The organism is Streptomyces sp. DT224 (genome assembly GCF_049844595.1).
GTDB lineage: Bacteria > Actinomycetota > Actinomycetes > Streptomycetales > Streptomycetaceae > Streptomyces.
The window spans coordinates 59833-115075 of the sequence record NZ_JBNCLI010000015.1; the positions used below are offsets into that span (position 1 = coordinate 59833).

At 73.8% G+C, this 55243-nt stretch carries 54 protein-coding genes and 1 riboswitch (2 of these 55 running past the window's edge); of the genes, 22 read left to right on the top strand and 32 right to left on the bottom strand.

Going from position 1 to position 55243, the window contains the following annotated elements:
- The 3 genes from ACLQ2N_RS31940 to ACLQ2N_RS31950 all read left to right on the top strand — a co-directional run.
- Positions 1-1438: the 3' portion of an ABC transporter substrate-binding protein gene (locus tag ACLQ2N_RS31940; RefSeq protein ID WP_425818554.1), read on the top strand. Its footprint begins 149 nt before the window's first position; only the last 1438 of its 1587 coding nucleotides appear in the window; its start codon lies off the left edge, out of view; the stop codon is at positions 1436-1438.
- Positions 1439-1539: 101 nt separating this feature from the next.
- Positions 1540-2223: a uracil-DNA glycosylase gene (locus ACLQ2N_RS31945; protein ID WP_425818556.1), complete on the top strand. Its 684-nt coding sequence runs from the start codon at positions 1540-1542 to the stop codon at positions 2221-2223.
- Positions 2224-2317: 94 nt separating this feature from the next.
- Complete coding sequence (locus ACLQ2N_RS31950; RefSeq protein WP_425818558.1) at positions 2318-2803, top strand: hypothetical protein; 486 nt, start codon at positions 2318-2320, stop codon at positions 2801-2803.
- 25 nt (positions 2804-2828) lie between these two features.
- On the opposite strand, the gene ACLQ2N_RS31955 is transcribed toward ACLQ2N_RS31950, so the two are convergent.
- Positions 2829-3275, bottom strand: a complete 447-nt coding sequence (locus ACLQ2N_RS31955) for a hypothetical protein (RefSeq protein WP_425818737.1) — start codon at positions 3273-3275, stop codon at positions 2829-2831.
- Positions 3276-3576: 301 nt separating this feature from the next.
- Between ACLQ2N_RS31955 and ACLQ2N_RS31960 the strand changes: the two genes are divergently transcribed.
- Positions 3577-4476 carry a Gfo/Idh/MocA family protein gene (locus tag ACLQ2N_RS31960; RefSeq protein ID WP_425818560.1) on the top strand — a complete coding sequence of 300 codons (900 nt, stop codon included), beginning with the start codon at positions 3577-3579 and terminating at the stop codon, positions 4474-4476.
- 31 nt (positions 4477-4507) lie between these two features.
- Here the strand turns inward: ACLQ2N_RS31960 and lnt are convergent, their stop codons facing one another.
- Positions 4508-6085 carry an apolipoprotein N-acyltransferase gene (lnt, locus tag ACLQ2N_RS31965; protein WP_425818562.1) on the bottom strand — a complete coding sequence of 526 codons (1578 nt, stop codon included), beginning with the start codon at positions 6083-6085 and terminating at the stop codon, positions 4508-4510.
- A gap of 92 nt (positions 6086-6177) precedes the next feature.
- Positions 6178-7047: a universal stress protein gene (locus ACLQ2N_RS31970; RefSeq protein WP_425818564.1), complete on the bottom strand. Its 870-nt coding sequence runs from the start codon at positions 7045-7047 to the stop codon at positions 6178-6180.
- A gap of 152 nt (positions 7048-7199) precedes the next feature.
- Here ACLQ2N_RS31970 and ACLQ2N_RS31975 point away from each other — a divergent pair, with 152 nt between their 5' ends.
- Positions 7200-7577 carry a hypothetical protein gene (locus tag ACLQ2N_RS31975; protein ID WP_425818566.1) on the top strand — a complete coding sequence of 126 codons (378 nt, stop codon included), beginning with the start codon at positions 7200-7202 and terminating at the stop codon, positions 7575-7577.
- Between the two features lie 50 nt (positions 7578-7627).
- Here ACLQ2N_RS31975 and ACLQ2N_RS31980 read toward each other — a convergent pair whose 3' ends face one another.
- Both ACLQ2N_RS31980 and ACLQ2N_RS31985 read right to left on the bottom strand, forming a co-directional pair.
- Positions 7628-8500: an undecaprenyl-diphosphate phosphatase gene (locus ACLQ2N_RS31980; protein ID WP_425818568.1), complete on the bottom strand. Its 873-nt coding sequence runs from the start codon at positions 8498-8500 to the stop codon at positions 7628-7630.
- A 187-nt stretch (positions 8501-8687) separates the two neighbouring features.
- Positions 8688-9398, bottom strand: coding sequence for a TVP38/TMEM64 family protein (locus tag ACLQ2N_RS31985; protein WP_425818570.1), 711 nt, complete (start codon positions 9396-9398; stop codon positions 8688-8690).
- A gap of 365 nt (positions 9399-9763) precedes the next feature.
- Here ACLQ2N_RS31985 and tuf point away from each other — a divergent pair, with 365 nt between their 5' ends.
- Positions 9764-10933, top strand: coding sequence for an elongation factor Tu (gene tuf / locus ACLQ2N_RS31990; RefSeq protein ID WP_425818572.1), 1170 nt, complete (start codon positions 9764-9766; stop codon positions 10931-10933).
- 68 nt (positions 10934-11001) lie between these two features.
- Positions 11002-11847, top strand: coding sequence for a spermidine synthase (locus ACLQ2N_RS31995; RefSeq protein WP_425818574.1), 846 nt, complete (start codon positions 11002-11004; stop codon positions 11845-11847).
- Here the strand turns inward: ACLQ2N_RS31995 and ACLQ2N_RS32000 are convergent.
- Positions 11809-13122: an MFS transporter gene (locus tag ACLQ2N_RS32000; RefSeq protein ID WP_425818576.1), complete on the bottom strand. Its 1314-nt coding sequence runs from the start codon at positions 13120-13122 to the stop codon at positions 11809-11811. The genes ACLQ2N_RS31995 and ACLQ2N_RS32000 overlap by 39 nt on opposite strands.
- Positions 13123-13176: 54 nt before the next feature.
- On the bottom strand, positions 13177-14250 hold the full coding sequence (locus tag ACLQ2N_RS32005; RefSeq protein ID WP_425818578.1) for a hypothetical protein: 1074 nt from the start codon (positions 14248-14250) through the stop codon (positions 13177-13179).
- Positions 14251-14406: 156 nt separating this feature from the next.
- Here ACLQ2N_RS32005 and ACLQ2N_RS32010 point away from each other — a divergent pair, with 156 nt between their 5' ends.
- Both ACLQ2N_RS32010 and ACLQ2N_RS32015 read left to right on the top strand, forming a co-directional pair.
- A complete protein-coding gene (locus ACLQ2N_RS32010) occupies positions 14407-14844 on the top strand; it encodes a DUF4442 domain-containing protein (RefSeq protein WP_425818739.1) in 438 nt (145 codons plus the stop codon).
- A 146-nt stretch (positions 14845-14990) separates the two neighbouring features.
- Complete coding sequence (locus ACLQ2N_RS32015; RefSeq protein ID WP_425818580.1) at positions 14991-15653, top strand: DedA family protein; 663 nt, start codon at positions 14991-14993, stop codon at positions 15651-15653.
- Between the two features lie 28 nt (positions 15654-15681).
- Here the strand turns inward: ACLQ2N_RS32015 and ACLQ2N_RS32020 are convergent, their stop codons facing one another.
- Positions 15682-16212 carry a gamma carbonic anhydrase family protein gene (locus ACLQ2N_RS32020; RefSeq protein ID WP_425818582.1) on the bottom strand — a complete coding sequence of 177 codons (531 nt, stop codon included), beginning with the start codon at positions 16210-16212 and terminating at the stop codon, positions 15682-15684.
- 136 nt (positions 16213-16348) lie between these two features.
- Between ACLQ2N_RS32020 and ACLQ2N_RS32025 the strand changes: the two genes are divergently transcribed.
- Positions 16349-17086, top strand: coding sequence for an acyltransferase (locus ACLQ2N_RS32025; protein WP_425818584.1), 738 nt, complete (start codon positions 16349-16351; stop codon positions 17084-17086).
- Between the two features lie 8 nt (positions 17087-17094).
- Here ACLQ2N_RS32025 and ACLQ2N_RS32030 read toward each other — a convergent pair whose 3' ends face one another.
- The gene (locus ACLQ2N_RS32030) at positions 17095-17961 is read right to left on the bottom strand and encodes an EamA family transporter (RefSeq protein ID WP_425818586.1); all 867 of its coding nucleotides are present in this window, start codon (positions 17959-17961) and stop codon (positions 17095-17097) included.
- A 92-nt stretch (positions 17962-18053) separates the two neighbouring features.
- On the opposite strand from ACLQ2N_RS32030, the gene ACLQ2N_RS32035 reads away from it, so the two are divergent.
- Together ACLQ2N_RS32035 and ACLQ2N_RS32040 are read left to right on the top strand one after the other, a co-directional pair.
- Positions 18054-18626, top strand: a complete 573-nt coding sequence (locus tag ACLQ2N_RS32035) for a helix-turn-helix domain-containing protein (protein WP_425818588.1) — start codon at positions 18054-18056, stop codon at positions 18624-18626.
- 43 nt (positions 18627-18669) lie between these two features.
- Positions 18670-19242, top strand: a complete 573-nt coding sequence (locus ACLQ2N_RS32040; protein ID WP_425818590.1) for a YbaK/EbsC family protein — start codon at positions 18670-18672, stop codon at positions 19240-19242.
- A gap of 7 nt (positions 19243-19249) precedes the next feature.
- Here ACLQ2N_RS32040 and ACLQ2N_RS32045 read toward each other — a convergent pair whose 3' ends face one another.
- Positions 19250-19660, bottom strand: a complete 411-nt coding sequence (locus ACLQ2N_RS32045; RefSeq protein WP_425818592.1) for a CoA-binding protein — start codon at positions 19658-19660, stop codon at positions 19250-19252.
- 59 nt (positions 19661-19719) lie between these two features.
- Between ACLQ2N_RS32045 and ACLQ2N_RS32050 the strand changes: the two genes are divergently transcribed.
- The 3 genes from ACLQ2N_RS32050 (at position 19720) to ACLQ2N_RS32060 (ending at position 24890) form a co-directional block, all read left to right on the top strand.
- Positions 19720-20346 carry a YigZ family protein gene (locus ACLQ2N_RS32050; RefSeq protein ID WP_425818594.1) on the top strand — a complete coding sequence of 209 codons (627 nt, stop codon included), beginning with the start codon at positions 19720-19722 and terminating at the stop codon, positions 20344-20346.
- 150 nt (positions 20347-20496) lie between these two features.
- Entirely contained in the window at positions 20497-21663 is a 1167-nt protein-coding gene (locus tag ACLQ2N_RS32055; RefSeq protein ID WP_425818596.1) for an exonuclease SbcCD subunit D, read from the top strand.
- Positions 21660-24890, top strand: coding sequence for an AAA family ATPase (locus ACLQ2N_RS32060; RefSeq protein WP_425818598.1), 3231 nt, complete (start codon positions 21660-21662; stop codon positions 24888-24890). The genes ACLQ2N_RS32055 and ACLQ2N_RS32060 overlap by 4 nt, the downstream gene beginning before the upstream one ends.
- Here the strand turns inward: ACLQ2N_RS32060 and ACLQ2N_RS32065 are convergent.
- Positions 24851-25297 (bottom strand): Lrp/AsnC family transcriptional regulator, encoded by a 447-nt coding sequence (locus tag ACLQ2N_RS32065; protein ID WP_425818600.1) that lies wholly within the window; start codon positions 25295-25297, stop codon positions 24851-24853. The two genes, ACLQ2N_RS32060 and ACLQ2N_RS32065, sit on opposite strands and share 40 nt — an antisense overlap.
- Before the next feature lie 93 nt (positions 25298-25390).
- On the opposite strand from ACLQ2N_RS32065, the gene ACLQ2N_RS32070 reads away from it, so the two are divergent.
- Entirely contained in the window at positions 25391-25879 is a 489-nt protein-coding gene (locus ACLQ2N_RS32070; RefSeq protein WP_425818602.1) for a rhodanese-like domain-containing protein, read from the top strand.
- Positions 25880-25919: 40 nt separating this feature from the next.
- Here ACLQ2N_RS32070 and ACLQ2N_RS32075 read toward each other — a convergent pair whose 3' ends face one another.
- Positions 25920-27605 carry a DUF885 domain-containing protein gene (locus ACLQ2N_RS32075; protein ID WP_425818604.1) on the bottom strand — a complete coding sequence of 562 codons (1686 nt, stop codon included), beginning with the start codon at positions 27603-27605 and terminating at the stop codon, positions 25920-25922.
- A gap of 38 nt (positions 27606-27643) precedes the next feature.
- Positions 27644-28162, bottom strand: a complete 519-nt coding sequence (locus ACLQ2N_RS32080) for an Lrp/AsnC family transcriptional regulator (RefSeq protein ID WP_018105193.1) — start codon at positions 28160-28162, stop codon at positions 27644-27646.
- 59 nt (positions 28163-28221) lie between these two features.
- On the opposite strand from ACLQ2N_RS32080, the gene ACLQ2N_RS32085 reads away from it, so the two are divergent.
- Complete coding sequence (locus tag ACLQ2N_RS32085; protein WP_425818606.1) at positions 28222-29469, top strand: trans-sulfuration enzyme family protein; 1248 nt, start codon at positions 28222-28224, stop codon at positions 29467-29469.
- On the opposite strand, the gene ACLQ2N_RS32090 is transcribed toward ACLQ2N_RS32085, so the two are convergent.
- From ACLQ2N_RS32090 to ACLQ2N_RS32105, 4 genes are all read right to left on the bottom strand, one after another.
- Positions 29396-30811 (bottom strand): GNAT family N-acetyltransferase, encoded by a 1416-nt coding sequence (locus tag ACLQ2N_RS32090; protein ID WP_425818608.1) that lies wholly within the window; start codon positions 30809-30811, stop codon positions 29396-29398. The genes ACLQ2N_RS32085 and ACLQ2N_RS32090 overlap by 74 nt on opposite strands.
- 150 nt (positions 30812-30961) lie before the next feature.
- Entirely contained in the window at positions 30962-33625 is a 2664-nt protein-coding gene (locus ACLQ2N_RS32095) for a DUF6493 family protein (RefSeq protein ID WP_425818610.1), read from the bottom strand.
- Complete coding sequence (locus tag ACLQ2N_RS32100) at positions 33622-34995, bottom strand: SWIM zinc finger family protein (RefSeq protein ID WP_425818612.1); 1374 nt, start codon at positions 34993-34995, stop codon at positions 33622-33624. The genes ACLQ2N_RS32095 and ACLQ2N_RS32100 overlap by 4 nt, the downstream gene beginning before the upstream one ends.
- A gap of 55 nt (positions 34996-35050) precedes the next feature.
- Positions 35051-36499: a PLP-dependent aminotransferase family protein gene (locus ACLQ2N_RS32105; RefSeq protein WP_425818614.1), complete on the bottom strand. Its 1449-nt coding sequence runs from the start codon at positions 36497-36499 to the stop codon at positions 35051-35053.
- Positions 36500-36546: 47 nt separating this feature from the next.
- On the opposite strand from ACLQ2N_RS32105, the gene ACLQ2N_RS32110 reads away from it, so the two are divergent.
- Positions 36547-37518 (top strand): DMT family transporter, encoded by a 972-nt coding sequence (locus ACLQ2N_RS32110; RefSeq protein WP_425818616.1) that lies wholly within the window; start codon positions 36547-36549, stop codon positions 37516-37518.
- Between the two features lie 152 nt (positions 37519-37670).
- Entirely contained in the window at positions 37671-38441 is a 771-nt protein-coding gene (locus ACLQ2N_RS32115; protein ID WP_425818618.1) for a GntR family transcriptional regulator, read from the top strand.
- A 45-nt stretch (positions 38442-38486) separates the two neighbouring features.
- Here the strand turns inward: ACLQ2N_RS32115 and ACLQ2N_RS32120 are convergent, their stop codons facing one another.
- Positions 38487-39647: an ROK family protein gene (locus ACLQ2N_RS32120; RefSeq protein WP_425818620.1), complete on the bottom strand. Its 1161-nt coding sequence runs from the start codon at positions 39645-39647 to the stop codon at positions 38487-38489.
- Between the two features lie 280 nt (positions 39648-39927).
- Between ACLQ2N_RS32120 and ACLQ2N_RS32125 the strand changes: the two genes are divergently transcribed.
- On the top strand, positions 39928-40362 hold the full coding sequence (locus ACLQ2N_RS32125; RefSeq protein ID WP_425818622.1) for a hypothetical protein: 435 nt from the start codon (positions 39928-39930) through the stop codon (positions 40360-40362).
- On the opposite strand, the gene mug is transcribed toward ACLQ2N_RS32125, so the two are convergent.
- The 10 genes from mug to bioB all read right to left on the bottom strand — a co-directional run bounded on the left by mug (position 40296) and on the right by bioB (position 51228).
- Entirely contained in the window at positions 40296-40904 is a 609-nt protein-coding gene (gene mug / locus ACLQ2N_RS32130; RefSeq protein WP_425818624.1) for a G/U mismatch-specific DNA glycosylase, read from the bottom strand. The genes ACLQ2N_RS32125 and mug overlap by 67 nt on opposite strands.
- Before the next feature lie 28 nt (positions 40905-40932).
- Complete coding sequence (gene purB / locus ACLQ2N_RS32135) at positions 40933-42375, bottom strand: adenylosuccinate lyase (protein ID WP_425818626.1); 1443 nt, start codon at positions 42373-42375, stop codon at positions 40933-40935.
- A gap of 59 nt (positions 42376-42434) precedes the next feature.
- A complete protein-coding gene (locus tag ACLQ2N_RS32140; RefSeq protein ID WP_425818628.1) occupies positions 42435-43304 on the bottom strand; it encodes an SGNH/GDSL hydrolase family protein in 870 nt (289 codons plus the stop codon).
- Positions 43305-43385: 81 nt separating this feature from the next.
- Positions 43386-44405 carry a hemolysin family protein gene (locus ACLQ2N_RS32145; RefSeq protein WP_425818630.1) on the bottom strand — a complete coding sequence of 340 codons (1020 nt, stop codon included), beginning with the start codon at positions 44403-44405 and terminating at the stop codon, positions 43386-43388.
- A complete protein-coding gene (locus ACLQ2N_RS32150) occupies positions 44402-45739 on the bottom strand; it encodes a hemolysin family protein (RefSeq protein WP_425818632.1) in 1338 nt (445 codons plus the stop codon). The genes ACLQ2N_RS32145 and ACLQ2N_RS32150 overlap by 4 nt, the downstream gene beginning before the upstream one ends.
- Before the next feature lie 166 nt (positions 45740-45905).
- Positions 45906-46346: a GNAT family N-acetyltransferase gene (locus ACLQ2N_RS32155; RefSeq protein ID WP_425818634.1), complete on the bottom strand. Its 441-nt coding sequence runs from the start codon at positions 46344-46346 to the stop codon at positions 45906-45908.
- Between the two features lie 64 nt (positions 46347-46410).
- Entirely contained in the window at positions 46411-47694 is a 1284-nt protein-coding gene (locus ACLQ2N_RS32160) for a cytochrome P450 (RefSeq protein ID WP_425818636.1), read from the bottom strand.
- A gap of 321 nt (positions 47695-48015) precedes the next feature.
- Positions 48016-48705, bottom strand: a complete 690-nt coding sequence (bioD, locus tag ACLQ2N_RS32165) for a dethiobiotin synthase (protein WP_425818638.1) — start codon at positions 48703-48705, stop codon at positions 48016-48018.
- A 2-nt stretch (positions 48706-48707) separates the two neighbouring features.
- The gene (locus ACLQ2N_RS32170; protein ID WP_425818640.1) at positions 48708-50012 is read right to left on the bottom strand and encodes an adenosylmethionine--8-amino-7-oxononanoate transaminase; all 1305 of its coding nucleotides are present in this window, start codon (positions 50010-50012) and stop codon (positions 48708-48710) included.
- Positions 50005-51228, bottom strand: a complete 1224-nt coding sequence (bioB, locus tag ACLQ2N_RS32175) for a biotin synthase BioB (RefSeq protein ID WP_425818642.1) — start codon at positions 51226-51228, stop codon at positions 50005-50007. Before bioB ends, ACLQ2N_RS32170 begins: the two co-directional genes overlap by 8 nt.
- 142 nt (positions 51229-51370) lie before the next feature.
- On the opposite strand from bioB, the gene ACLQ2N_RS32180 reads away from it, so the two are divergent.
- A complete protein-coding gene (locus tag ACLQ2N_RS32180; RefSeq protein ID WP_425818644.1) occupies positions 51371-52513 on the top strand; it encodes an 8-amino-7-oxononanoate synthase in 1143 nt (380 codons plus the stop codon).
- 13 nt (positions 52514-52526) lie between these two features.
- Here ACLQ2N_RS32180 and ACLQ2N_RS32185 read toward each other — a convergent pair whose 3' ends face one another.
- Entirely contained in the window at positions 52527-52724 is a 198-nt protein-coding gene (locus tag ACLQ2N_RS32185; RefSeq protein WP_425818646.1) for a DUF397 domain-containing protein, read from the bottom strand.
- Between the two features lie 25 nt (positions 52725-52749).
- The gene (locus ACLQ2N_RS32190) at positions 52750-53610 is read right to left on the bottom strand and encodes a helix-turn-helix domain-containing protein (RefSeq protein WP_425818648.1); all 861 of its coding nucleotides are present in this window, start codon (positions 53608-53610) and stop codon (positions 52750-52752) included.
- A gap of 205 nt (positions 53611-53815) precedes the next feature.
- Between ACLQ2N_RS32190 and ACLQ2N_RS32195 the strand changes: the two genes are divergently transcribed.
- The gene (locus ACLQ2N_RS32195) at positions 53816-54247 is read left to right on the top strand and encodes an ATP-binding protein (protein WP_425818650.1); all 432 of its coding nucleotides are present in this window, start codon (positions 53816-53818) and stop codon (positions 54245-54247) included.
- A 10-nt stretch (positions 54248-54257) separates the two neighbouring features.
- Here the strand turns inward: ACLQ2N_RS32195 and ACLQ2N_RS32200 are convergent, their stop codons facing one another.
- Together ACLQ2N_RS32200 and ACLQ2N_RS32205 are read right to left on the bottom strand one after the other, a co-directional pair.
- On the bottom strand, positions 54258-54731 hold the full coding sequence (locus ACLQ2N_RS32200) for a C40 family peptidase (RefSeq protein WP_425818652.1): 474 nt from the start codon (positions 54729-54731) through the stop codon (positions 54258-54260).
- A gap of 3 nt (positions 54732-54734) precedes the next feature.
- Positions 54735-54899: riboswitch (cyclic di-AMP (ydaO/yuaA leader) on the bottom strand.
- A 337-nt stretch (positions 54900-55236) separates the two neighbouring features.
- Positions 55237-55243, bottom strand: the 3' end of a protein-coding gene (locus ACLQ2N_RS32205) for a hypothetical protein (protein WP_425818654.1). It continues 302 nt past the right edge of the window; 7 of the gene's 309 nt are visible here — the last part of the coding sequence; the start codon falls outside the window, past its right edge — the gene reads right to left on this strand; its stop codon occupies positions 55237-55239.

A 55243-nucleotide genomic window follows, 5' to 3' on the forward strand; every position in this document is an offset into this window, starting at 1 on the left:
GGCGGCGTGGGACGGCTCCTGGGAGCTGATGCGGAACGTGTTCCAGACCCTGGTGAGCTTCCCCACCGGCAGTACGACGCCGGAGCCGGACGCGGCCGAGGAGTGCAGGTTCACCGACCGCACCAGCACCGCCTACCGCTGCCGGCTCCGCGAGGGGCTGAAGTTCTCCAACGGCGACAAGCTGGACGCGGCGGCCGTGAAGTACTCCATCGACCGGATCTCGGAGATCGGGGTCAAGGGCGGACCCGTCGGCATGCTCGGCTCGCTCGACCGGGTCGAGACCAAGGGCGACGACGTCGTCGTCTTCAACCTGAAGAAGCCCGACGCCACCTTCCCCTTCGTCCTGGCCACCCCGGCCATGTCCCTGGTCGCGCCGAGCGCGTACTCGAAGCACAAGATCCGCGACGACGGCAAGGTCACCGGATCCGGCCCCTACCTGCTGGACGCCTACAAGCCGGGCGACCGCTCCGAGCTGGTGAGGAACCCCGACTACAAGGGGTTCGCCGACCGCAAGAACGACGCCGTGACCATCCGGTACTTCAAGGACTCCGGTGCCATGGTGAAGGCGCTCCGGAAGAACGAGATCGACGCCACCTACCGCGGCCTGTCCGCCGAGGACGTCGTCAGCATCGAGGACGGCAAGAGCAACGGGGAGGGCGGCGGCCTCCAGATCGTCGAGTCCACGGGCGCCGACATCCGCTTCCTGGTCTTCAACCCGGACGACCCCGCCGCCGGCCGGGCGGCCGTCCGGCGGGCGATAGCCCAGCTGATCGACCGGGACGCGCTCGTCGCCAAGGTCTACCAGGGCACGGCCGAACCGCTGTACTCGATGGTCCCCAAGGGCATCGCGACGCACACCACCAGCTTCTTCGACACCTTCGGCAACCCCAGCAAGGACAAGGCCCGCCGGATCCTGGCCGACGCGCACATCACCACGCCCGTCCCCATGACCTTCTGGTACACCACCGACCGCTACGGCTCCTCGACCGCGCCCGAGTTCGACGAGCTGAAGCGCCAGCTGGAGGCGTCCGGACTCTTCCGCATCACCCTCAAGAGCCGCCCGTGGAAGACCTTCCAGGCGGGCTTCACCAAGGGGGAGTACCCGGTCTTCGGCCGGGGCTGGTTCCCGGACTTCCCGGACCCGGACAACTTCATCGCCCCGTTCGTGGGCAAGAACAGCGTCACGGGCATGCCGTACGTGAAGGACGAGATCACCAAGCAGCTGCTGCCCCGGTCCCGCAAGCAGAGCGACCGGGGCGCGGTCGCCGAGGAGTTCGAGCGGGCCCAGAAGATCCTGGTGGACGACGTGCGGCTGCTGCCGCTCTGGCAGGGCAAGCTGTACGTGGCGGCAGGCGAGGACATCGGCGGCGGCGAGCGCGCCCTGGACCCGCAGACCGTCATGCAGATGTGGGAGCTCTACCGCAAGGCGAGTTGGTAGCACCGCGCGGGCGGGCCCCGGCGGCCCGCCCGGACCGCGTTGTCAGTGGTGCCCGGTAGGTTCTGGGAGCAAGAACGGATTGCTTACCGGAGGTTGTTCACGTGACCGACACCGACCTGCTGCCCGAGTCCTGGCGCGGCGTCCTCGGCGAAGAGCTGCAGAAGCCGTACTTCAAGGAGCTCACCGAGTTCGTCGAGGAGGAGCGCTCCGCCGGACCGGTCTACCCGCCCCGGGATCAGGTGTTCGCGGCCCTGGAAGCGACCCCGTACGACAAGGTGAAGGTCCTGGTCCTCGGCCAGGACCCCTACCACGGCGAGGGCCAGGGGCACGGCCTGTGCTTCTCCGTGCGCCCCGGCGTGAAGACCCCGCCCTCGCTGCGCAACATCTACAAGGAGATGAAGGAGGAGCTGGGCCTGCCCGTCCCGGACAACGGCTATCTGATGCCGTGGGCCGAGCAGGGCGTGCTCCTGCTCAACGCCGTGCTCACCGTCCGCGCGGGCGAGGCCAACTCGCACAAGGGCAAGGGGTGGGAGAAGGTCACCGACGCGGTGATCCGCGCCGTCGCCGCCCGCCCCGACCCGGCGGTCTTCGTCCTCTGGGGCAACTACGCGCAGAAGAAGCTCCCCCTGATCGACACCGAGCGCCATGCGGTGGTGAAGGGCGCGCACCCCTCGCCGCTGTCGGCGAAGAAGTTCTTCGGCTCCCGCCCCTTCACCCAGATAAACGAGGCCGTCGCCCGGCAGGGCCACCAGCCCATCGACTGGCGCATCCCCGACCTGGGCTGAGCCGCGCCCGAGCCTCCGCGTGTCCGCCCGTCCCGGCGGCTAGCGTCGGAAGCCGGACCGCCGGGTTCGGGCGGGCGGGTGCGAGGAGGCCGTGGTGACGGAGCAGCGGGAGGCGTCGGAGGACGTCTTCATGACCAGGATCGGCCAGGCGGTCATGCTGCTGCACGGAGGCGACCGGGAGGAGGCCCGCAACCGCTTCACCGCGCTCTGGTCCGAGATCGGCGACGAGGGCGACGCCCTGCACCGGTGCACCCTGGCGCACTACATCGCCGATACGCAGGACGATCCGGCCGACGAGCTGGCCTGGGACCTGCGCGCGCTGACCGCGGCCCGGGCCCTGGCCGACGACCGCGTGGCCGGCGACCGGGACACTCTCGCGATGCGCGCCTTCTACCCGTCGCTCCACCTCAACCTCGCCGCGGACTACGTGAAGCTCCAGCGCCCGGCCGCCGCCCGGGACCACCTGGAGCGGGCCCGGGCGGCTTCGGCGGTCCTGGCCGACGACGGCACGGACGACGGATACGGGGGCGGCGTCCGGGCGGCGATCGGCCGGCTGGAACGGCGGCTGCGGGAGTGGTGACCGGCGCCTTCGGAGCGCCGACGCTTCACCGCCCGTAGGTGCGGTCGCAGATCCGGGACTGCGGGCTGCCCGCCGGCCAGTGGCCGTAGCCCCTGCCGAGAGCGCACACCCCGGTGCCGCCGCCGGGCGCGGGCAGGACGGGCGCGGTGACGGGTGGGGCCGGGGCGATCCGGCGCGGCAGCGGCACATCCGGGGCGGGCGCGGGCCGCCGCGGCAGCGCGACGCGCGGTTCGACGGGACGCGCGGCCGGGCGCCCCGGCGACGGCTTGTGCGCGGCGGACGGCGGGGCCGCGCGGGACGGCTTCGCCTTCGGTACGGCCTCCAGCGTGTCGTGCACCGGTGGCCCGGCGGTCTGCGGGGCCAGGTCGTGGGCCGGCCGGCCGGCCCCGGGGCGCGGCGGGGCGGCCGGATGCGGCTGCACGGACACGCACCCGGACAGGGCCGCGAGCGTGAGGCAGACCAGGAGTTTCACGGCGGTTCTCGTTCGTTGCACGTGATCAACTCTGCGGGGCCGGTGACCGGTCCGTGCCTCCGTCGCCCGCGATCCGCCCGCACGAGTGACGCCGGTCAGCACGGCGCCGCCGGAACGACGCCTCAGCCCCTCGGCATCCCGCGCGGAAGCGCGCCGAAGCCCGTGCGTCCCGGCAGGCCCGTCCTCGTCCCGCGTGCGTGCGACGGGATCGCCTGCCGGAGGCCCGCGGGCGCCGCGTATGCTGCCGGGACGACGAAGGAGGCGCCCCAGGTACGGCGCTGACCAGCGAGAGGAACACCCTGTGAAGGTCGGCTGCATCGGGCTCGGGGACATCGCGCGGAAGGCGTACCTGCCGGTGCTCGGCTCCCTGCCGGGCATCGAGCTCCATCTCCAGACGCGCACCCCGGCCACCCTGGACGCGGTCGCCGCCGCTTACCGCGTCCCGGCCGACCGGTGCCACCGGGACCTGGACTCGCTGCTCGCCCAGGGGCTCGACGCCGCGTTCGTGCACGCCTCGACCGCCGCCCACCCCGAGATCGTGGGCCGGCTGCTCGACGCGGGCGTCCCCACCTACGTCGACAAGCCGCTCGCGTACACGCTGGCGGAGTCCACCCGCCTGGTCGAGCTCGCCGAGGCGCGGTCCACCGGCCTCGCCGTCGGCTTCAACCGCCGGCTGGCCCCGGGCTACGCCCAGTGCGCGGAGCACCCGCGCGAACTGATCCTCCTGCAGAAGAACCGGGTCGGGCTCCCCGAGGAGCCCCGGACCATGGTGTTCGACGACTTCATCCACGTCGTGGACACCCTGCGCTTCCTGGTGCCCGGCCCCGTCGAGCGCACCGTGGTGAGCGGCCGGCTCGTGGACGGTCTGCTGCACCACGTCGTGCTCCAGCTCTCCGGGGACGGCTTCACCGCGATCGGCGCGATGAACCGGCTCAGCGGCTCGACCGAGGAGCGGCTGGAGGTCTCCGGCCAGGACTCCAAGCGCGAGGTCCTCAACCTCGCGGAGGTCATCGACCACAAGGGCCAGCCGAGCGTGCGCCGACGCGGCGACTGGGTGCCGGTGGCCCGTCAGCGAGGCATCGAGCAGGCGGTGCTGGCCTTCCTGGACGCCGTACGCGAGAGCCGCCCGCTGAGCGCCCGCGACGCCCTGGAGACCCACGAACTCTGCGAGCGCGTCCTGCGGGAGCTCGACGCCGCCTAGCCTGTCCGGCGGATCCAGGGTCGGACAGGCCCTAAGCAGCCGTCGCCGTCTCGACGGGCCGCGTACGCCTCCGGGCGCGAGCGGCCCGTACGCCCTCCGCGCTGCAGAAGACGGCCACCACCCCCAGTGCCCCGTACAACGCCCAGTCGCCGAACCGTACGTACAGGGTCGTGCCCCGGGCCAGCGGCACCCCGTAGACGGCGGTCCCGCTGGTGTCCGTGCCGAGGCGGGGCCCGACGGGCTCACCCCCGGGGCCGTACACCGCGCTCACGCCGGTGAGAGTGGCGTGCACCATCGGACGGCCGCTCTCCGCCGCCCGCAGCGCGCCGAGCGAGGCGTGCTGGGCCGGGGCCCAGCCGTGCTGGAACGACGAGGTGGAGGACTGGGCGACCAGCAGCCCCGCCCCGTCCCGGACCAGACGCCGGCTCATGTCCGGGAACGCGGACTCGAAGCAGACCAGCGGGCCCACGCGCAGTCCGCCCGCACCGGGTACCCGCATCGTGGCCGGGCCCGTGCCGCGCAGCCGGTCCTCGCCCGCCGCCCGGCCCATCGAGGTCGCCCAGCCGAGCGCCGACCGGGCCGGGATGTACTCGCCGAACGGCACGAGCCGCATCTTGTCGTACCGGTCCCCGGTGAGCCCCTGGGGTCCGACCAGCACGGCGCTCTTGAAGATGCCGGTGCGCCCCGCCGCGTCGGTCTGCCGGGCGTCCACGTTCACCAGGAGGCCGGCGCCCACCGACCGCGACAGCGCCGCGAGCCGGGCCTCGATGTCCGGCCGCCGGGCCGGGTCCACACCGACGCTGCTCTCGCCCCACACCACCAGGTCGACGCCGCGCCCCGCGAGCGACCGGGTCAGCGCCTCGCTGCGGGCGAACCTGCGCTGGATGCTGCCCGGCCCGTCCACGATCCCGGGCTGCACGACGGCCACCCTGGCCGTGCCCGTCCGGTCCGGCTGCGGCGCCCACACCCAGGCCGCCCCGACCACCAGCGCGCCCACCAGGAGCGACACGGCGGCCACGACGCGGGCGGCGGAGTGCACCAGCAGCACGGTGACCGCCGTGTTCACCGCCACCACCAGCAGGCTCACCAGCCACACCCCGCCCACCGAGGCCGTCCGGAGCGCCGGTTCCACCTGCCACTGGCTGGCCCCCAGCAGCCCCCAGGGGCCGCCCAGCGCCTCCCAGGACCGCACCAGCTCGATCATCAGCCAGCCGCACGGCACCACGACCACCGCCACGACCGCCGCCCGCCCGCTCACCGGGCCCCGCAGCAGCCGGTGCGCCAGCAGACCCCACGGTGCCCACAGCAGACCGAGCAGCGCCGCGAGGATCACGATGAACACATGCAGGCTCGGCATCAGCCAGTGGTGCACGGCGATCATGTACCCCGTGCCGCCCAGCCACGCGTCGCGCGCCGCCCCGCGCCCCGTCCCGGCGGACCGCACCAGCAACAGCAGCGGAACCAGGCAGACATAGGCGAACCACCACAGCGAGGGCGCGGGGAAGGCGAGCGCCGGCAGCGCACCGGCCACCAGCGCGGCCGCCGCACGCCCCGCGGCCCGGTCGAGCGTGCGCGCGCCCCGCTCGCGCCACCCGGTCCACACGTCCATGCCGCACCTCCTCGCCCCGGCCGCCGGCAGGTCCGTCCGCCATCCGGTCCCGATCTTCTGCCCAGTGTGCGGCAGCGGACGCGGCCCGGCCGTCAGCAGGGGACGACGGCCACCGGGCCCATCGCGTGCGTGAGCGTCGTGTGCGCCACCGGCGACAGCCCGAGTCCCAGCGACTCACCGCCGCGCCGCCGTCCGACGACGGTCAGCGACGCCGTCGCCGACGCGGTGACCAGCGTGCGCGTCGCGGAACCGTTGACCGGCTCCTTCATCACCTCGACCTGCGGATACCGGGCACGCCAGCCGGCCGTGAGCTCGGCCAGCGACCGCTCGGCGGCGTCCGCCGCCGCGTTCCGGTCGAAGACCGGCCCGCCGGACAGCATGGACGAGAACATCGTCCAGCCGTGCACGATCCGCAGCCGCGCGCCCGGGTGCGCCGCCGCCGTCTCGAAGGCGAAGTCGAGCACTCCTTCGCTGCTCTCGTCGGCGGCCACCCCGGCGACGATGTCCGGGAAGACCTCGCCCGTGGCCTCGCCGGCGCGCTCCTCGTCGTCCCGGCCGCCGTGCACGATCACCACGGGGCACTTGGCCATGGACGCCGTCGCCAGGCTGTTGGACCCCAGCATCAGGGACCGGAATCCGCCGAGACCCCGCGAGCCGAGCACCAGCAGCGAGGCGTCCCGGCTCAGCGAGACCAGCGCCGCCGACGGGAAGTCGAGCGGTGCGAGCGTCGTGGGCCGCAGCCCCGGAGCGACCTGGGCGACCCGGTGCACGGCCGAGGCCAGCAGCTCGCCCGCCTCCCGCTCCTGCGCCTCCTGGTCGGTGCGCCGGGCCAGCTGCCGCACATGCACGACGAGCAGCGGCCGGTCCCGTACGACCGCCTCGCGGGCCGCCCAGTCCAGCGCGTCCAGGCTGTGCGAGGAGCCGTCGACCGCCGCGATCACGGGAAGCTCGGTGCCGCTCATGGGTTCCTCTCCGCCGTCCGGACCTGTCTCGTACGCTACGGCGGCGCGGGTGCCGGTGCCGAGGCGGAGGCGGCCGTCCGGGCCCCGGCACGGCATGACCCCGCACATGGTCGGTCCCTCTGGGCCGGTCCGGCTGCGCCTATGCTCGCGGTATGGAGCAGAGCGAAGTGGTGAAGCGTGTGGTCGGCATCCTCACCGAGGCGGGGGAGATGCGCCGGCTGCTGGAGGAGAACCCGGACCGCGACGACGCCGAGACCGACTCGACCGTGGTGACCGCCCTCCTCAACGAGACCATGCCCCGGATCGCCATCCCGGAGGACGCCACCGTCGAGGACGTGGTGGTGGTCGTCGGACGCGAGGTCGGCGGTGCGGTGGAGCAGCTCGTCGGGGCGTTCACCCTGGCGTTCGCCATGCTGGCCCAGGTCCACGACTCCGGGCAGACGGACGTCACCTCGGCGGACGTGCTCCAGGACCTCGCCCTGCGCGCCGAGCAGTTCGGCGCCGAGGGCCCCGGCGACACGGAGATCTGAACACGGCGCCGCCCCCGGCGCGGCCGGGGGCGGCGGGCGTACGGCGGACGTCAGCCTGCGGACTCACCCGCGTGCGGGCTCAGCGCGTCGGTGCCGACGAGGATGAAGAGCAGCACGCCCAGGACGATCCGGTAGATCACGAACGGCATGAAGCTCTTGGTCGTGATGAACTTCATGAACCACGCGATGACCGCGTACCCCACCCCGAACGCGATGACCGTCGCGAAGACCGTCGGGCCCCACGAGACGTGTCCCTCGCCCGCGTCCTTCAGCTCGAAGACGCCCGAGGCGAGCACCGCCGGGACCGCCAGCAGGAACGAGTAGCGCGCCGCCGCCTCCCGGGTGTAGCCCATCAGCAGACCGCCGCTGATCGTGGCGCCGGACCGCGAGACGCCGGGGACGAGGGCCAACGCCTGGCAGCAGCCGTAGATGAGGCCGTCCTTGACGCCCAGTTCGCGCAGGGTCTTGCGCTGCTTGCCGGCCCGGTGCCGGCCGCCCTTCTCGTCGCGGGCTGCCATCCGGTCCGCGACGCCCAGCACGATGCCCATCACGATCAGTGTGGTGGCGATCAGCCGCAGATCGCGGAAGGGGCCCTCGATCTGGTCCTGGAAGGCCAGGCCCAGCACACCGATCGGGATGGAGCCGACGATGACCAGCCAGCCCATCTTGGCGTCGTGGTCGCCGCGCATCGAACGGTCCGTCAGCGACCTGAACCACGCCGAGACGATCCGGGCGATGTCCTTGCGGAAGTAGATGAGGACCGCGGCCTCCGTGCCGATCTGGGTGATCGCGGTGAAGGCCGCGCCCGGGTCCTGCCAGTCGGCGAACGCCGCGGTGAGCCGCAGATGCGCGCTGGAGGAGATCGGCAGGAACTCGGTCAGTCCCTGGACGAGCCCGAGGACGAACGATTCGAACCAGCTCATGGGGCTTCGGCCATCCCGGGGGTACTCGTGCACCGGCCGCCGGCGTCGGGCGCCCGGCGGGTGCGGTTTGCGGTCATGCGAGACAGGGCCCGGCCGGGCCCTGTCTCGTCTGTCGGTCGCGGGCAGCGTATCGCCCCCGGGTGAACGCCCGGCGACAACCCCCGCGCGCCCCGGCCCGTCGCGACCCTCAGCCGCCCAGGCGGTGGCGGCGGCGCCAGGCGACCACCGCCGCTCCGGCCCCCGTCAGCACGATGAAGCCCATCGCCGCCAGGAACGCGGGCGAGGTGGGCGACGACGCCTCGCTCCCCGCCACCACGTACGCGGCGGTGTTCGGGATCGAGCCCAGGCCCGTCGCCACCAGGAACGGCGGATAGCCCATGCGGGAGACGGCGGCGCAGTAGTTGGCGGCGGCGAACGGCACCCCGGGGAAGAGCCGCAGCGCCAGCATCGAGCGGAAGCCGTGCCGGCTCAGCTGTCCGTCCGCCGCCCGCAGCCAGCGCCCCCGTACCAGGGTGCGCAACGCGTCCTGCCCCAGGACCCGGCCGAGCATGAAGGAGACCCCCGCGCCCAGCACCGTGCCGCAGATCGCCGCCGCGAGGCCCGCCTGCGCCCCGAACAAGGCGCCCGCCGCGAGATTCAGCAGCGGCCGCGGCACGAACGCCACCGTGCAGACGCCGTACGCGAGCCCGAAGAGCACCACCGCCATGGAACCGTCGCTCAGCTCCCCGAGGCGGCCGGAGGCCAGCAGCCGCTGCGGCTCCAGGAGCAGCACGGCCGTCGCGGCACCCGCCAGCACGGCGACGAGCAGCGAGAGCCGGCACCACGGCGACAGCAGCACCCGCGTGCAGCGCACGGCGAGGCGGGGGGCGGGCCGGGTGGCGGGGACGGCGTCGAGCATTCGGGGAGAGTAACCGACAAAGGCGTGTGATCGCCGTAATGCACCCGCGGGCGGTCCTCGGCCGCCCGGGCCCAAACCCCGTGCCGCCCGCCGTAATTCGCTCGACGGGCGGGCGGCCCCTCGGGGATGATCGGAGCATGTCCCGGTACGCCTTCCCCGCAGCGCCGTCCGCAGTCGCGGACGCGCCGAAGGCTGCCGTGTGCGCCCTCGCAGCAGGTGGCGCCGCAGCCGTCACCGCTGCCGCAGCGCCCCTCGGCGGCGCCCGAAGCTGACCCTCCCCCGGCCGTCCGGCGGACCCCGCGAGGGGAGGGTCGGCCGGGCCCCGGGGTCCTCACGTCACGCTTCGCATCCCAAGGAATGAACCCATGTCCAAGACGGCATACGTGCGCACCAAGCCGCACCTCAACATCGGCACCATGGGCCACGTCGACCACGGCAAGACGACCCTGACCGCCGCCATCACCAAGGTCCTCAGCGACCGCGGCACCGGCACCTTCGTCCCCTTCGACCGCATCGACCGCGCGCCCGAGGAGGCGCAGCGCGGCATCACCATCAACATCGCGCACGTCGAGTACGAGACCGGCACCCGGCACTACGCGCACATCGACATGCCCGGCCACGCCGACTACATCAAGAACATGGTCACCGGGGCCGCCCAGCTCGACGGGGCGATCCTCGTCGTCTCCGCGGTCGACGGGATCATGCCGCAGACCGCCGAGCACGTCCTGCTCGCCCGCCAGGTGGGCGTGGACCACATCGTGGTCGCGCTCAACAAGGCGGACGCGGGTGACCCCGAGCTGACCGACCTGGTCGAGCTGGAGGTCCGCGAGCTGCTGTCCGCGCACGGCTACGGCGGCGACACGGTGCCCGTCGTACGGGTGTCGGGGCTGCGGGCGCTGGAGGGCGACCCGCGCTGGACGGGGGCCGTGGAGGCGCTGCTCGACGCCGTCGACACCTATGTGCCGATGCCGGTGCGCTACACCGACGCGCCGTTCCTGCTGCCGGTGGAGAACGTCCTGACCATCACCGGCCGGGGCACGGTCGTCACCGGCGCCGTGGAGCGCGGCACGGTCCGCGTCGGCGACCGGGTGTCGGTGCTCGGCCCGGACATCGAGACGGTCGTCACCGGTCTGGAGACCTTCGGCAAGCCGATGGAGTCCGCCGAGGCCGGCGACAACGTCGCGCTGCTCCTGCGCGGCGTCGAGCGCGACCGGGTGCGCCGCGGCCACGTCGTCGCGGCGCCGGGCAGCATCACCCCGAGCCGGCGCTTCACCGCGCGGGTGTACGTCCTGTCGGGGCGCGAGGGCGGCCGCACCACCCCGGTCACCACCGGGTACCGGCCCCAGTTCTACATCCGCACGGCGGACGTGGTCGGCGACGTGGACCTCGGCGAGACGGCGGTCGCGCGGCCCGGGGACACGGTCACCATGACCGTCGAGCTGGGCCGGGACGTGCCGTTGGAGGCGGGCCTCGGCTTCGCGATCCGCGAGGGCGGCCGCACGGTCGGCGCGGGCACCGTCACGGAGCTGCTCTGAGCGGCACGAAGGGCGTGGGCCCGCCGCCCCCGACACCCGGGGCGGCGGGCCCACCCCACAATGGGGGAGTGAACGAGTCGATACCCGTCATCCGGGACGTGGACCACGGCACCGCGCGCCTCCTCCCCGACGTGGACCGGGAACGGGCCTGGCTGCTCACGGTCGACGGCGCCCCGCAGTCCTACGTCGACCTCGACGCGCCCGAGCACCTGGAGTTCGAATACGCCCGCCGGCTCGGCCACGTCGTGGACTGCGCGGCGGACCCGGGCGAGCCGCTGGACGTCCTGCACCTGGGCGGCGGCGGCCTCACCCTGCCCCGGTACGTCGCGGCCACCCGCCCCGGCTCCCGGCAGGAGGTGGTGGACGCGGACCGCGGTCTGCTCGGTCTCGTCGCCGAGCACCTGCCGCTGCCCCCGGACTGCGGCATCACCGTGCACGCGGGGGACGCCCGCGCCCGCCTGGAGGGGACCGTCCCCGGCTCGGTCGACCTGCTGATCGCGGACGTCTTCGGCGGGTCCCGGGTCCCCGCCCACCTCACCTCGGTCCCGTACGCCAGGGCGGCGGCGCGGGCGCTGCGGCCGGACGGGATCTACGCCGCGAACCTGGCCGACGGGCCGCCGTTCGGCTTCCTGCGCTCGCAGCTGGCCACCTTCGCGGCGGTCTTCGGCGAGCTGGCGCTGATCGCGGAGCCGGGCGTGCTGCGCGGCCGCCGCTTCGGCAACGTGGTCCTCGTCGCCTCCCGCGTCCCGTTCGACACGGCGGCCCTGGCCCGCCGGTGCGCGGCGGACGCGTTCGCGGCGCGGGTGGAGCACGGAGCGGCACTCGCCGCGTTCGCCAACGGTGCCCGGCCGGTCGGGGACGAGGACGCGGTGGCGTCACCCGAGCCGCCCGACGGCGCCTTCCGCATCGGCTGAGGCGGGCGGCACGAGCGGGGCGGCGGCCACCTCGACCGACCCGGTCCGGCGGGTCAGGTTGCGTACGTCCGGAACGAACAGCACAAGAGCCGTGACGAGCACGACCAGGCCCGCACACCCCCACAGCGCCTGACTGCGCCCGACCAGGGACTCGACCGGTCCGGCGAGAGCGGTGGCGACCGGCACCATGGCCACCGAGCCGAACCAGTCGTACGCCGAGACGCGCGACAGCTTCTCCTCCGGGATCTCCTGGTGCATGGCCGTCATCCAGGAGACGCCGAACACCTCGATCGCCGTACCGCTGACGAACATCACCAGGCAGAGCCAGGTCGCCGAGAGCGGGATGGCGAGCCCGGCCGACGGGAGGGCCAGCGGGAAGACGCAGAGGGTCCCGGCCAGCAGCAGCCGGCGCGGCTTCCACCGCATCATCAGCAGCGCCCCGGCCAGGTTGCCGACGCCGAACGCGGCGAGCGCGAACCCCCAGGGCCGGGCGCCGCCCAGCTCGTCGCGGGCGACCAGCGGGCCGTAGACCGCCTCGGCGGCTCCGACGGCGGCGACCACCACGGAGAACTGGGCGACGATGGACCAGAGCCACGGGCGGCCCGTGAACTCCTTCCAGCCGTCCCGCAGGTCCGCGAGCAGCCCGCCCCCGGGCTCACGGGCCGGGATGTGGCTGACGTCGAGGAAGGCGCGCAGGGCTCCCGCGACCGCGAAGGCGGCGGCGTCCACGGCGAGGACCCAGCCGGGGTCCATCGCCGCGATCATGGCGCCGCCCAGGGCCGCGCCGCCGATCGCGGCGCCCTGCGTGGACATCCGGAAGAGCGCGAAGGCGCGGCTCGCCTGCTCGCCGCTGACGCTCGACATCAGCATGCCCTCGGCGGCCGGGCTGAAGAACGCCTGCCCGGTGCCGCAGAGCGCGGTGAGCAGCATCATCTGCCACAGCTTCGGATCGCCGGCCAGGACCAGCAGGGCGAAGAGAGCCTGTGAGACGCAGTTGAGGGTGTTGGCCGCGACCATCACCCGGTGGCGCGGCATCCGGTCGGCCATCGCCCCGCCGATGAGCAGGAACAGCACCAGCGGCACGGTCCTGGCGGCGGCGACGAGACCGACGTCGCCGCCGTCGCCGCCCGTCTGGAGAACCGCGAACGCCGCCGCGATCAGCGCGCCGTGGGTGCCCAGGGCGGTGATGATCGAGGCGGCGGTCAGCAGCCGGTAGTTGCGGCCCGCCGGGACGGGGCGGGTGGTACGGGGGGCGGGGGCGGCTGCGTCGGTCACCCAGGGACTATCGCGGCCGGCGCCCCGTTGCGCAAATGAGTTCCCGGACCGGGGTCAGGAGTCGCTGTCGGAGTCGACCACCGGCACGAGGCGCACGGTGCTGAGGATCTTCTCGATCGTCGTGTTCGGCAGCTCGTCGTCCACGTCCGCGGCGGCGTACAGCACCCACGAGGCGAACGCGCCCTTGCTGTTCTTGAACGTGAAGGCGTACGTCTTGCCGTCGCTGCTGCACTTCGAGCGCTTGGTGACGTTGGGCGCGGTCGCGGTGACCAGGCTCCCGGTCAGCCCCGACTTGGTGGTGTACTGCTTGGCCTTGCTGATCTTGATGCTCTTCTTCGGCATGTGCTGCGCGAACGCGGCCCACGCCCAGGTGCCCGCCTCGTTACGGGCGTTCACATCGGCGTCCGTGGCGCCCTCGGCGCCCCGGGTGCCGGCGCCGGCCAGGCTGTACTTGTCCTCCGTGCCGTCCTTGTCGGCGTCGTCGGTGCACCACTTCTCCTTGAGGTCCGCCGGCCCGGTGAAGCCGATGAGCGGCAGGCCGTCGTTCTTCTTCTCGTCCTCGAAGAAGGACAGCACGCCGGGCGGGGACACCTCCCAGTCGCCCGGAACGTCGAACTGGGTGCCCCACTTGGGGTTCGTCACGACCTTCCAGCCCGCGATCTGCGGCTTGGCGTCCTCGCCGCCGCGCGGATTGGCCTCGGGCGAGGACGCGGACCCGGACGGCTTGGCGGGCGCGGACGACTTCTCGCCGGTGGCGACGTTCTTGCCGTCCTTGTCGTCGTCCTTGTTCAGCATGATGACACCGGTGACCGCGGCGGCCACCACGACCGCGGTCGCCGCGACGATGGCGATGACCGTCGTCTTCTTCTTGTCGTTGCCCGGCTGCGGGGCACCGGGAGGACCGGGCACCGCGTGCTGCGGAACCGTCGGCTGCTGGTACGGGTTGGGCTGTCCGTACCCCCCCTGCCCGGCTTGCTGCGGGTAGCCGTACCCGGGCTGCTGGCCCTGCTGCTGATATCCCGGCTGCTGATAGGGATTCGGCTGCTGGTACCCCGGCTGCTGGTACGGGTTCTGGTTCTGGTCCTGCGGGTTCTGCTCGCCCCCGGGCGGCTGCTGTCCTGGCCACATGGCGAGTAACGATAGAGGGGCCCCGCCCGGCGTGCTACGTCCGCCCCCGTGTGCGAACGGTGAAGGAGCGGCGGCGGCCCGTCCGGTGGATGTCCGCAAAGGCATGGCCAAAGGCTCCTACCCGTGAGTAACATCGCGTCCATGAGCGCTGAACAGATGACCGCGGGCGAGATGCTCGCCGCGACGGTCCCGATGGTCCGGACCCTCAACCTCGAATTCCTGGAGTCCACCGCCGACCGCGCGGTGGTCCGCATGCCGGACCAGGCCGACTACCACAACCACCTCGGCGGGCCGCACGCCGGGGCGATGTTCACGCTGGCCGAGTCGGCGAGCGGTGCCATCGTCATCGCCGCCTTCGGCGACCAGCTCTCCCGGGCCGTGCCGCTCGCGGTCGGCGCCGAGATCGCCTACCGGAAGCTGGCCAGGGGCGAGGTCACCGCGACCGCCGTCCTCGGCCGGCCCGCCGCCGAGGTCGTCGCCGAACTCGACGCGGGCGAGCGTCCCGAATTCCCGGTGACCGTGGAGATCCGGCGCGGGGACGGCGCCGTGACCGGCGAGATGACCGTCGTCTGGACGCTGCGCCCGAACTCCTGACCCCTGGCACGCGTGCGTACGGGAAGGGCCGCCCGGCACCGGCGGCCCTTCTCGCTGTCCGCCTCCGTGAAGCTGAGGGTAGGCTTCCCGTGGTGCGCCGATGAGTGTCCGGCGGGCGACAGGACATCACACGTGAGGAAACGGCGTTGCACATCCAGGAGTGGCTGGAGACCGTCCCCGCGATCAGCGTCTACATCCTGGTGGGCGCCGTCATCGGGCTGGAGAGCCTGGGCATTCCGCTGCCCGGCGAGATCGTCCTGGTCAGCGCCGCGCTGCTGGCCGCGAGCCACGACGGCATCAACCCCTGGATCCTGGGCGCCTGCGCCACGGCCGGCGCCGTGATCGGGGACTCGATCGGCTACGCCATCGGCCGCAAGGGCGGACGGCCGCTGCTGGCCTGGCTCGGCGGGAAGTTCCCCGGACACTTCGGCGAGAGCCAGATCGGCATGGCCGAGCGCTCCTTCCAGAAGTGGGGCATGTGGGCCGTGTTCTTCGGCCGCTTCGTCGCCCTGCTGCGCATCTTCGCCGGTCCGCTGGCCGGTGTGCTGCACATGCCGTACTGGAAGTTCCTCATCGCCAACGTGCTCGGCGGGATCGTCTGGGCGGGCGGCACCACGGCCGTCATCTACTCGGTGGGCGTCGTCGCCGAGGCATGGCTCAAGCGGTTCTCCTACCTGGGCCTGGCCATCGCGGTCCTCATCGGCCTCGCCTCCATGCTGGTCCTCAAGAACCGCGCCAAGAAGGCCGCCGCCGCGCACTCCGCCGCGGCCGCCGAGCCGGAACCGGGGACCGTGCCGGTCGCGGACTGAACGGCGGACCGCCGGGCCCCGGCGGCCCTCACCCCTCGCAGGCTTCGCGGTGGGCCTTGGCGAGCTCCACGTAACCCACCGCGTTGAAGCGGACGCCTTCCAGCTCCTCCTCGGTCAGCGGCCGTTTCACCTTCGCCGGGACGCCCGCGACCAGCGAACCCGGCGGCACGCGCATGCCCTGCGGCACGAGGGCCTGCGCCGCGACCAGTGAGCCCGCGCCGATGTGCGCGCCGTTGAGGACGGTGGCCCCCATCCCGATGAGGACGTCGTCCTCGACGGTGCAGCCGTGCAGGACGGCGTTGTGCCCGACAGAGACCCGCTCGCCGACCGTCACCGCGAAGCCGGGGTCGACGTGGACGCTGCAGTTGTCCTGGATGTTGGAGTCCGCGCCGATCACGATGGGCCCGCAGTCCGCGCGCAGCACCGCCTGGTACCAGAGGCTGGACCCCGCCGCCATGGTGATGTCGCCGATCGCCACCGACGTCGGCGCGGTGAACGCCTCCGCGTCGATGACCGGCTCCTTGCCGCCGATGCCCATGATCAACGCCTGCTCCGCCATCGCCCGTTCCTCCGTGTTCCGGTGCCGTCGGCCGCCGGGGAAACCGTATGCGACGTGGGGCCGCGCGCCCCTGTTGGGGTGAAGATCACAGGCCGGGCCCGCCGCCCGTCCGGTGGGCTCGGCTTACGGTGAGCGCGTGCCGAAGAACCGGAATCCGCTCGCTCTCCTGGCCGCCTGGCGGCGACGCGCCGTGTCCGGGGCCGTCCATCGCTGCTGGCGCTGGGCGCGCGAGGCGGGGGCGGTGACCGCCGAGCACCCCGGAGGGCTGCGGTTCGCCCGGATCGGCGAGGGCACGCGGCTGGCGTTCCCGCAGGGCACGGTCTTCGGGGAGCCGTGGATCCGGCTCGGCGACCACTGCGTCATCGGCGAACAGGTCACGCTGACCGCGGGCCTCATGCCGGACCTGGACCTCGGGCCCGACCCGATCCTCACCCTGGGCGACGGTGTCGTGCTGGGCCGGGGCAGCCATGTCGTCGCCGACACGACGGTGACCATAGGCGCGGACACGTACTGCGGTCCGTACGTCTACATCACCTCGACCAACCACAGCTACGACGACCCGCACCAGCCGGTCGGCAAGCAGTGGCCCCGGATGGAGCCCGTGTCCATCGGCCCCGGCTGCTGGATCGGCACCGGCGCGGTGATCCTGCCCGGCGCCCGCCTCGGCCGCAACGTCGTCGTGGCCGCCGGGGCGGTGGTCCGCGGCGAGGTGCCCGACCGGGCGGTGGTGGCCGGAGCGCCCGCCCGTGTCGTACGCAGCTGGGACCAGGAGAAGGGCTGGCAGCCGCCCTTGCGGACACCGGCCCCGGTCCCGATCCCCGAAGGCGTCACCCCGGAACAGCTGCTCGCCGTGGCCCGGCTCGACGAGGGCTGACCGCCCGGCTACCCCGTCGCGAGCAGCACCGTGCCCACCAGGGCGAGCCCCGCGCCCGCCGCCTGCACGCCCCGCAGCCGCTCCTTCAGGAACCCGCGCGCGGCCAGAGCCGTCACCACCGGGTAGAGCGAGGCCAGCACGGCGGCGACGGTGACCGGTCCGTACCGGGCGGCCATGGAGTACGTGCCGTTGGCGGCGACGTCCGCGAGGCCGACGAAGGCCAGCGCCGGCAGCGCCGCCCGGACCGCCGCCGCGCCGCCGTCCTCGGGCAGCGCCCGGCCGCCGCGCCGCACCGAGACGTACAGCGCCCCGCCGCCCACCACCACGTTGGTGACGCGCTGCACGAACAGGGCGAGGAACAGCCCGGTCACCGTGGTCGACGCCTCGGCGATCAGTGACATCACGGCCCCGAAGCCGCAGGCCGCCACCAGCGTCAGCAGGATTGCCCGCCGCTGCACCGGGGCCCCGCGCAACTGCGGGCCGCCCGCCATCACGATGCCCGCGACGGCGACCGCGACGCCGGCGCCCTGGAGGAGGTCCGGACGCTCCCCGGCGATCAGCCCGATGCCCACCGGTACGGCGACCGCGAGCGAGCCGAGCGGGGAGACCACGCCCATCGGGCCGAGCGCGAGCGCCTGGTAGAAGCAGAGCATCGCCACCGGTCCGACGACCCCCGCCGCGACCGCGTACCAGAGCCGGGGCCCCGCCTCGCCCCAGCCGCCCGTGGCGACCACGACCGCGCCCAGCACCACCGCCGTGATGATCTGCGAGACCACGACCACGGTCAGCGCGGGCGTACGGCGGGTCAGCAGGCCGCCCCCGAAGTCGGCCAGTCCCCACAGGAGGCTGGTGGCCAGGGCGAACAACGCGGTCATGGGGGCCTCGCAGTACAGTGCGGCGAACGGTCGGGTACACCGCACCGTAGTGCAGAATGCTGGACCATGTCATACAGGATATTGGACGGAATGTGACTGACCTCGATCAGCTGACCCAGTCCCTCGCCCGCAATCTCAAGCGCTGGCGCGGTGAACGCGGCTTCACGCTGGACCAGTTGGCGGCCCGCGCCGGGGTCAGCCGCGGCATGATCATCCAGATCGAGCAGGCCCGCACCAACCCGAGCGTCGGCACGACGGTCAAGCTCGCCGACGCGCTCGGCGTCAGCATCACCACCCTGCTCGACTACGAACAGGGCTCCCAGGTCCGCCTGGTCCCCGCCGAGCAGGCCGTCCGCCTCTGGTCCACCGACGCGGGCAGCGCCACCACGCTCCTCGTCGGCACGGAGGCCCGGGGCCCCCTCGAACTCTGGTCCTGGCGGCTGATGCCCGGCGACGGCAGCCGGTCCGACCCGCACCCCGAGGGCACGGTCGAACTGCTCCACGTCACCGCCGGCACCCTCACGCTCGTCGTCGCCGACACCCCGTACGCGGTGGGCGCCGGTACCTCCGCCACCTTCGAGGCGCACCACCCGCACGCCTACCGCAATGAGGGCACCGAACCGGTCGAACTCACCATGGCCGTCAGCATTCCGCCCGTCAGATGAGACGGCGCACACCCCCGCCTGCGGCGCTGTTAGCGTGACGCGCATGCGCGCACCCATCGGCACCTTCGAGAACGCCGGCCCCGCCGTCGACCGTCAGGACCTCCTCACCGCCCCGGTGGCCCAGGCGGTGCGCACGGGCTGGGGCGGCATCACCCCCGACCAGGTCCTGCACGTGGACACCGACCCGGAGATCGCCGACACCGCGGCCTTCGTCGCCCACCACGGGGCGGACCTGCTGGACCACTCGGCGAACTGCGTCGTCCTCTCCGGCAAGCGCGGCGCCGACGTCACCCTCGCCGCCTGCCTGGTCCTGTCGCACTCCCGCGTCGATGTGAACGGCGTCGCCCGCAAGCACCTCGGCCTGCGCAAGGCGCGCTTCGCCTCGATGGACACGGCGGTCGGCGAGACCGGCATGGAGTACGGCGGCATCACGCCCATCGGGCTCCCCGCCGGCTGGCCGCTGCTGATCGACTCCGCCGTCGTGGACGAGGAGTGGGTCCTGATCGGCAGCGGATCGCGCCGCGGCAAGCTCATCGTGACCGGCAAGGCGCTGGGAGCCCTGCCGGGAGCGGTGGTCCTGGACGGACTGGGCGTCCGCGCCCCGGACGCGGCCTAGACTTGGCCTAGGCTCCGAGCCTCGGGATCTCGATGGCCGGGCAGCGGTCCATGACCATGTCCAGGCCGGCCGCCCGGGTCCGCTCGTACGCCTCCTCGTCCACCACGCCGAGCTGGAACCAGACGGCCCGGGCCCCCTTGGCGACCGCCTCGTCGGCCACCGCGCCCGCCAGGTCGCTGTTGACGAAGACGTCGACCACGTCCACCGGGAACGGGATGTCCGCCAGCGAGGCGTACCCCTGCTCGCCGTGCACCCGCTCGGCCTTCGGGTGCACCGGGACCACGCGCTTGCCGAAGCGCTGAAGCACCTCGGCGACCCCGTAGGCCGCGCGCGAGCGGTTGTCGGACAGCCCCACCACGGCCCAGGTGTCGCCGGTGTCTTCCAGGATCCTGCGGATCGTCTCCGCGTCTGCGTACATGCACCGGACAACCGGCGGCCCGCCCCGGCCATTCCCGCAGGTGCGCATAGGGTGGCGGGATGCAGGAGGAGTACCGGACCGTCGCCCGCGCGGGCGTGCACGAGAGCGAGATCAACCGGTCCCGCTTCATCTGCGCGCTCGCCCCCGCGGCCTCCGAGGAGGAGGCGCAGGAGTTCATCGCCCGCGTCCGCAGGGAGCACCCGACCGCCACGCACAACTGCTACGCGTACGTGATCGGCGCCGACGCCTCCGTACAGAAGGCGAGCGACGACGGCGAGCCCGGCGGCACCGCGGGCGTCCCGATGCTCCAGATGCTCACGCGCCGCGAGGTGTGTTACGCCGTCGCCGTCGTCACCCGCTACTACGGCGGGGTGAAGCTGGGCGCCGGCGGGCTGATCAGGGCCTACGGGGGAGTGGTCGGCGAAGCCCTCGACGCGCTCGGCACCCGCACCCGGCGCCGCTTCCGGCTCGCCACGGTCACCGTCGGCCACCAGCGGGCGGGCCGGCTGGAGAACGAACTGCGTGCCACCGGAAGGACGGTGCGCGACGTCCGGTACGCGGCCGACGTGACCATCGAGATCGCGCTGCCGGACGCCGACGTCGAGGCGTTCCGCCGCTGGCTCGCCGACGCGACGGCGGGCGAGGCGCGGTTGGAGCTGGGTGACGAGGCGTACGACGACGCGTGACGCGGCAGCCGGCCGCGAACGGAGGGTCTCGCCGCGCGTCGCGGCCGGGCCGGACCTCCCGGTCGTGGCCGTGGCTCCACGGCGGGATGGGACACTGTGGGGCGTGAGGGCACAGGGGCGGAGGAAGCGCATGCGGACCGGAGCCGGGTCGTGAGGATTCTGCACACATCGGACTGGCACCTCGGCCGGTCGTTCCACCGGGTCCCGCTGCTCGACGCCCAGGCCGCCTACCTCGACCACCTGGTCGCCACCGTCGCCGAGCACGCGGTCGACGTCGTCGTCGTGGCGGGTGACGTGTATGACAGGGCGGTGCCATCGCTCAGCGCGGTGGAGCTCTTCGACTCCGCCCTGCACCGGCTCGCCGCCGCCGGGGTGCCCACGGTGATGATCTCCGGCAACCACGACTCGGCCCGCCGCCTCGGCGTCGGCGCCGGGCTCATCGGCCGGGCCGGCATCCACCTGCGCACCGACCCCGCGCACTGCGCGACGCCCGTCGTCATCCCCGACGCGCACGGCGACGTCGCGTTCTACGGGCTGCCGTACCTGGAACCCGCCCTGGTCAAGGACGTCTTCAAGGCCGAGCGCGCCGGGCACGAGGCGGTGCTGACCGCGGCCATGGACCGCGTCCGCGCCGACCTGGCCGCACGCCCGGACGCCACCCGGTCCGTCGTCCTCGCCCACGCCTTCGTCGCCGGCGGCGAGCCCAGCGACAGTGAGCGCGACATCACCGTCGGCGGCGTCGCCGCGGTCCCGGCCGGGGTCTTCGACGGCGTCGACTACGTGGCGCTCGGCCACCTCCACGGCTGCCAGGCCGTCACCGACCGCGTCCGGTACTCCGGCTCCCCGCTCGCCTACTCGTTCTCCGAGGCCACCCACCGCAAGACCATGTGGCTCATCGACCTGGACGCCTCGGGGGCGGTCACCGGCGAACGGATCGACTGCCCGGTGCCCCGCCGCCTCGCCCGGCTCCGCGGCCGGCTGGACGACCTCCTCGACGACCCCGCGCTCGACCGCCACGAGGACGCCTGGGTGGAGGCCACCCTCACCGACCCGGTCCGCCCCGCCGACCCGATGGCCCGGCTCACCGAGCGCTTCCCGCACACCCTCGCCCTCGTCTTCGAACCGGACCGTGCCCCCGACGAACCGGACCTCTCGTACGCCCGCCGCCTGCGCGGGCGCGACGACCAGACCATCGCGGAGGACTTCGTGGCCCACGTCCGAGGCGGCTGGGGGACCGACGAACAGGAGCGGGCGGTGCTGCGGGGCGCCTTCGACCATGTCCGGGTGGACGACGGCGTGCGCGAGGTGAACCCGTGAGGCTCCACACCCTCCGCGTCACCGCGTTCGGCCCCTTCGGCGCCACCCAGGAGATCGACTTCGACGCGCTCTCCGCCGCCGGGCTCTTCCTGCTCCACGGACCGACCGGAGCCGGCAAGACCTCCGTCCTGGACGCCGTCTGCTACGCCCTGTACGGGGCGGTCCCCGGCGCCCGGCAGAGCCCCGGCACCTCGCTGCGCAGCGACCACGCGCCCACCGACCTGCCCACCGAGGTCCTGCTCGACCTCACCGTCGGCGGGCGACGCCTGGAGATCACCCGGCGCCCGGCCCAGCCCCGCCCCAAGAAGCGCGGCGGCGGCCACACCACGGAGAGGGCGCAGAGCTGGCTGCGCGAGTACGACCCCGAGGACGGCTGGCGGGCGCTCAGCCGGTCGCACCAGGAGATCGGCGAGGAGATCACCCAGCTCGTCGGCATGAGCCGCGAGCAGTTCTGCCAGGTGGTCCTGCTGCCCCAGGGCGACTTCGCCCGCTTCCTGCGCGCCGACGCCGAGGCGCGCGGCCGGCTCCTCGGCCGGCTCTTCGACACCCGGCGCTTCGCGGCCGTCGAGGAACGCCTCGCCGAGCTGCGCCGGGCGGCCGAGGCCCAGGTCAAGACCGGTGACGAGCAGATCCTCGCGCTCGCCCAGCGCATCGCCCAGGCCGCCGGGCCCGCCGCCCTCGAGTGCCCGCTGCCGGATGTCCGGCCCGGCGACCCCGGCCTCGCGGCCGCGGTCCTCGGCTGGGCCGCGACCGCCCGCGTCGGCGCAGGCGAACGCTGCGACATCGCCGCGTCGGTCCTGGCCACGGCGGAGCGCCGGCACGCCGCCGCCCGCATCGCCCTGGACGCCGAACGGGAGCTCGCCGCCCTCCAGCAGCGGTACGCCGAGACCCGGCACCGCGCCGACGCCGTGGAGGCCGGCCGCGCCCCCCACGAGGAGGCGCGGGACCGCCTCGCGCGCGCCCGCAAGGCGGACCTCGTCGCCCCCGCCCTTGAGCTGCGCGAGGCGGCCGAGAGGGCGTACCGGCGGGCGCGCGAGGACCGGGACCGGGCCCGGGCCCGGCTGCCCGAGACCCTGACCGACGCGGGCGCCGAACAGCTGGCGGCCCTGGAGCACCGGCTGCGCGAGGACCTGGGCGGCCTGGAATCGGCCCGGCGCGCCGAACAGCGGGCCGCCGAGATCGCCGACGAGCGCGCCGCCCTGGACCGGCAGGCCCGGGCCGACGAGGAACTGGTCCGCGACACCGAGGGCTGGCTCGCCGGCTGGGAGACCACCCGGCAGGATCTCCAGGCCCGCCTGGACGCGGCCCTCGAAGCGGCCACCCGCACCGAGCTCCTGGCCCGCCGCCTCGATCCGGCCCGCCGCCGCCTGGACGCGGCGCGCCGCCGCGACGCGCTGGCCGCCGACGTGGCCACGGCCGGGCGCGCGCTGACCGATGCCCGTGAACACGCCGCCGCCGCCCACGAGCGCCGGCTCGACCTGCGTGAGCGCCGCCTGCGCGACATCGCGGCCGAACTCGCCGCCCAGCTGGCCGACGGCACCCCCTGCGCGGTCTGCGGCGCGACCGCCCATCCGTCCCCGGCCCGGCCCGGCGACGGGCACGTGGACCGCGCGGCGGAGGAAGCCGCCGAACGCGCCCACCGCGACGCGGAACGGGCCCGCGCCACGGCGGAACAGTCCCTGGCGCTGGTACGCGAACGGCACGAGACGGCCCGCGCGGAGGCGGCGGGGGCCGCCGTGGCGGCCTGTGACGGGGAGACGCCCGCCGCCACCGATGCCGCGAGGGCTCCGGACGCCGCCGCACCGGCCGGCGGCCCGGCCGCCTCGGGCTCCGCTCCCGCCGCGGCTTCCGGCAAGGGCATCGGACCGGGCGACTCCGGGCCGACCGGGGCCGCGGCGTCCGGCGGCGGCCCCACCGTCGCCGAACTCGCCCACCTCGTGGCCGGGCTCGCCGCCGAGCACGCCGAGGCGTACCGGCTGGCCGCCGGGGCGCACGCCGCGCGGGAGGCGCTGGCCGGGGCCGAGCGGGAGCAGCGGCGGCGGGCCGAGGAGCGGCAGCGCGTCGGACAGCGGAGTGCCGCGCGGACCTCGCGGCGGGAGTCGCTGGACCGGGAACAGGCGGACATCGACGCGGTGCTGGACCGGGCACGCGGGGGGCACCCGAGCGTCGCCGAGCACGCCGCCGTGCTTCAGCGCCGGGTCGCCCTGCTCGCCGGGGCGGGCGAGGCGGTCCGCGAGGAGGAGAGCGCGGCGGCACGGTTGAAGGAGGCCGACGACCGGCTCGCGGACGCCGCGTTCCGGGCCGGGTTCGACACGCCGGAGGCCGCCGCCGCGACCCTGCTGGACGACGCGGCGCAGCGTACGCTCCAGCACCGCGTCGACGCCTGGCAGGCCGAGGCCGCCGCGGTCGCCGACCGGCTCGCCGAGGCCGACGCCCGGGACGCCGCGGACCGCCCGACCGCCGCCCCCGAAGCGGCCCGCGAGCGCTTCGACCGGGCCGAGCGCGCGCTGCGCGACGCCACGGCCGGCCTCGACGCGGCGCGGGAACGCCGTACCGAACTCGCCAGGCTCTCCCGCCGCGTGGCGGACGAGGTGCGCGCGCTGGGACCCGTGCGCGAGGACTACGAACGCGTCGCCGGGCTCGCCGGGCTCACCGCCGGCACCTCGGCGGACAACGCGCGCAAGATGCGGCTGGAGTCGTACGTGCTCGCGGCCCGGCTCGAACAGGTCGCGGCGGCGGCCACCGCCCGGTTGCGGCGGATGTCCTCGGGCCGCTACCAGCTCGTCCACTCCGACGCCCGCACCGGCGGCCGCAGGGCCGGGCTGGGCCTGCACGTCATCGACGCCTGGACCGGCCGGGAGCGCGACACCGCCACGCTCTCCGGAGGCGAGACGTTCTTCGCCTCGCTCGCCCTGGCGCTCGGCCTCGCCGACGTCGTGACCGACGAGGCCGGCGGCGTACGCCTGGACACCCTCTTCATCGACGAGGGGTTCGGCAGCCTCGACGACCAGACGCTGGACGAAGTGCTGGACGTGCTCGACTCGCTGCGCGAACGGGACCGCAGTGTCGGCATCGTCAGCCATGTCGCGGACCTGCGCCGCCGCATCCCCGCCCAGCTGGAGGTGGTGAAGGAGCGGCGCGGGTCGGCCGTGCGGCTGCGGGCGGGGGCGGGCGGGGGCGGGCGGGCTCAGCGGCTGATCGGCCGCCCCCGCAGCGGCGAGGAGTAGACGACGCTGGTGGTGACGGAGCCGAGCGCGCCGACCTTCCCGGAGACGGTCTCCAGATGGCTCATCGAGCGAGCCGTCACCTTGAGCACGAAGCAGTCGTCGCCGGTGACGTGATGGGCTTCCACGATCTCCGGCGTCGTCTCCAACAGGTCGTGGAACGGCTTGTAGTTGCCGTTCGGATACCGCAGCCGCACGAAGGCGAGGATCGGCAGCCCGAGCCGTTCCGGATCGACCACGGCCGCGTAACCGCTGATGATCCCTGCCTCCTCCAGCCGGCGGACCCGCTCGGTCACGGCGCTCGGGGACATGGCCACCGCCCGCGCCAGCTCCGCGAACGAGGCCCGGCCCTCGCGTTGCAGCACATCGAGAATGCGCCAGTCGGTGGCGTCCGGGGAATAGTCGCTCATATCGACAGCGAACCGTGGAATCCCCGGCAGATCAAGATCGGCGCCGGGGATCTCGCCTTCCGGACCGGGAGCGCCGATCATAGATTTTCAGGCATGACACCCCAGCCCGGCGCCCTCGCCGCCCACCCCGTCCTGAGCGTCCCGCCCGCCGAACCGGCCGACGCCGTCGCCTACTTCGGAGCCTCGCTCGCCTTCCACGCCGACGTCTCGGACGTCGCGGCCGCCCTGGCCGCCGGGGGAGACCCCGGCTTCGTCCTGCTCGACTCCCGGTCCACGGAGTCCTGGGACCAGGGGCACATCCCGGGCGCCCTGCACCTGCCGACGGCGCTGATCGCCGAGCAGGCGCCCCGGCTCCTGGACCCGGCCGTACCGGTGGTCACGTACTGCTGGGGCCCCGGGTGCAACGGCGCCACCCGCGCCGCCCTCGCCCTGGCACGGCTCGGCTACCGGGTCAAGGAGATGCTCGGCGGCTTCGAGTACTGGGCGCGCGAGGGATTCCCGTACGAGACCCGGGAAGGCGAGGGAAAGCGCGCGGCCGACCCGCTCACCGCCCCGGCCGGCCCGGACGCCTGCGGCTGCTGACGGCGGCCGGCCCCGGCGCCCCGGGGCCGGCCGCACCCGGTCAGAGCTTCGACAGCTCGTCCACCAGATCGTCCAGGCCCAGCGGCCCCTGGGACAGGGCCGCCATGTGCCACGCCTTCAGGTCGAAGGCGTCCCCGTGCGCCGCCCGCGCGTTCTCCCGGCCCAGCAGCCAGGCGCGCTCGCCCAGCTTGTAGCCGATGGCCTGGCCCGGCATCGAGAGGTAGCGGGTCAGCTCGCTCTCCACGAAGTCGGCGGGCCGGCCGCTGTGGTTGCCGAAGAACTCCTGCGCCAGCTCCGGCGTCCACCGCTCACCCGGGTGGAACGGCGAGTCGGCCGGGATCTCCAGACCCACGTGCATGCCGATGTCCACGATCACCCGGCAGGCGCGCATCATCTGCGCGTCCAGATAACCGAGCCGGCGCTCCGCGTCGGGCAGGAAGCCCAGCTCGTCCATCAGCCGCTCCGCGTACAGCGCCCAGCCCTCGGCGTTGGCGCTGACGATGCCGATCGACGCCTGGTAGCGCGACAGGCTCTCCGCCACGTGCGCCCACTGGGCGAGCTGGAGGTGGTGGCCGGGAACGCCCTCGTGGTACCAGGTGGACACCAGGTCGTACACCGGGAAGCGGGTCTCACCCATGGTCGGCAGCCAGGTGCGGCCGGGCCGCGAGAAGTCCTCCGAGGGCCCCGTGTAGTACGGGGCGGCGGCGCCGCCGGGCGGGGCGATCCGCGACTCCACCCGGCGGACCCGCTCGGCCAGCTCGAAGTGCGTCCCGTCCAGCGCGTCGATCGCCTCGTCCATCAGACCCTGGAGCCACGCCTGGACCTCGTCCACGCCCTCGATGTGCTTGCCGTGCACGTCGAGATGGGCCAGCGCCTCCCAGGGGCCCGCGCCCGGCAGCACCTTCTCGGCCTCGGTCCTCATCTCGGCGAGCAGCCGGTGGTACTCGGACCAGCCGTACGCGTACGCCTCGTCCAGATCGAGGTCGGTGCCGTTGAAGTAGCGCGACCAGCGGGCGTACCGCTCACGGCCCACCGTGTCCGGCTCTCCCTCGACCGCCGGCGCGTACACCTCGCGCATCCAGTGCCGCAGCTCGTCCAGGGCGCCGGCGGCCTGCGCGGCGGCCGCGTCCAGGTCCGCGCGCAGGGCGTCCGGGCCGTTCGCGACGAAGTCCTGGAAGAACCCCTTCGTGCCGTCCCCGACCCACTCGTCGAGCTGCCCGACGAACGTGGCGGTGGCGCGCGGACCGCCGTACAGCTTGCGCTCCAGACCGAGCGCCAGGGACTCCTGGTAGCCCCCGAGCGCCGCCGGGACGGCCCGCAGCCGCTCCACGACGGCCGCCCAGTCCTCGTCCGTCTCGGTCGGCGTCACCGTGAACACCTCACGGATCGAGTGCGCCGGGGAGTGCAGGTTGGAGACGGCCCGCAACGCCTCGTCCGCCTCGTGGACGGCGAGTTCGGCCGTCAGCCGCTCCCGCAGCAGCCGGCCGCAGCGGCGCTCGGCGTCCTCGGCGGCCCCGGGCAGCTGCTCCGCGCGGTCGAGCCGGGCGAGCGTGTCCCGGGCCAGAGCGGCCAGTTGTTCCTGGCCGGCGGGGGAGAAATCGGGAAGGCGGCGCGAGCTTGCCGCGACACCGAGATAGGTGCCGGAGATCGGATCGAGTTCGATGAAGGCGTCGACGTAGGCGTCGGCGATCTGGCGCGGCAGTGCGCTGCTGGAAGAGTCTGACATGTGGACATCCTCGTACGGAGAGGGCCCCCGCGTCACCATCAATCGGCAGGACGGACCTGACCGGGGACCGGCCCGGCCGCCCCCGGCACCGGCGGGAGCAGCGGTCCGCACTCCCACTGCTGGAAGATCAACCGCGTCTCCACGCGGGCCACTTCGCGCCGCGAGGTGAACTCGTCCAGCACGAGCCGCTGCAGATCCGCCGTGTCCGCCACCGCCACATGCACCAGGTAGTCGTCGGGGCCGGTCAGATGGAACAGGGCTCGGGACTCCGGCAGCGACCTGATCCGCTCCACGAACGGCCCGATGAGCTCCCGCCGGTGCGGCCGCACCTGTACGGAGAGCAGCGCCTCCAGCCCCCGGCCCAGCCTGGCCGGATCCAGCCGCAGCTGGTGCCCGAGGATGACACCGGTGCGCCGCAGTCGCGCCACCCGGTCCAGGCACGTCGAGGGAGCCACGCCGACCTCGGCCGCCAGCTCCCGGTACGTGGTCCGGGCGTCGTTCTGCAGCAGCCGCAGAATGTGCAGATCCACCGTGTCGAGAGCGACGGAATCAGTCATTCGGCGAACGTAGCACGGGCTTTGGGCCGTACCTTCCGGTCGGCGTTCAGAGTGCGCGCATGGACAACGAATCCGTGCTGCCGCCCTCGACCACCCCGTCCCGGGCGCTCGCCACCGAAGCCGTGCACGCCGGACGCGACGACCTCGCGGCCCTCGGCCTGCACGCCGCACCGATCGACCTGTCGACCACCTACCCCTCGTACGACTCCCGCGCCGAGGCCGAGCGGATCGACGCCTTCGCCACCACCGGGGCCCGCCCGGACGGCCCGCCGGTCTACGCGCGGCTCGACAACCCCACCACCGCCCGCTTCGAAACGGCGCTGGCCCGGCTGGAGGGCACCGCGAGCGCGGTGGCGTTCGCCAGCGGCATGGCCGCGCTGACCGCTGTCCTGCTGGCCCGCGCGAGCGTGGGCCTGCGCCATGTGGTGGCCGTCCGGCCGCTGTACGGATGCAGCGACCACCTGCTCGGCGCGGGGCTGCTGGGCACCGAGGTGACGTGGACGGATCCGGCGGGCATCGCCGAGGCGATCCGGCCCGACACGGGTCTGGTGATCGTGGAGACCCCGGCCAACCCGACCCTGGCCGAAGTGGACATCCGGGCCGTCGCCCACTCCTGCGGTTCGGTGCCGCTGCTGGTCGACAACACCTTCGCGACGCCTGTCCTCCAGCGTCCCGTCGAGCTCGGTGCCCGGATCGTGCTGCACAGCGCGACGAAGTACCTGGGCGGGCACGGCGACGTGATGGGCGGAGTCGTCGCGTGCGACGAGGAGTTCGCCGGCGTGCTGCGCCAGGTGCGCTTCGCCACCGGCGGGGTCCTGCACCCGATGGCCGGTTATCTGCTGCTGCGCGGCCTGTCCACCCTGCCGGTACGGGTCCGGGCCGCCTCCGCGAGCGCCGCCGAACTCGTCCGCCGGCTCTCCGCCGACCCCCGGGTGGCCCGGGTGCACTACCCGGAGATCGGCGGCGCCATGGTGTCGTTCGAGGTGTACGGGGACCCGCACCGGGTGATCGCGGGAGTGCGGCTGATCACGCCCGCGGTCAGCCTCGGCAGCGTCGACACCCTCATCCAGCACCCGGCGTCCATCAGCCACCGCATCGTGGACGAGACGGACCGGCACTCCTCCGGCGTGGGCGACCGGCTGCTGCGCATGTCGGTCGGCCTGGAGGACGTCGAGGACCTGTGGGCCGACCTGTGCCAGGCGCTGAGCGGCGCGGAGCCCGTACGCGGTGGGGTCAGCGTTCGGCCTGCTCGTACGGCGGCGGCTGGGGCAGGGAGCGCGCCCGGGACGGCGCAAGGCGTGCGGTGATCACGAGGGTGCCCTCCTCGATCTGGTAGTCGAGCGGCAGCGAGAGCGCGCGCATGGCGGCGACCATGCCGGTGTTCGACGCCTGGGTGACGGCGTAGACGTTCTCGCAGCCGGCCTCGACGGCCAGCGCCACGAGACGGGCGAGCAGCTCGCAGCCGATCCCGCGCCGCTGCCACTCGTCCTCCACCAGGAGGGCCACCTCGGTCTCGTCGCCGTCCCACAGCAGATGGCCGAGGGCCACCAGCCGCCCGGAGGCCGTCTGCACGGCGAGCGTGCGGCCGAAGCGCGGGCTCAGCAGGTGGTCCAGATAGCGGTCGGCGTCCCGGACCGGCCCGTGGTAGCGCAGCCGCAGTGTCTGCTCGGAGCACCGCCCGTGCATCTCCACGGCCGCGTCGAGGTCGGCCCGGTCCGCCCGGCGCACGGTGATCTCTTCGCCCTCGGGCAGCCGGAGCACCTGCTCGCCGCGCGGGACCCGGGGACCGAGCCGCGCGTCGAGCTCCACCAGCGCCCGGGCCCGGGCGAACTCCGTGGGCGTGAACGGCAGATAGGGCCGCTCCACCGTGATGACACCGCCCGACGGGTCGCGCAGCCGCATCACCGTCTCCTCCAGCACCCCTTCGACGGGGGCGGTCTCGCCGGTGGCGCGGCCGGTGACCGACACGGCGGGCAGCGAGTGGATCGTGCACCGGCCGAGCAGTTGCCGCAGCGCCAAGGGGAGTTCGGCGGCGTCGAGGGCGGTGCGGGTGGCGAGGCCGAGTACCCGCGTCGGGGCGTCCACCAGATCGTGGGCGTCGGCCCGCTCCGTCCAGGTGGAGCTGCCCCCGGCGTCGGCGACCGCGCGGGACAGCTCCCGGGCCGGCAGGGACGCGGGCACCCGCAGCAGGAACTCGTCGACGGTGCCCCGTGCCAGCGGGTGCGTCTGGAGCGTGAGGATGTCGATGCCGTGCCGGGCCAGCACCGTGCACAGCGCGGCCAGGCTGCCCGGAACGTCCCGCACCGTGGTCCGCATCCGCCACAGCACGGTCTCTCCGGGAGCGGCGGGCGCGGAGGCGTCGGCGGCCGGGGCGGCCTCTCCTTCGGCCGCGTCCGCCTCCGTGGCCGTGGCGTCGGGCGGGGGCGGGGCGTGGCTGTGGCGCCGGGCCCACCAGGTGTGGAACGCGGCCGTCGCGGTCAGCGCCACGGCCGAGGCCACGAGCAGGTAGGGGCCGTCCGGCTGGTGCCCGATCAGGTTGGCGATCGCGTCGGCGACCGCCACCGCCGTGAACAGCGCGGCGAGTTCGATCACGTCCCGCCGCCAGTGATGCGGGCGGTGGGCACTCTTCGCGGATGTCACATCAGTCATGAACCCACTGTGACCGCACCGTGTTGCCTGATCACGAACGCTTTGTGACCGATGGGTTAAAGGGCAACCCAGCTTCCCGTCATCGGTTTCGAAGGCGTTGGCCGCGTGTTTCGAGGGGCGGCCCGGGGGCGGGCGTGCGCCGCCCGGGGCTCAGCCGGTCCCTGCCCGGCAGGCGGTTTCCAGGCGTATGGCCTGCCGCACCAGCTGGGTCGTCCCGCCGCGCGCGGCCGTCTCCGCGAGCCCCGGCACCGGCCCCGTCTTCGGCGGCCCGCTGAGCTCCGCGCACTCCGCCGCCACGGCGAGCAGATCGCTCAGGCCCCGGGGCGCCCGCTCCAGGGCCAGCAACGCGGGCAGCACCGGCACCAGGACGGACAGGACCGTCCCGTAGGCCCCAGTGCCCGCCGCGGTCCGGGCCGCGTCGGCCAGCCGGTTCGGCTTGACCGACCCCCGTTCGACCAGGGCCGCCAACTCGCCCCCGAGCAGCCCCGCGTCGAGCCGGCCCCGCGCGGCCAGCACCAGCAGGGCGTCCACCGCCGCGAGCCGGTCGTCCGCGTGGCGGGCGCCCAGCCCGTAGGCCAGGGCGAGATGGAGCGCACCGGCGGCCGGCCCACCGGTCTCGGCGAGCGCGGGCAGCAGCCAGGTGCCGCCCCGCTCCTCCTGTACGCACGCCGCGACGGAGGGCAGCAGCAGGGCCGCGAGGGTGTCGCCGTCCTCGGGCAGGAGGGCGGTCCAGTGCGGCGACTCCACGACCCAGTGGTAGCAGCGATGGTCGAGCGGCGCGTGCGGACTGCCGAGCCAGTGGAAGCAGCGGGGGAACTTCTGCCGGACGAGGAGGTTCCCGTCGGTGGACAGCAGCGCGCGGCGCACCGTGGTCACCGTCTGCCGCAGCCAGTCCCGGGCGACCGGCACGTCCGTCTCCCCATGCCGGGGGAGCACCGTGGCCACCGGCCGGTCCGCCCGCAGCCACGCCGCCAGCCGGTCGCCCGCCTCGGTGCCCAGGGCGGCGGCCCGCCCCGCGGCCTCCGCCTCGCCGGTCCGCCGTACCCGCAGCAGGGCCTGCGCCAAGTCCACGGGCCCGGCCGCGAGCCCCAGCGCCTTGTATCCGCGCAGCCGCTCGACCAGCTCCGAGGCGTCGATGGTCCCCGTGTGCCAGGTGGGCGTGGCCAGCAGGTACGGCAGCCTGCCCGTCCGTACCACGGCGGCGGCCTCCCACAGGCGGGCGTACACGATCGCGTCGAGAGCCGCGTGGGAGCAGGTGCCCTGCGCCGCCCCGTGGGCCTGTCCGTCGTGGACGGCGCGCCGCGAGATCCGCCCGAGCAGCGAGGCCGCGACGAGGTGCAGGCCGTCGCGGCCGCGGAGCATCCGGCGGTCGGTGTCGTCCCGCGGGGCCTTGGTCCACCACTGCCCGGCGAGCGCGGACTCCAGGGCGGTGATCAGCTCCTCCCGGCCGGTGTGGGCGTGACGGACCAGCCCGTCCAGCGCCCGTTCGAACGTGGTCACGTCGTCCTGGTCCGACCGGAGCAGGGCCGCCGTCACCTCTTCGGTGAGCTCGGCCACCGACGTGGCCGGTGGACCGAGCGGGCGCGGGGCCGGCGGCGGGGGCAGGATCTCCTCGTAGGCAGCGGGCCCCGGCACCTCCTCCAGCAGCTCCCCGAACACGGCGCGCGCCGCCTCCCGGTGCACCGGGCCCAGCAGCGAGGCCATCCGGGCCGTCTCCTCCCGCACCTTGGGCGTCGCGGCGGGCAGGGCGCGGGCGGCCAGCTTGAGCGCCCGCTCCTGCGTGTCGGTGTCCGGATGCCCGAAGGCGTCCGCGATCACCGGCAGCAGCTCGCCGGCCGCCGGAGGATCCCGGCGCAGCACCTTGCCCAGGTGGACCAACTGGGCGCGCACCAGCTTCTTCTCCGTACGGAAGAGCACCGCGCCGGACACCTCGGCCAGCTGCCGGACCGACAGCGCGCCCCGCGCGTCGAGCCGGGCCAGCACCTCCTGGGCGTGGCCGGCCACCGGGGAAGGCCCGTCGGCGGCCATCGCCATCCAGTCGGCGGTCCGCGCCGCCTCCTCGTCGGAGGTGGGACCGAGCCCTCGTACGACCAGCAGGCAGAAGCGGAGATCGACGGGCTTTCCGCCACGCAGCAGCCGCGCGATGCAACGGTCCAGCAGGGCGGCGCGGTCGAGCAGGCCGTCCGCCACCAGGGCCGTCAGCGCGGCCGGCCAGTACCCGGCGGGGGAGCGGCTGTCGACCCACGCCACGACCGGCGGCAGCTCCGGCATCGTCAGGAGGTGCGGAACCAGGACGTCGAGATGGGCGTCCGCCCGCAACACGTCGACCAGGGGCTTCTCGGCTCCGCCCTGCCACCGCGCGCTGTTGACCCGCTCCGCCCACGCCCGGGCCATGCCGTCGGAGACGGGCAGCGGACAGCCCGCCCGGCGGGCCAGCTCCTCGACGAGCCGGTACTCCGTCTCCGACTCCACCGCGCGCGCGGCCAGCCGGCGGGCGAGATCGGCGAGCCAGTCCGGCTCCCGGTCGGCCAGCACCTCCAGGAGCCACGGGTTCACCGAGTGCACCCAGCCCCGCATGTCCCTCGCCCCGAGCCAGGACGCGCAGCCCGCCGCCCCGGTGTGGCAGCCCGCACCGGCCACCAGGATCGCCTTGCGCACCCGGGTGCGCTCGCCCCAGGGCCAGTCCCAGGCCTCCTTGCGCAGGGCCTTCAACTCCTCCAGCACGCCCTTGCGTCCGCCCCGGTCGAGCCGGGCCAGCAGGGGCCGGATGTCGTCCACGCGGCCCTCGCGGACCGCGTCCAGCAGCGTCTTCACCGGGCACCTCCGGCGACCGCCGCGCCGCGGCGGACCATCCGGACCGCCAGGGCGTGCTTGCACGGGCCGCGCCGGCCCCGGTAGTCCGCCCACCACTGGCAGGTGCAGCTCAGCGCGCCCGGCCGCTCACGGACCTGGTAGCGCCGGTCGCCCGAGCGCACCGCCGCCACCTCGCCGTCCAGGACCACCGCCCCCTCCCGGGCCAGCCGCCGCGCCGCGACCAGCCGGGGGTTGTGACGCTCGGCCCGGTCCGCGTCGTACGGCAGCTCGCGGTGGAAGTACGCGGCGTCCGCGAGGTCGTAGCCCACCCGGCCCGCCGTGCCCAGCCGGACCAGCGCGGCCCGGACCCGCTCCACCGGAAGGCCCGCCTGCTCCGCCAGCCGGTCCGGCTCGATCCGGGGCTCCCACGCCAGCAGCACCGAGACCAGCTCCGCGTCGGCCGCGGCGTCGTCCGTGGCCAGCGCCTCCAGGACCCCGCCCTCACCGGAGAAGCCGCGCGAGGCGTCGGGCGACAGGGTCAGCGTGAGCCGCATCCCGGGCAGCACGACCTCCCAGGCGCTCGCGGCGGCCGCACCGTCGGCCACCGGCCCGTACACCCGGAGCGCCGACGCGTACCGCAGGACCCGTTGCAGGGCGGTCAGCCGCTGCGGTCCGGGAAGGCAGACGGCCCCGGGCACCGGCCGGGTCGTGGGCCGGAGCGTCCGCCCGGCCGGGACCACCCAGCGCGCGCCGCGCGCGGCCGCCCCCGAGGACGCGGGCAGCGACCTCAGGAACCGTACGGCGTCCGCCGCCGGGAGCTCCGCCCGCAGGTCGAAGGCGGCGGAGGCCACCTGTGCCTCCGCGAAGCCCCGCAGCCACCGGTCCGGCAACGGAACCTTCTTCTCCACGATCGCGCCGTCCGTCGTGGTCACCGCCATCTCCTGCGGGCCCACCCGCAGATGCAGCGGCTCGTCACCGCCCATCCGCGACAGCGCCTCCCGCAGCGGATCGTTCACGTCCACATTCGTGGTGCCGTGGCCCGTCTCCACGCCCTCCAGGCCCTCGCTCAGCACATCGAGCCGCGCGTACACCCCGCAGCAGCCGGAGAACGACTCGAAGCGCAGCCGGTCGCCGTTGCCCGTCACCACCGGGTCCAGGGAGGACAGCAGCGTCCGCTGGTAGTAGCGCGCGGCGGCGACGTCGGCCACGGCGAGCAGTCCCCGCGCCGCTATGTGCGGCGAGGCCAGGAACCCTGAGAAGAACCGGGGGTGCGCCTCGGCGCCGTGCGGTGTGGAGCCGCCGGCCGTCTCCAGGCCGAGGGACCGCCCGGCCCGCGAGGAGGCCAGGACGGAGGGACGTGAGTAGGCCAGGGCCTGCACGGTTCGGGTCATGGAAAAACCGTAGGACCCACCACTGACAACCGGTCATCACCGCAGGTCAGCAACGTTATTGCGTAAGGGCGGCCAGTGCGCGAACCCCGCGCACGATGTCGCCCGGGGCGAGATGGGCGTAACCGAGCACGAGGCGCACGCAGCCGTCCGCCGGCCGCTCCGTCCCGTATGCGCGGAGCAGGCGCACGGCGACCCCGGCGGCTGCCGCGCGCTCCGCGAACTCCTCCTCCGGCCCCCACCGTTGCGGGAGCCGCGCGATGGCGTGCAGCCCCGCCGCGACGCCGCTCACCTCCGTGCCCGGGATGTGCTCGGCCAGGGCCCGCGTGAGGACGTCGCGCCGCTCCCGGTAGGCCCGCTGGCAGCGCCGCAGCTGACGGTCGTAGCCCCCGCCGGTCACGAAGTCGGCGAGCACCGCCTGTTCGAGGGACGGGTTGCCGAGGTCCATCGTCCGCTTCCGTTCCACGAGCTCGGCGGTCATCGACGCGGGTGCGATCAGCCAGCCCAGACGCAGCCCGGGGGCCAGCGACTTGCTGACCGACCCGGTGTACGCGACGCGTTCGGGATCGAGGCCCTGGAGGGCGCCGACGGGGGCACGGTCGTACCGGAAGTCACCGTCGTAGTCGTCCTCGATCAGGAGCCCGTCCGTCTCCCGCGCCCACTCCAGGAGCCGGCTGCGACGCGCGGCGGAGTACGCCACTCCGGTCGGGAACTGGTGAGCCGGCGTCGTCACCACGGCCCGCACCCCGGAACGTCCCAGCGGCTCCGGCGCCAAACCCTCGTCGTCCAGCGGGATCATGGTGGTCGCCACCCCGGCGGAGGCGAAGAGCGCCGTGTGCTCGGGACTCCCCGGGTCCTCCACACCGACCGTGCGCACCCCGCGCCCGTGCAGGACGAACCCCAGCAATGTCGTCGCCTGCGCGACCCCGGAACACACCAGCAGCCGTTCCGGATCGGCGACCACCCCGCGCCGCCGCGCCAGGAGCGCGGCCAGGGCGACACGCAGCTCCGGCAGGCCGCGCGGGTCCGGGTAGCCGAGCGCCGCGTGCGGCAGCCGGCCGAGCACCGAGCGGTGGGCGGCGGTCCAGGCGCTGCGCGGGAACAGGGAGAGATCGGGCGTCCCGGGCCGGAAGTCGACCCGCACCCCACGGGCACGCGGCGCCAGGTCCCGCGCACCGCCCGCCGCCGCCCTCGCCGACCCGCTCACCCACGTCCCCGCACCGCGCCCGCTGCGCAGATAGCTCTCCGCCGTCAGCTGCTCGTACGCCTCGGTCACCAGACCGCGCGAGACCCTCAGATCGGCGGCCAGCTCCCGGCTGGACGGCAGCCGTGTCCCCGGCGCCAGACGACCGGAGCGGACCGCTTCGCGCAGCGCCGACTGGAGCGCCCGCCCGCGGCCGCGTACCGGAGCAGACGCCACCGGAAGCAGCAACTCCCAGGCTGTCGAGACGAATGCGCGGCCTTCACCGCTGCCGTCGGAGGGCGGATTGGTCCCCGAAGCTGTCATGGAAGTGGACCTTAAACCGAGCCACCGCGCTCCCTAGCGTCGGTCCCATGAACGCGACCTCTCTGCGCGGCGCCTCGCTCGCCGCCTTCGCCTGCGTCCTCGTCGGCGCTTCCTTCACCGCCAACAGCGTCCTCGGCGACTACCCCTACGCAGGCGGTCAGGCACTCCGCTACGGCCTCGCGGCGCTCCTCCTGCTGCCCCTGATCCACCGTCCCGGCGAACCGCGCCCCGCCGCCACGCTGCGGCTGCTCACCGGACGGCAGTGGGCGCGGCTCGCGCTGCTCGCCGCCGTCGGCATGGTCGGCTTCAACTTCGCCGTCCTGGCGGCCGAGCGTTCCGCGGAACCGGCGGTCCCGGGCGTCTTCGTCGGCTGCGCCCCGATCCTCGTCGCCGTCCTCGTCCCCCTGCTGGAAGGGCGCCGGCCCACCCGGCCCGTGCTGTGCGCGGCGGCGCTGGTCGCCGTGGGGGCGTTCACGGTCCAGGGCTGGGGGCGCACCGACCTGAGCGGCATCCTGTGCTCGGTCGGCGCACTGGCGGGCGAGGTGGGCTTCGCCGTGATCGCGGTGCCCGTCCTGCGCCCGCTGGGCCCGAAGCTGCTGTCCGCGACGGTGTGCGCCCTCGCCGCGGCCGAGTCGACGCTCCTGGGCCTGGTGCTGGACGGCGGCGGTTTTCTCCGCGTGCCGACCGGGCCCGAGGCGCTGGCGCTGGTCTGGCAGGCGGCCGTCGTGACGGTCATCGGCTTCGTCTGCTGGTACATGGGCATGCAGCGCGTCGGCGCCGAGCGCGCCACCCTCTTCTCCGGCCTCATCCCGGTCTCCGCCGCGCTCACCGCCCCGCTCGTGGGCACCGGTTCGTACGGTCTCGCCCAGGCCGCCGGGTCCTGCCTCGTCGGCCTCGGGGTGGCGATCGGCTCGGGGATGCTGGAGCGGCGCGGCGGGGCAGCCCCGCAGGTGGGAGCCCCCGCTCCGAAGACGGACGCCGGGCCGCGCGCGGTGCGCCGGTCCGCGAACGTCCTGTGAACGCTGTGCGGCGCATCGTCGATTCACAGGGTCTCCGGCGCAGGATTGGTCTTGACCAAGGGGTTGCGCCGTCCTATGGTCTCAACGTTAAGACAGGAACCTTTAATAAATAACGTCGCGGAATAAGCCGCTGGGCGATTGCGGAGGACAGGGTGGGGACCACGCAGCTGGAAACGGTGCAGGAGCCGAAGTACTGGCACCTCAAGACCGTGCTCAGTGAGGCACTCGACTCGGACTTCGCGGTGGGGGAGGTCCTTCCCAACGAGCGTGAGCTCGCCGCCCGGTTCGGCGTCGCCCGGGCCACGCTCCGGCAGGCTCTGGAGCAGCTCGAACTCGAAGGCAGGCTGCACCGCCGCCGCGGCGTCGGGACCACGGTCGCCCCGCCCCGCGTCGGCGTGGCCGTCTCCACCGCCCGCAACGACTGGACCGACGGCGGGGCCGACACGGCGTGGCAGGCGGTGGACTGCGAGAGCGCTCCCGCCCCCGCCGCGGTCGCCGCGACGCTGAACGCCGGCGCCGAGGAGCCCGTCCACGTCGTGCGCCGCATCCGCACGAGCCACGGCCAAGTGGTCGCCGCCGAGCTGCTCTACGTGCCGTCCGCCTCCGTGCCCGACCTGTCCGGGATAGACGCCCCGTCCGGCGCGGCCCGCGCCCGCAACGTCGTGCGCGAACTGCACCGGCTCGGCCTCGACGGCCAGGACCGCTCCGTCGAGCTGGGCTCCGCCCGCGCCGACGACGCCAGGGAGCTGGACCGGCTCCCCGGCGCCCCCGTCCTCGTGGTCACCACCCGCTACCTCGCCGCGGGCGGCACGGCGGCGGTCTCGGTCGCGACGTACCGGGCCGACACCTGCCGGCTCACCTTCGGCGACTCGGGCGCCCTGGAGATCAGCCACCCGGTCCAGGAGGAGCGCCAGGCTTCCTAGCCCGGACGCTCTGAGGGCCCGTCCGCGCCCCACGGCCCGTCGCACTCAGCGGCGGGCCGTCACCGTTCCCTCGACGGCGAACAGCTGCTCCTCCACATGGTCGAGCGCGAGCCGCAGCGCACCGGTCGCCACCGCAGCCTCGCCGAGGAGCGACAGGCACACCCGGGGCGGGCGCAGGCAGTATCGGGCCAGCTCGCTCCGCAGCGGGTCCAGTACCCCGTCCAGGCCGGCGGCCCAGCCCCCGACCACCACCAGCTCGGGGTCGAGCGCCAGCACCAGCGCCGCCACGTCGTGCACCAGGCGCTGGATGAACCGCTCCACCGCGGCCCGGGCCTGCTCGTCCCCGTGCCGTGCCTTGGCGAACACCGCGGCTACCGCGTGCTCGTCCAGCGGGTCCAGCGGGGTGTCCGTCGTGGACAGCAGGTGCTCCGGCGTGACGTCCCGGCCCAACAGGTGCAGCGCGCCGATCTCCCCGGCCGCGCCGCCGAACCCGCGGTGCAGGCGCCCGCCGATCAGGGAGCCGGCGCCCGGGCTCAGCCCCGCCAGCACGAACACGACGTCGTCGGACTCGGTGGCCGCGCCCTTCCAGTGTTCGGCGACGGCGGCGGCGTTGGCGTCGTTCTCCACGAGGACCGGGCAGCGGAAGGAGCGCCTCAGCCGTTCGCCCAGCGGCAGGCCCGTCCAGTCCGGCAGCGCGGTGCCCAGCCGCACGGTCCCGTCGGCCTCCACGATGCCCGGGCTGCCCACGCCGACCGCGCGCAGGCTGCTGCGGGCCACGCCGGTGCGGCGCAGGACGTCGGCGACCACGGCCCGTACCCGGTCGAGCCGGTCGTCGGCACCGGCGGTCTCCGGCACCTCGCGGGAACCGGCGCCGATGATCCGCCCGTCCAGCCCCGACAGCAGCGCGGAGACGCGGTGCGGGCCGATCTCGATGCCCAGCAGGTGCCCGGCCTCGGCGCGGAAGCGGAAGCGGCGGGCCGGACGGCCCTGGCGGCGGGTTTCGGCCCCCTCCGGAGCGCACTCCACGACCAGGCCCGCCTCGAAGAGCCCTTCCACGACTCCCTCGACCGTAGGGCGGGACAGACCCGTGATCCGGGTCAGATCCGTGAGGGTCGGGGAGGAGGACGCGCCCCGGAGGGCGTGCAGTACCACCGCGGAATTGATCCGCCGCAGCAGCGAGGGGTCCCCGCCGGTCAGCCGGCCCACGGTGTGTCCTCCCAGCTAGTGCGCATGTCAGGCGGATCGTACTCGCTGCTCAGGGGGGAGGCGACCAAGGGATGCGAAGCCGTTAGGAAGGGGTTCGGGACGCCGGGTACGGCTGCCGTGGGCCCGGGTGCGCGACCGGTGCCATCTGCTGCCGGTCGCCGCCCAGTTGCTGCCCGGCAGGAGCCAACTGCGGCCACGGCAACCGGAACGAGGTGGCTGAAATCATCTCAAATCAGGGGGCGGAGCCCCGATTGTCAGTGGCGGAAGGTTTACTGACGGCATGACCACCGCACATCACCTCCGCCTCATCGACGGGATGCGCGCCCGGGCGTTCCCCGCGGAACGGGTCCGGTCGGGTTCGGGAGTCAGCGGTCCTGGTTACCACACGGCGTTCCTTTACGTGGACGACGCCTGGGAGGACGACGAGGCGGGGCGGCTGGAGCGCCGCGCCCAGTGCCTCGCGGACCATGAGGCCCTGGTCACCCTGCTCGGCAGCCGCTGGGGCGAGCCGCAGTTGGTCAGTCTGTTCAGCGCCCAGGAGCGGATGCTCGCCGGCGAGGAGATACCCCAGCCGTGGGCGGACACCGCCGCGGGCTGCGAGTACCTGCGCCTCTGGTACATCGAGGGGCGCTGGATAGCGCTGGCGCTCTACCTGGAGGAGGGCGGCTCCGGCTGCGAGTTGAGCGTGGTCGTGACGGAGACCGACCCGCCGTGAGCACTGCCGGCCTCCACGGCCGCGCGCAGCCGGGCGTACTCCTCGGCCATCGCGGCGGCCGTCCAGTGCGCGTTGAGGCCACTGGGGTTGGGCAGCGCCCAGACCCGGGCCCCGCCGACCGTCCGTTCCTGCGGCCCGATCCGGGCCCGGCGCTCGCCGAACGCCGTGCGGTACGCCGTGATCCCCACGACGGCCAGCCAGCGCGGGCGCAGCCGCTCGACCTTGGCGGTCAGAATCCGCCCGCCCTCCCGGAACTCCTCTGCGGACAGCTCGTCGGCCCGGGCCGTGGCCCTGGCGACGACGTTGGTGATGCCGAGCCCGTGGTCGAGCAGTCCGGCCTGCTCGGCGGGGGCCAGCCGGCGCGGGGTGAAGCCGGACAGGTGGAGCACCGGCCAGAACCGGTTGCCGGGGAAGGCGAAGTGGTACCCCGTCGCAGCCGTCGTCAGGCTGGGATTGATCCCGCAGAACAGAACGCGCAGGCCGCCCGCGACCACGTCGGGAACGACGCGGTCGCGGGCGGCCTGGAGTTCTTCGGGCGTCATTTGCGGGGACGGTCCGGCCGGGGCGCCGTCAGAGAATGGAGCCGGGCGCGTAGCCGGCGGCCTCGGGGTGCTGCTTGGTGATCTCCTCGATCCGCGCGACGAGCGCGGTGACCTGGTCGCCGGCCGCCCCGGTGAAGGAGAGCTTGTCGGCCATCAGCTCGTCCAGCTGGGCGCGGTCCAGCGGGATGCGCTCGTCGGCCGCGAGCTTGTCCAGCAGCTCGTTGCGCTCGGTGCCCTGTTCGCGCATGGCGAGGGCGGAGGCGACGGCGTTCTCCTTGATGGCCTCGTGCGCGACCTCGCGGCCGACCCCGGCGCGCACCGCGCCCATCAGCACCTTGGTGGTGGCGAGGAACGGCAGGTAGCGGTCCAGCTCGCGGGCCACGACGGCCGGGAACGCGCCGAACTCGTCCAGGACCGTCAGGAACGTCTCGACCAGCCCGTCGAACGCGAAGAACGCGTCCGGCAGGGCGACGCGGCGCACCACGGAGCAGGAGACGTCGCCCTCGTTCCACTGGTCGCCCGCCAGCTCGCCGGTCATCGACGCGTAACCGCGCAGGATGACCATCAGGCCGTTGACGCGCTCGCAGGAGCGGGTGTTCATCTTGTGCGGCATCGCGGACGAGCCGACCTGGCCCGGCTTGAAGCCCTCGGTGACCAGCTCGTGGCCGGCCATCAGCCGGATGGTCTTCGCCACCGACGAGGGTGCCGCGGCCAGCTGGACCAGCGCGGTCACCACGTCGTAGTCGAGCGACCGGGGGTAGACCTGGCCGACCGAGGTGAAGGCGTGCGCGAAGCCGAGGTGGCCGGCGATGCGCTCCTCGAGCTCGGCGAGCTTCCCGGCGTCGCCGCCCAGCAGGTCCAGCATGTCCTGCGCGGTGCCGACCGGGCCCTTGATGCCGCGCAGCGGGTAGCGGCCGAGCAGGTCGTCGAGGCGGCCGTACGCCACCAGCAGTTCGTCGGCCGCGGTCGCGAAGCGCTTGCCGAGGGTGGTGGCCTGCGCGGCCACGTTGTGGGAGCGCCCGGCGACGACCAGCTCGCGGTACTCGGCCGCCAGCTTGCCCAGGCGGGCCAGGACGGCCACGGTGCGGTTGCGCATCAGCTCGAGGGAGAGCCGGATCTGCAGCTGCTCCACGTTCTCGGTGAGGTCGCGCGAGGTCATGCCCTTGTGGACGTGCTCGTGGCCGGCGAGGGCGTTGAACTCCTCGATCCGGGCCTTCACATCGTGCCGGGTGACCTTCTCGCGCTCGGCGATGGAGGCCAGGTCGACCTGGTCGAGGACACGCTCGTAATCGGCGAGGGCGGCGTCGGGCACCTCGATCCCGAGGTCCTTCTGGGCGCGCAGCACCGCCAGCCACAGCCGGCGTTCCAGCTTCACCTTCTGCTCGGGGGACCAGAGGACGGCCAGCTCCGTGGAGGCGTAGCGGCCGGCCAGGACATTGGGGATGCGAGGCTTCGCAGACACAGCAGTCACGTGTACGGATTCTACTGGCGGTTTGTGCAGCTCAGCGCCGAGGTCCGGTTTGTGCGTTGCTACGAACCGGACGCGTCGCGTCCCTCCCGCTCACCGGACTCCACCTGCCGCCACGTCGCCACCGGAGCCGCCCAGCCCTTCTCCTCCGGGGTCACCCAGAAGGCCCGCCCCCGCTCGGCGTCGAACTGCGCCCCGGCGCGTCCGTCACCCGAGGAGCGCCCGGTGAGCCGCCGTCCGATCCAGGGCAGCAGGTGCTGCCGGGCGAAGCGCACGTCCTCCACCCGCCGGGCGGCCCAGCGCGCCGGGGCCAAGGCGGGCAGGGGGGCCCGCCAGTCGCTCTCCGGAGGCAGCCCCAGCGTCTGCCAGACCGCCTCGGCCACCCGGCGGTGCCCCTCGGCGGTCAGATGCAGCCGGTCGACGTCCCAGAGGCGCGGGTCGCCCAGCACCGGGGCGCCGTACAGGTCGACCACCGCCGCGTCGTGCCGCGCGGCCAGCTCGTCCACCAGCGCGAACAGCTCCTCCATGCGCGGCCGGAACCGCTCCATCACGGGGCCGTTGCGGCCGGGGCTGCGCATCAGCACCAGCTTCCCGCAGGACGGCGCCAGGCGCTCCACCGCCTCCTCGAGGCGTCCGCGCACCATGCCCATGTCGCACGTGGGGCGCAAGGTGTCGTTGAGGCCGCCGACCAGGGTCACCACGTCCGCCCGCATGGCGGCCGCCACCTCCACCTGCTCGTCCACGATCTGGCCGATGAGCTTCCCGCGTACCGCGAGATTGGCGTACCGGAAACCCGGCGTCCGGGCGGCGAGCCGGGAGGCGAGCACATCGGCCCAGCCCCGGTACGAACCGTCGGGCAGCAGGTCCGACATGCCCTCGGTGAACGAGTCGCCGACCGCGACCAGACTGGTGTATGAGGCATTGATTTCCATGGCGCTGCGATCGTATCGCGGTGCCGTACGGCCCCGACGGGCGAAGGGCGGCCCCGGACGGAAGCCCGGAACCGCCCCGGCTCAGCGGCTCTGCGGCCGTCCCACCAGCTCCCGGAGCACGTCCTCCATCGTCACCATGCCCGCGAGCCTGCCGTCCTCGTCCAGGACCGCCGCCAGGTGCGTACGGCTGCGCCGCAGCGCCGTCAGCGCGTCGTCCAGCGGCGTCGCCGCCCGGATCCGGGCGATCGGCCGCATCGAGGAGACCGGGAACGGCATGTCGCGCGGGCTCACGTCCAGGGCGTCCTTCACATGGAGGTAGCCGAGGATGCGCTGTTCCGCGTCCATCACCGGGAAGCGCGAGAACCCGGTCTCGTACGACAACCGCTCCAGCTCCTCCGGTGTCGCCCCGACCCGGATGTACATCACCCGGTCGACCGGCAGGACCACGTCCCGTACCGGACGACGGCCCAGCTCCAGCGCGTGGTGCAGGCGCTCGGCCGCCCGGTCGTCGACCAGCCCGGCGTCACCCGCGTCCTTCACCAGGCGGGCCAGCTCGTCGTCCGAGAACGTCGCCTCCACCTCGTCCTTCGTCTCCACCCGCAACAGCTTCAGCAGGGCGTTGGCGAAGGCGTTGATCGCGAAGATCACCGGGCGCAGCGCCCGGGCCAGTGCCACCAGCGGCGGGCCGAGCAGCAGCGCGGTGCGCACCGGTTCGGCCAGCGCGATGTTCTTGGGCACCATCTCGCCCAGCAGCATGTGCAGATAGGTCGCCACCGACAGGGCGATCACGAACGAGGCCGGGTGGACCAGGCCGTGCGGCACGCCCACCGCGTCGAAGACGGGCTCCAGCAGATGCGCGATCGCGGGTTCGGCGACGATACCCAGCACCAGGGTGCACAGCGTGATGCCCAGCTGCGCCGCCGCGAGCAGCGCCGAGACGTGTTCGAGGCCCCAGAGGACGCTGCGGGCCCGGCGGTTCCCCTGCTCGGCCTGTGGCTCGATCTGGCTGCGGCGCACCGAGATGAGAGCGAACTCCGCGCCGACGAAGAAGGCGTTCACGACCAGCGTCAGCAGACCGATGAAGAGTTGTACGGCGGTCATCGTTCGTCCTCCGACGGCTGGTGGGAACCGGTCAGCGGCGCGTGCAGCAGCGCCCGGGCGGCACGGCGCCCGGAGGCGTCCACCACGTCGAGGCGCCAGCCGGCCAGCTCGACCGAATCGCCCACGGCCGGGATGCGGCCGATCTCCGTGGCGATCAGGCCCGCCAGCGTCTCGTACGGGCCGTCCGGCACACGCAGCCCGATCGTCTCCAGCTGGTCCGTGCGGGCGGCGCCGTCCGCCGACCACAGGACGCGTCCGTCGGCGTCCTCACCGGCCGGGGCGAGGTCCGGCGTCTCGTGCGGGTCGTGCTCGTCGCGCACCTCGCCGACGACCTCCTCGACGATGTCCTCCAGCGTCACGACGCCCGCCGTGCCGCCGTACTCGTCGATCACGACCGCCATGGCCAGCCTGCCGGACAGCCGGTCGAGCAGCCGGTCCACGGTCAGCGTCTCGGGGACGAGCACCGGCTCGCGCAGCATCTCGGACACCCGCTTGCGGGGCCGCTGCTCGGCCGGGACCGCCAGCACGTCCTTGATGTGCGCGACGCCCACGACGGTGTCGAGACTGCCCCGGTAGACGGGGAAGCGGGAGAGGCCGGTGGCCCGGGTCGCGTTGGCGACGTCCTCGGCGGTGGCGCCGACCTCCAGGGCCGTGACCTGCACGCGCGGGGTCATCACGTTCTCGGCGGTGAGCTCCGGCAGGTTGAGGGTACGGACGAACAGCTCGGCGGTGTCCGCCTCCAGCGCGCCCTCCTTGGCCGAGTGTCTGGCCAGCGCCACCAGCTCCTGCGGGCTGCGGGCGGAGGCCAGCTCCTCGGCGGGTTCGAGCCCGAACCGGCGCACGATCCGGTTGGCGGTGTTGTTGAGGTGGCTGATGAAGGGCCGGAAGACGGCCGTGAAGGCCCGCTGCGGGGCGGCGACCGTCTTCGCCACCGCGAGCGGCGAGGAGATGGCCCAGTTCTTCGGGACCAGCTCACCGACGACCATCAGGAACACCGTGGACAGGGCCGTGCCGATGACGAGCGCGACGGACGAGGCCACGCCGGGCGACAGGCCGACGGCCTCCACCGGACCCCGGATCAGCTTCGCGATGGACGGCTCGGAGAGCATGCCGACGACCAGGTTGGTGACCGTGATGCCGAGCTGCGCCCCGGACAGCTGGAAGGTGAGGCCGCGGACCGCCTTCATGGCGCTCGCGGCCCCGCGCTCGCCCTGCTCGACGGCCCGCTCCAGCTGGCCGCGCTCCACCGTGGTCAGGGAGAACTCAGCGGCGACGAAGGCGCCGCAGGCGAGCGAGAGCAGTACCGCAACGAGCAGCAGAAGCACTTCGGTCATCGGTTCACCTCCGTCCCATGATCGGGCAGGGACCGGCGGACCGCGCGATGTCGGTGGCTTCGGATACTGGGAGGCTCGCCCATGGGCGGACGCTCACACCTTTCGTCGGAAGGGTCAGGAGTGCCTCCCCATAGTAAAGGATCGGCAAAGTCGCGGGTGTGGCCGTTCACCTGCCCCCTGTGCCCGGCCCGAACGGCTTCACCCACCGCCGCCAGTGGTCCTCCCGGTGGTAGCCGGCCGCCCGCCAGGCGTGGTGGGCCCGCTCGTTCCTCTCCAGGACCATGGCGTCCACCCGCCGCCCGCCCAGCTCGGCGAAGCGCCGCTCCGCCGCGTCGAGGAGCGCGGTCGCGATGCCCTGCCGGCGGTGGTCCGGATGGACGGCCAGCCGGTAGGCGGAGCACCGCCAGCCGTCGAAGCCCGCGATGACGGTCCCCACGAGCAGGCCCTCCCGTTCCGCGAGGAGCAGCGCCCCCGGGTCGCGGTCGATGAGCCGGGCCACCCCGTCGTGGTCGTCGCTGATGCTGGTGCCTTCCGCCGCCGTCCGCCAGAAACGGAGCACGTCGGCGATGTCCGAAGGGGCGGCGGGGCGTATCGGGGGATTACTCATGGGGTGAGCCAATCAGAGGGCCGCTGCTCCGGGCGAGCGCTTTCCCCGCCGGTACGCGACCGGCTCAGCGGAGTCGTGCGGGCAGCGACTCGACGCCGTACACGATCGACAGCTTGCGGAAGGACAGGTCCTGCGGGGGGACGGCCAGCCGCATCGCGGGGAAGCGCCGGACCAGGGCGGGGAAGGCGGAGCGCAGCTCCATGCGCGCGAGTTCCGCGCCGATGCAGCGGTGGATGCCGTGGCCGAAGGCGAGATGCCCGGCCGGAGTGACCCGGTCCACGTCGAACCGCCCGTCGTCCGTGACGTACGCCGGGTCGCGGTTGGCGCCGCTCAGCGAGCAGATCACCATGTCGCCCCGCGGGATCACCACGCCCGCGATCTCGATGTCCTCGCGGGCGAACCGGGGAAAGGCCATCTGCACGGCCGACAGATAGCGCAGCACCTCCTCCACGAAGGGCGCCGTCACACCGTCGTCCGCGCGCAGCCGGTCCGCCACCTCCGGGTTCCGCAGCAGCACCAGGGCGCCGAGCGCGATCGTGCTGGCGGTCGTCTCGAAGCCCCCGGTGAGCACCCCGTCCGCCAGGCCCGCCAGTTCCTCGTCGTCCACGCTGTCCCCGTGCTCCCGCACGATCATCCCGAGCAGGCCGTCGCCCGGCGCGCGCCGCTGGTCCCGCACGACCCCCCGGAAGTAGTCGAGCGAGGCCGACATGGCGCCGAAGGGCGCGGTGGTCCCCGCGAACAGGTCGAAGCGGTCCATGGCCAGCTTCTGGAAGTCGTCGCGGTCCTCGTAGGGCACCCCGAGCAGTTCGCAGATGGTCAGCGACGGCACGGGGAGCGCGAACGCGTGCACCAGATCGACCGGCCCGGGCGCGGCCGCCATCGCGTCCAGGCGCTCCGCGACGATGGCGTCGATCCTGGGCGTCAGCCGGCGCAGCCGGCGCATGGTGAACTCCGGCGTCAGGATGCGGCGCAGCCGCGTGTGCACCGGAGGATCGCTGAATCCCAGGCCGCCGGGGCTGTGCTCGGCGGCTATGCCCGCGTTGCCCGCCAGGTGGGCGAAGTCCGTGCTGAAGCCCTCGGCGGAGCCGAGCACGGCCTTCGACTCCTCGTAGCCGGTGACCACCCAGGCATCCATTCCGAACGGCAGCACCACCCTGGACACCGGTGCGACCGCCCGGGTCTCGGCGAGCCGTCGGACCGGGTCGAGTCCGTCCCTGCGCAGCGGCATCAGCAGCTGTTCCGGGAGCAGCCTCATCGTGGTCGACCCGAACCCGTGCTTCTGGATCCTGGCCAGGTAGCCACGCCCGAGCCGGGCCGTGATGCGGGAACGGAACGTCGTCGTACTCAATGTCACTCCATGAGTCGTCGCGAGAAATGGTCGGTTGGCGCGCCTGTGCCGCCAGGACGTGGCCGACCGCGGTGACTTCGGCTACCTGAGCCCTGAGCAGGAATTATGACCAGGTGTTCGACCGATGGGGGGCCGGGGTGCGGAATACGTCCAGGATGTGACGGTGAACGCCCGTGCGGGCACCTCCCGGCCGCCCGCACACTCGGCCCGTCCGGGCCGGGATGTCCGCCGGACGGCCGGGATGCCGCCACGCGGTCCGGCCGTCCTCGGGGAGTCCACGCCCAGCCGCGCGGAGACCGGGTGGCGCACCGCGTCCGGCGCTCAGCCCAGCGGGCGGTCGCCGCCCAGCGGTGCGGCCAGCCAGCCCGCCGCCCGCGCCCGGAAGTCGGCCGGGGCCAGCGATCCGGCGCCCTCCGGGACGACGCCCAGCAGCGGAGCCCCGGCGGCCACCGGGAGGTCCGCCACGTTGCAGCGCGCCGCGAGACCGGGCGCGGCCGGCATACTGCCGATGACCACCCCCAGGCAGTCGAGCCGCCGGGCCCGCAGCGCCTCCGCCGTCAGGGCCGTGGAGTTCAGCGTGCCCAGACCGGCCGGGGCGACCACCAGGACCGGGGCCGCGAGCAGCCGGGCCGCGTCCGCCAGGGTCGCGCCCTCGTCGTCGAACCGCACGAGCAGCCCGCCGGCGCCCTCGACCAGGACCAGGTCGTGGTCGGCGGCCAGCTTCCCGGCGGCCTCGGCGACCTCGTACGGGCGCACCGGGTCCATCCCGGCCCGGCGGGCGGCCGTCGCGGGCGCCAACGGTTCGGGGAAGCGGGCCAGTTCGACCGCCGTCACATGGGCGCCCGCCAGCCGTGCCACCTCCGCCACGTCGCCGGGCTCGCCCGGCTCCAGGCCGGTCTGGGCCGGTTTGAGGACGGCGACGCGGCGGTGCGCGGCCGCCGCCGCCACGGCCGCCGTCACGATCGTCTTGCCGATCTCCGTGCCGGTGCCGGTCACCACCAGAACGCTCATGCTCAGCCCTCCCGCGCCGCAGCGCACACCGCGCGGCAGATCCGTGCCACATCGTCGTCACCCGTCACGTACGGCGGCATGGTGTAGACGAGGTCCCGGAACGGCCGCAGCCACACCCCTTCGCCCACCGCCGCCGCGGTCGCCGCGGTCATGTCCACCTCGTGGTCCAGCTGCACGACCCCGATCGCGCCGAGCACCCGCACCTCGCGGACGCCGGGCAGCTCCCGCGCCACGGCCAGGCCCTCGTTCAGCCCGGCCTCGATCCGCTTGACCTCCCGCTGCCAGTCCTGGCCGAGCAGCAGGTCGATGGAGGCGCAGGCCACCGAAGCCGCCAGCGGGTTGCCCATGAACGTGGGCCCGTGGGCGAGCACCGGCACCTCGCCGCGGGAGATGCCGTCGGCCACCTCGCTCGTGCACAGCGTCGCCGCCATCGTCAGATAGCCGCCGGTCAGTGCCTTGCCCACGCACATCACGTCGGGGGACACCCCCGCGTGCTCGGCGGCGAACAGTCTTCCCGTACGGCCGAACCCCGTCGCGATCTCATCGAACACGAGCAGGACGCCGTGCGCGTCGCACGCCTCGCGCAGCACGCGCAGATAGCCGGGGGAGTGGAAGCGCATACCGCCCGCCCCCTGGACCACCGGCTCCACGATGACGGCCGCCAGTTCGTCGGCGTGCCGCTCGATCAGTTCGCGCACATGTGCCGCGTACGCCGGGTCGGGCTCGGAGTCGTAACCGGCGGGCGGTTCAGCGGCGAAGACCTGGCGGGGCAGGGCACCGGACCACAGCTCGTGCATCCCGCCCTCGGGGTCGCACACCGACATCGGCTGCCAGGTGTCCCCGTGGTAGCCGCCGCGCCAGGTCAGCAGCCGCTTCTTGGCCGGCCGCCCGGCCGACCGCCAGTACTGGAGGCACATCTTCACGGCGACCTCGACCGACACGGAGCCCGAGTCCGCGAGGAAGACGTGGCGCAGCGGCTCGGGCGTGATCTCCACCAGCCGGGCCGCCAGCCGGACGGCGGGCTCGTGCGTGAGCCCGCCGAACATCACATGGCTCATCCGGTCCAGCTGGCCGCGCGCCGCCTCGTTCAGCACGGGGTGGTTGTAGCCGTGCACGGCCGACCACCACGAGGACATCCCGTCGACCAACTCCTCGTGGCCGTGGACGGGTTCTGCCAGCCGCAGCCGGACCCCGGACGCGGACTCCACGACCAGCGGCTCCTGCCGGCCCGGCATGGGGCCGTACGGATGCCAGACGTGCGCCCGGTCCAGCTCCCGGAGCGCGGCGGGGGAGAGCGGCTCAGGCATTGGGAGCGAGGTCCGTGCCCGCGCCGCGGCGGCGGACCGCCACCAGATCCGTACGGGCACCCGGGGTTCCCGGTGCTTCGGCGGCGGGTACGGCTTCCGCCTCCGTGCCCTCCCCGCACGGCCGGCAGCCGCCGCCCGCGTGCGGAGCGCAGCCCTCGGCGTCGGAGGCACAGCCACCGCTCGCGTGCGCACCGCAGCCGGCCGCCGCGTCCGCGCGGTGCCGGGGGAGCGTCGTCGTGCCCGCCCCCTCCACCTCGAAACCGGCGTCCGCGATCATGTCCAGATCCGCCTGCCCGGCCTGGCCCTCACTCGTCAGGTAGTCGCCCAGGAAGATGGAGTTGACCAGGTTGAGGGCGAGCGGCTGCATCGAGCGCAGATGGACCTCGCGCCCGCCCGCGAGCCGCACCTCCACGTCCGGGCAGACGAACCGCACCATCGCCAGGATCCGCAGACAGCGCTGCGGCGTCAGGTTCCACTCCTTGGCGAGCGGCGTCCCCTCGAACGGGATCAGGAAGTTGACGGGCACCGAGTCCGGGTCCAGCTCGCGCAGCGAGAAGACCACGTCGACCAGGTCCTCGTCGCTCTCGCCCATTCCCGCGATCAGCCCCGAGCAGGCGGAGAGCCCGGCGGCCTGCGCCTGCTGCACCGTGTCGACGCGGTCGGCGTAGGTGTGGGTGGTCGTGATCTCCTCGTACGTCCCCTCGGACGTGTTGAGGTTGTGGTTGTACGCGTCGGCGCCCGCCGAACGCAGCCGGTCGGCCTGCCCCTCGGAGAGCAGACCGAGGCAGGCGCAGACCTCGACGCCCTCGTTTTGCTCCTTGATGGCCTCGATGGTCTGCGAGACCCGGTCGACGTCCCGGTCCGTCGGGCCCCGGCCGCTGGCCACCAGGCAGACGCGCTTGGCCCCGCCGGCCACCCCGGCCGCCGCCGCCTTCGAGGCCTCCTCCGGCTTCAGCCAGGTGTACTTGAGGATCTCGGCCTTGGAGCCGAGCCGCTGCGAACAGTACGAGCAGTCCTCGGGGCAGAGGCCGGACTTCAGGTTGACCAGGTAGTTCAGCTTCACCCGCCGCCCGAACCACTGACGGCGCACCTTGCCGGCCGCGGCCACCACGTCGAGCAGTTCGTCGTCGGGGGTCGCCAGTACGGCGAGCGCTTCTTCACGGGTCGGCAGCTCGCGCCGCAGCCCCTTGTCCACCAGCGTGTTCAGGAGGTCCATGGCGATGATCCTGACGCACCGCACCGCCCGGAGCCAAGGAGGAACCGGACAACAGAGCTGACACGGGGTGTGTGCATCGCCACACAGTGTCTTGGCGTGGGCCCGGTTAGGGTCTGTGAGCTGCCTACAAAAGGGACCGCTCATGCCCGCCACCCCGTTCGACTGGATCGAGGACGAGGCGCGCCGGCGCGCGGAGGCGGGGCTCGTCCGCCGGCTGCGGCCCCGCGAGGCCGAGGCGGAGCTGCTGGACCTCGCGAGCAACGACTACCTCGGCTTCACCCGGCACCCGGAGGTGACCTCCGCCGCGGCGGACGCGGCGCGCCGCTGGGGCGGCGGGGCGACCGGCTCCCGCCTGGTCACCGGCTCGACCGCGCTGCACGCCGAGCTCGAACGCGAACTCGCCGCGTTCTGCGGCTTCGAGGCCGGGCTCGTCCTCTCCTCCGGTTACGCCGCCAACCTGGCGGCCCTCACCGCGCTCACCGGACGCGGTGCCCTCATCGCGTCGGACGCGGGCAACCACGCCTCCATCGTGGACGGCTGCCGGCTCTCCCGGGCCGAGACCGCCGTCGTTCCGCACGCCGACCCGGAGGCCGTCCGCAAGACGCTGCGCGGGCACGCGGGCCGGAAGCTGGCCGTCACCGACTCGGTGTTCTCCGTGGACGGTGACGCCGCGCCGCTGCCCGCGCTGGCCGCCGTCTGCCGGGCGGAAGGCGCCGCGCTCCTGGTGGACGACGCGCACGGACTCGGGGTGCTCGGCGAGGGGGGACGGGGCGCGCTCGACGCGGCGGGACTCGCGGGCGACGCGGACGTCGTCGCCACGCTCACCCTGTCCAAGTCCCTGGGCAGCCAGGGCGGCGCGGTCCTCGGACCGGCCCGGGTCATCGACCATCTGGTCAACACCGCCCGGACGTTCATCTTCGACACCGGACTCGCCCCCGCCGCCGTCGGCGCCGCCCTGGGCGGACTGCGGCTGCTGCGCCGCGAACCGGACCGCGCGCTCAGGGCGCGTACGGTCGCCGGCGCGTTGTACGAGGGGCTGACGGCGGCCGGGCTGACGGCTGTGCGGCCCGACGCGGCGGTCGTCTCGGTCCGGGCGCCCTCGGCCGACGCCGCCGTGCGCTGGGCCGCCGACTGCCGGACGGCCGGGATGGCGGTGGGCTGCTTCCGGCCCCCGTCCGTCCCGGACGGCGTCTCGCGGCTCCGGCTGACCGCCCGCGCGGACCTGACGGACGAGCAGGTCGCACGGGCGGTGGAGACGGTGCGGCGGACCGCACCCCAGGGCTGAGGCAGGGCCGGCCTCAGCGTTTCAGACCGGAGACGAAGGACGCCCAGGCCGTGGTGGAGAACTCCAAGGGGGTCCTGGCCACGTCCTTCGAGTCGCGCACGGCCAGCAGCCGTCCGCTCCCGGACGGCGCGGTCTCCACGCAGTTGTTCATCCCCGTGCTGTAGCTGCTGCGTCGCCAACGCAACGCGTGCCGGGCGAGGTGATCGGACATGACGCTTCCTCCGGGCGGTGGGGGGTCACCGGTCGCCGCGGTCGATCGCGGCGATCAGATCCAGCGTGTGCTCCGGCGACAGCGCGTGCGTCTGAAGGGTTTCGAAGGCCGAGCTGTACGCCGCAAGGTCTTCTTTCCGTTCCAGATAGAGGCTACTCGTCAAATGGTCAAGGACGACCACGTCAAGGTCAGAAGCGGTCGGAAAAGAAAAGATAACGAAAGGGCTGGTGAGGCTCACATAGCCGCCGACCGAGAAGGGGAGTAACTGGAGTCGCACATGGGGAAGTTGCGCCACCCGGGCGAGATGGCGCAGCTGCTCACGCATCACTCTTCGGCCACCTACCTCCCGGCGCAGCACCGCCTCGTCCAGGACCGCGCTCAGCCGCAGCGGCGGCTCGCTCCGCAGTACCCCCTGCCGGGTCAGGCGCACCTCCACCAGTGAGTCCAGCTGTCCGGACGGCAGCCCGTCCAGGGAGGCCCGGGTCACCGCACGGGCGTAATCGGCCGTCTGCAACAGCCCGGGAACCACCGAGGTCTCCAGCGTGCGGGCGGTGCGCGCCTGGGACTCCAGGCTGATGAAGTCGCGGTACTGGGGCGGGATGAGACCCCGGTACGCGTGCCACCAGCCCGCTCCGCCCCCGCCCGCCGAACCGGCGAGCGCGCCCAGGACCTCGCGGAGCTTCGGGTCGCCCATTCCGTACGCGTCGAGGAGCCGGTTCACGTCATCCGGCCGCACTCCGCTGACACCTGTCTCGATCCTGCTCACCTTCGACTGGTGCCAGCCGACCAGCGCCGCCGCCTCCCTGCTCGTGAGACCTGACGCGTGACGCAGGCTCCGCAGCTCCTCTCCCAGCTTGCGGCGCCGTACCGCAGGGCCGTGCTGCATCCGATGGCTCCCTCCCGCTGCCCGACGAGCAGACAGTGTGGCGCCGGAGCGGGCCCGGGTGGGGAGAGTTCACCGGTTTGAGCGACAGATATATGCATATCTTGGTGGATCGCCGCCACGGAGGGCAGCATCGGTGGCAATCTGGCGCGAAGCACAACCGGACCGCTCGCCGGGCCGGTGACGGGTGGGAAAGGGACGGCTCGCCATGGCAGACCATCAGGAAGCACGTGTCACCCTGCCGAGCGAGCCGGTCTCGGTCTCCACGGCCCGGAGGTTCGTCGCCCGGGTCCTGACGGAATGGGGTCTGCCCGAGGACGCGGAGGCGGCCGACACCGTCCGCCTCATCCTCTCGGAGCTGGCCACCAACGCCGTGCTGCACACGTTCGGGCAGTCACCCACCTTCACCGTCGACCTCCGGCTGGAGCGCGACGAGGAGCTGCGCGTCGGCGTGACGGACAGCCACCCCCGCCGGCCCCGGCGGCTGCCCGCCGCCGTCCAGCAGGACAACGGCCGGGGCATGGTCATCATCCGCTCGCTGGCCAAGGAGTACGGCGGCCGGCTGACCGTCACCCCCACTGCCGACGGCGGCAAGACCGTCTGGGTGGCGCTCCCGTGGCAGGTCCCCGTCCAGCCGTGAGGCGCCCGGGTCAGGCAACCCGGCCGTAGTAGACGCTCCTGGTCCAGATCCTCTCCAGACGGACCACGGCCCCGGTCTTCGGCGAGTGCCAGATCTTCCCGCTGCCGGCGTAGATGCCCACGTGGTAGACGCTGCGCCCGGAATGGAAGAAGACCAGGTCACCTCGCTGGCGCTGGGACGCCGAGATGTGCCTGGTCCTGTTGTACTGCTGCTGGGCCGTCCGGGGGAGCTTCTTGCCCGCCTTCTTGAACGAGTAGAGCGTCAGCCCCGAACAGTCGAAGCTGCCGGGCCCGGTGGCGCCCCAGCGGTAGGGCGCCCCCTTCTTCGACGCGGCGATCTTCAGGGCCTTCGTCGCGTGGCCGGCCGCCTGCGCCTCGGGGGCGGCTCCCGGGACGCACAGCGTGCCGCCGACGGCGGCGAGAGTCATGACCGAGGCCGTGGTGGCCCGGGCGAGCAGAGACGGGACATGAACCTGCGCACTCATGCGCAACCCTTCGTCAGCCGCCTGTGAAGGATGACCTGTCGGGTTCGGGCTGGCGAAGTTGCCCGGCCGCGCGAGGCGGCTTCACCCCGAGGGACGACCGGAGATCCGGCGGTCCCGTAGTGCTCGGGTCCTCCACTCCTGCCGATCCACTCCTGTCGACCAGTCATCCGGGCGGCGGCAGGACTCGGCGTCCGCCCGGACCGCCCCGCCGCGGTGGCGGGGGCTTGTCGTCCCAGGGATCTTGACTCACCTCGCGCCGGTTTTCCGAGCCGGGACAGCCATCGGTGAAGACCGCCGCGGATGGCCCGTTCAGGTGGACCGGAACCCGTACGGCGGTTCCTCCGCCGCCGTCGGCCATGGCCGTACCAGCGGTGTCGCGGAGGAATCCGCCCCATGCGCATCACGGAAAGGCAAATCGGTCCGTCGCTCGTGAGAGGGAACGCCTACGCCGAACGAGCGAGGAAATCCCGCGCGCCCCTCGGGCGTGTCGGTGACCTCCGGTGCCTCAGCCC

Coding starts and splice junctions, on each gene's coding strand:
- ACLQ2N_RS32005 (WP_425818578.1), bottom strand. CDS start 14,250: ATGTGGCCAGGACAGCAGCCGCCCGGGGGCGAGCAGAACCCGCAGGAC.
- ACLQ2N_RS32110 (WP_425818616.1), top strand. CDS start 36,547: ATGAACGCGACCTCTCTGCGCGGCGCCTCGCTCGCCGCCTTCGCCTGC.
- ACLQ2N_RS32040 (WP_425818590.1), top strand. CDS start 18,670: ATGCGCGCACCCATCGGCACCTTCGAGAACGCCGGCCCCGCCGTCGAC.
- ACLQ2N_RS32180 (WP_425818644.1), top strand. CDS start 51,371: ATGCCCGCCACCCCGTTCGACTGGATCGAGGACGAGGCGCGCCGGCGC.
- ACLQ2N_RS32020 (WP_425818582.1), bottom strand. CDS start 16,212: ATGGCGGAGCAGGCGTTGATCATGGGCATCGGCGGCAAGGAGCCGGTC.
- ACLQ2N_RS32030 (WP_425818586.1), bottom strand. CDS start 17,961: ATGACCGCGTTGTTCGCCCTGGCCACCAGCCTCCTGTGGGGACTGGCC.
- ACLQ2N_RS32065 (WP_425818600.1), bottom strand. CDS start 25,297: ATGAGCGACTATTCCCCGGACGCCACCGACTGGCGCATTCTCGATGTG.
- bioB (WP_425818642.1), bottom strand. CDS start 51,228: ATGGACCTCCTGAACACGCTGGTGGACAAGGGGCTGCGGCGCGAGCTG.
- ACLQ2N_RS32100 (WP_425818612.1), bottom strand. CDS start 34,995: ATGACCCGAACCGTGCAGGCCCTGGCCTACTCACGTCCCTCCGTCCTG.
- bioD (WP_425818638.1), bottom strand. CDS start 48,705: ATGAGCGTTCTGGTGGTGACCGGCACCGGCACGGAGATCGGCAAGACG.
- ACLQ2N_RS32080 (WP_018105193.1), bottom strand. CDS start 28,162: ATGACTGATTCCGTCGCTCTCGACACGGTGGATCTGCACATTCTGCGG.
- ACLQ2N_RS32170 (WP_425818640.1), bottom strand. CDS start 50,012: ATGCCTGAGCCGCTCTCCCCCGCCGCGCTCCGGGAGCTGGACCGGGCG.
- ACLQ2N_RS31980 (WP_425818568.1), bottom strand. CDS start 8,500: ATGAGCTGGTTCGAATCGTTCGTCCTCGGGCTCGTCCAGGGACTGACC.
- ACLQ2N_RS32200 (WP_425818652.1), bottom strand. CDS start 54,731: ATGAGTGCGCAGGTTCATGTCCCGTCTCTGCTCGCCCGGGCCACCACG.
- ACLQ2N_RS31975 (WP_425818566.1), top strand. CDS start 7,200: ATGGAGCAGAGCGAAGTGGTGAAGCGTGTGGTCGGCATCCTCACCGAG.
- ACLQ2N_RS32050 (WP_425818594.1), top strand. CDS start 19,720: ATGCAGGAGGAGTACCGGACCGTCGCCCGCGCGGGCGTGCACGAGAGC.
- ACLQ2N_RS32070 (WP_425818602.1), top strand. CDS start 25,391: ATGACACCCCAGCCCGGCGCCCTCGCCGCCCACCCCGTCCTGAGCGTC.
- ACLQ2N_RS32045 (WP_425818592.1), bottom strand. CDS start 19,660: ATGTACGCAGACGCGGAGACGATCCGCAGGATCCTGGAAGACACCGGC.
- mug (WP_425818624.1), bottom strand. CDS start 40,904: ATGACGCCCGAAGAACTCCAGGCCGCCCGCGACCGCGTCGTTCCCGAC.
- ACLQ2N_RS32010 (WP_425818739.1), top strand. CDS start 14,407: ATGACCGCGGGCGAGATGCTCGCCGCGACGGTCCCGATGGTCCGGACC.
- ACLQ2N_RS32150 (WP_425818632.1), bottom strand. CDS start 45,739: ATGACCGAAGTGCTTCTGCTGCTCGTTGCGGTACTGCTCTCGCTCGCC.
- ACLQ2N_RS32105 (WP_425818614.1), bottom strand. CDS start 36,499: ATGACAGCTTCGGGGACCAATCCGCCCTCCGACGGCAGCGGTGAAGGC.
- ACLQ2N_RS32145 (WP_425818630.1), bottom strand. CDS start 44,405: ATGACCGCCGTACAACTCTTCATCGGTCTGCTGACGCTGGTCGTGAAC.
- lnt (WP_425818562.1), bottom strand. CDS start 6,085: ATGGACGTGTGGACCGGGTGGCGCGAGCGGGGCGCGCGCACGCTCGAC.
- ACLQ2N_RS32190 (WP_425818648.1), bottom strand. CDS start 53,610: ATGCAGCACGGCCCTGCGGTACGGCGCCGCAAGCTGGGAGAGGAGCTG.
- ACLQ2N_RS31985 (WP_425818570.1), bottom strand. CDS start 9,398: ATGCTCGACGCCGTCCCCGCCACCCGGCCCGCCCCCCGCCTCGCCGTG.
- ACLQ2N_RS32075 (WP_425818604.1), bottom strand. CDS start 27,605: ATGTCAGACTCTTCCAGCAGCGCACTGCCGCGCCAGATCGCCGACGCC.
- ACLQ2N_RS32125 (WP_425818622.1), top strand. CDS start 39,928: ATGACCACCGCACATCACCTCCGCCTCATCGACGGGATGCGCGCCCGG.
- ACLQ2N_RS32085 (WP_425818606.1), top strand. CDS start 28,222: ATGGACAACGAATCCGTGCTGCCGCCCTCGACCACCCCGTCCCGGGCG.
- ACLQ2N_RS32155 (WP_425818634.1), bottom strand. CDS start 46,346: ATGAGTAATCCCCCGATACGCCCCGCCGCCCCTTCGGACATCGCCGAC.
- ACLQ2N_RS31970 (WP_425818564.1), bottom strand. CDS start 7,047: ATGAGCGGCACCGAGCTTCCCGTGATCGCGGCGGTCGACGGCTCCTCG.
- ACLQ2N_RS32140 (WP_425818628.1), bottom strand. CDS start 43,304: ATGGAAATCAATGCCTCATACACCAGTCTGGTCGCGGTCGGCGACTCG.
- ACLQ2N_RS32185 (WP_425818646.1), bottom strand. CDS start 52,724: ATGTCCGATCACCTCGCCCGGCACGCGTTGCGTTGGCGACGCAGCAGC.
- tuf (WP_425818572.1), top strand. CDS start 9,764: ATGTCCAAGACGGCATACGTGCGCACCAAGCCGCACCTCAACATCGGC.
- ACLQ2N_RS32195 (WP_425818650.1), top strand. CDS start 53,816: ATGGCAGACCATCAGGAAGCACGTGTCACCCTGCCGAGCGAGCCGGTC.
- ACLQ2N_RS32090 (WP_425818608.1), bottom strand. CDS start 30,811: ATGACTGATGTGACATCCGCGAAGAGTGCCCACCGCCCGCATCACTGG.